The organism is Pseudomonas sp. L5B5 (assembly GCF_020520285.1).
Classification (GTDB): domain Bacteria; phylum Pseudomonadota; class Gammaproteobacteria; order Pseudomonadales; family Pseudomonadaceae; genus Aquipseudomonas.
In genome coordinates this window covers 4,815,501-4,873,171 of the sequence record NZ_CP084742.1, presented here as the reverse complement: position 1 = coordinate 4,873,171, position 57,671 = coordinate 4,815,501, and the positions used below count along the sequence as shown (strand labels likewise).

Here is a 57,671-nt window from a genome sequence, read left to right as displayed (position 1 = left end):
CAGCATCTGGTCCACGGCAGCGGCCAGGTCTGGCACCGAGTCGACCAGGGTGCCATCCAGGTCGAACATCACCAGCCGCGGCAGGTTGCCCGAGAACAGCTGCTCGAACGCACTCATGGTCGAGCCAGCGCCAGCTCTGCGCGCATTTTCTCGATCACTTCCTGATAGTTGGGTGCATTGAAGATCGCCGAGCCGGCAACGAAGGTGTCCGCTCCGGCCTCAGCGATCTCGCGGATGTTGCCCACATTCACGCCGCCGTCGATTTCCAGGCGGATATCCCGACCGGAGGCGTCGATCAATGCCCGCGCCTCACGCAGTTTGTCGAGAACGCTGGGAATGAACTTCTGGCCGCCGAATCCCGGGTTGACGCTCATCAGCAGGACCATGTCGACCTTGTCCATCACGTACTTGAGCGCATCCAGCGAAGCTGCCGGGTTGAACACCAGGCCGGCCTTGCAACCCCCTTCGCGGATCAGTTGCAGGGAGCGGTCCACATGCAGCGTGGCTTCCGGGTGGAAGGTGATATAGGTAGCGCCCGCCTCGATGAAGTCACCGATGATGCGATCCACCGGCGTCACCATCAGGTGCGCGTCGATCGGCGCGGTAACCCCGTACTTGCGCAGTGCGGCACACACCATCGGGCCGATGGTCAGGTTCGGCACATAGTGGTTGTCCATGACATCGAAGTGGACGATATCGGCGCCGGCGGCCAGGACGTTGTCCACTTCCTCGCCCAGGCGGGCGAAGTCGGCGGAAAGAATCGACGGAGCAATAGCGAAGGGCTGCATAACGCACCTTTTATGAGCGGAATCACGATGGCGCGCATTGTATACCTCATGCTTTGGAGCGCACACCGTCACCGCAATGATCAGTAGGCCGCCCGATAGATCTTCTCGATATCGGCGCAACTCAGCCGGCGAGGATTGTTGCGCATCAGCCGCTCGATGCCGGCCGCTTCCCGGGCCATGGCCGGAATCGCGTCCTCCGGCACCCCGAAGCTGCGCAGGCCACTGGGGATTTCCACCGCGGCACACAATGCCGCCATGGCCTCGACGGCCTGGTCCGCCGCTTCGCTGGCACTCAAGCGCGCCGTACGCACCCCCATGGCGGCGGCGATGTCCTGCATACGCTCGACACAGGCCATCTTGTTCCAGGTCATGACATAGGGCAGCAGCAAGGCGTTGCTCACGCCATGGGACATGTGGAAGCGCCCACCCAGCGGATAGGCCAGGGCATGCACCGCCCCCACGCCGGCGTTACCGAAAGCCATGCCGGCCATCAGGCTGGCCGTGGCCATGTCCTCGCGGGCCTGCAGGTTGGCCGGGTTGGCAAAGGCCTTGGGCAGGGCCCTGACGATCAGGCGGATGGCCCCTATGGCCAGGGAGTCGGTGACGGGTGAGGCATTGAGCGACAGATAAGCTTCGACTGCATGCACCAGGGCATCGACACCGCTGGCGGCCGTGACGCTGCGCGGGCAGGTCAGGGTCATCTGCGGGCTGACCAGCGCCACGTCCGGCAGCAGGTAGTCGCTGACGATGCCCTTCTTCAGTTGCGCGGCCTTGTCCGAGAGGATCGCCACGTTGGTCACTTCCGAGCCGGTGCCGGCGGTGGTGGGAATGGCGATCAGCGGCGGGCCCTTGCGCGGCACCAGGTCAACGCCGAACAGATCCTCCAGGGCGCCGTGGTAACCGGCATAGGCCGCAACGCTCTTGGCGATATCGATGGCGCTGCCGCCGCCCAGGCCGATCAGGCCATCATGCCCGCCCTCGCGATAGACCTGCATGCAGTCTTCGACAATGGCAATTTCCGGGTCCGGGCGCACCCGGTCGAAGATCTCGTAGTCACGCTCCCCCAGATGCGCCAGCGCCAGTGCCACGGTGCCGGACTCGACCAGCGCGGCATCGGTGACGATCAGCGGGTTGTCCACATCCAGGCGGGTCAACTCGGCAGCCAACTGCTCGATGGCGGTACTGCCGGAGAGCAGTTTGTGGGCGATCTTGAAAGAGGAAATACTCATGTGCGCAGCCTCTTATATAGAGATGGGAGCCGACACAAGCGTAGCTGGGGATTGCAGAACCGGGCCGTGGTGATGCGCGATCGGCATCACCACGACCCGCAGCAGGCCGGTACGACCTCAAGCTGCCTCGCTCTTCGCCACTGCATGAGCCTTCACCCCGGGTTCCGGCCGGGCCCCTGGCGCCGGGGCGTCAGGGCTGTCCAGGTCCTTGGTGAAGGTATTGTCGTTCTCGCCCTTGAAGAAGTTCTTGCCGTAGATCAGCAGGCACAGCACCACGCCGATGGCGAACCCCCAACTGGCGCCCTTGATCGCCAGCACCGCGCCGATCACCCCGGCGATCCCCAGGTCACGCTGGCTGCGGGCCTCGAGGATGCCCAGGCGCACGCTGACATACCCCTGGATCAGCAGGGTCAGCGCCAGCGCCACCCCCAGGATCGGCTGTACCAGGGTCACCACCGGCAACAGCAGCAGGCCGGTGTTGGTGCCCCAGCGGAACGAGCCCATGCCGCCGTAGATCGACTTCATGGCCTTGGGTCCGCCCTTGAAACGCTCGATGATCACCACCAGCATCGCTGCCCACTTCGGGCCGCACATGGCGATGTCCGGGCCGAAGATACTCATGAAGGCATTGCGCCCGCCGAAGATCAGGTGCGAGCGGTCCGGGTCGTAGTCGACCTTCTCGTCGGTGCGGATTTGCCCGGCTTCATCCAGCAGCACCTTGGCACTGAGCACGTCGCCGAAGACGATGATGTACACCGCAAGCATGGTGGGCAGCGCGCTGATGAACATCGACAGCGGCGGCATGCCCAGGCCGAACACCGTGTAGTTGTTCCACAGGCCGACGAAGTCCGGCTGGCTCAGGCCCCACTGGATCGTCGGCCACGGCGCTTCGCCGAACAGCGGCGCCAGCACCACCGCCAGCAGGATGATCGGCAGGATGCCCAGCTTGGCGAAGTTCCACCAGAAACGATTGCGCAACTTGAGCTGGGCAAAGTGCTGGGAAAAGATCAGGTAGAAGGCAATGCCGATGGCAATGGAAATGGTCCAGGGGAAGCTGTCGAACTTGCCACCCACCTGGAACACCGCGGTCACCGCGCTGAGCCCGGCGCCGACGATGACGCCCGACTTGATCGCCGAGGGCACGAAGCCCACCACCTTGCGCGCCATCCCGGTGGCGCCCAGGGCGATGGAGAACACCCCAAGCATCAGCTGGAAGGCAATCAGCGCGTGGACCCGCTCCGGCCCTACCGGAAACTGCGCGCAATAGGCCATCAGCAGCGGCACCGCCGGGGTGATCCAGCCAGGTACCACGGGGTCGCCCAGCAAGTGGTGGGCCAGGTACAGCAAGCCGTTGAGCATGACCACGGCCAGGGCCATCTCGAAGGGCATGCCGAGGAACTCGGTCATCAGCGGAATGGCCGCCAGGTCGACGGCGCACATCAACAAGCCTTGCAGGTAGTCCGGCAGCTCGAATTTGTAGTGGATAAAGGGCAAACGCACCTTGAACGGGCCAAGGGCGATGTACGGCGTTTCGTGCCGAGTGTCGGGAGGCGTTGGCATCAACTGCACCTGTCTTATTGGTATTGGTGGCGGTGTAAAGCGGCCCGCGCCAGCTGGCACGGGCAAGGATCGATCAATAGGCGGCCCGGTAGATCTGCTCGATATCGCCGGGGCTCAGCTGGCGCGGGTTGTTGCGCATCAACCGCTGGATACCTGCGGCCTCCACGGCCATGGCCGGGATCGCGTCCTCGGGCACACCAAAGCTGCGCATGCCCGTGGGAATGTCCACGACGGCGCACAGCGCGGCCATGGCCTGCACCGCCTGCTCCGCCGCTTGCCCATCACTGAGCCCGGTCACCGGCACATCCATGGCCTGGGCGATATCGCGAAAGCGCTCGACACAGGCCATCTTGTTCCAGGCCATGACGTAAGGCAGCAGCAGCGCATTGCTCACCCCGTGAGCGATGTTGAAGCGCCCGCCCAGGGGATAGGCCAGGGCATGCACCGCGCCGACCCCGGCATTGCCGAAGGCCATGCCGGCCATCAGGCTGGCGGTGGCCATGTCTTCCCGGGCCTGCAGGTTGGCCGGGTTGGCGTAGGCCTTGGGCAGCGCCTTGACGATCAGGCGGATCGCCCCCAGGGCCAGGGAATCGGTGATCGGTGAACCATTGAGCGACAGGTAGGATTCCACCGCGTGCACCAGGGCATCGACGCCGCTGGCAGCGGTGACGCCGCGCGGGCAGGTCAAGGTCATCACCGGGCTCACCAGCGCCACGTCCGGCAGCAGGTAATCGCTGACGATGCCCTTCTTCAGCTGAGCCACCTTGTCCGAGAGGATCGCCACATTGGTCACCTCCGAACCGGTGCCGGCGGTAGTGGGAATGGCGATCAGCGGCGGGCCCTTGCGCTGCACCTGATCCACCCCGAACAGCTCCTCCAGGGCGCCTTCATGGCCGGCGAACGCCGCCACCGCCTTGGCGATGTCGATGGCACTGCCGCCGCCCAGGCCGATCAGGCCATCGTGCTCGCCGGTCCGGTAAGCCTGGGTGCAGGCCTGGACAATGGCGATTTCCGGCTCTGGCTGGACCTCGTCGAAGATCCGGTAGGCCCGCCCGCCCAGATGGGCCAGGGCCAGATCGACGGTGCCGGACTTGACCAGGATCGCATCGGTGACGATCAGCGGATTACTGATCTGCAGGCGCGCCAGCTCGGCGTCCAGTTGCTCGATGGCGCCCTGGCCGGTAATCAGTTTGTTGGCAATCTTGAATGCAGAAATACTCATCAGCTCGGCCTTGTTTAATTGTTGTGGCAAGAGCGCCGCCAGGCGGCCTCTCTTCAATGGGCTCGAAAGCTGTAGAGCGAAAGCTGTGCCAAGATGCCAAAAGCCTTGATCTACAAGGCCCTGGCAGGAAATCCAGGAGGGATGACCGGGCAGCCGCGATTGAATTGCTGATCGCTGGCGAGGCCTCCGATCAGAATCCTAATCAGAGTGTTCCCAGCGTTTCATCTTCTGCACCACCGTGGCCTGGCTCACCCCCAGCGCCTTGGCGGCCAGGCGAGTGGTCTTGTGCAGTTGCAGGGCTGCGCGAATCGCCTGGCGCTCGGCGTTCTCCAGCACCTTGCGCAGCGGCAGGCGGCTGTCGTCGGTGTTGCGTGCCTGTTGCTCTATCAGGTCTTCCGGCAGGTCCAGGGCCTCGATCACCTGCCCGGTGCAGGTCACCACCAGGCGCTCCACCACGTTGATCAGCTCGCGGATGTTCCCCGGCCACGCGTACTCCCCAAGCAGCTCCAGGGCCTCCAGGCTCCATCGCACCCGACGCTGATAGCGCTGGTTGAAGTGCTCGAGGTAGTACTCCAGCAAGGGGCCGATTTCCTCGCTGCGCTCGCGCAGGGCCGGAATCGCAATGGGCACCACATTCAGGCGGTAATACAGGTCGGCGCGGAACTTGCCCTCGGCCACTCGCTGCTTGAGGTCGTGATGGGTGGCGCTGATGATGCGCACATCCACCTCCTTGAGCTCCAGGCCGCCCACCGGAATGAAGCGGTTCTCTTCGATGACCTTGAGCAGCTTGACCTGTACCGCCAGGGGCAGGTCGCCGATCTCGTCGAGAAACAGCGTACCGTTGTGGGCCAGTTCCAGCAGCCCGCGCTTGCCCTTGCTGCCGGCGCCGGTGAAGGCCCCCGGGGCATAACCGAACAGCTCGGCCTCGATCAGGTTCTCCGGCAGCGCCCCGCAGTTGAGAGCCAGAAACGGCTCCCGGGCGCGCGCGCTGGCGTTATGGATGAACTGCGCCACCAGGGTCTTGCCGACGCCGGTCTCGCCCTGCAGCAGCACCTTCACGTCGCAGTCGGCCACCTGCCGGGCCTGGGCGAACACCCGCCCGGAAACCTCCTGGTCGGCCATCAGCGGGGATTGCAGAAGGTCGTCGCGCTGGCCGGCATGCAGTCGCGCGGTGCTGGTGCGTAGTTGCTTGAGCTGTTGCAGCTCGTCGCGTTCGCGCTTGATCCGCAGCAGCTCGGTCATGTCGCGCACGGTGCTGACCACATAGCGAATGCTCTGGTCGGCCGCGAGGATCGGCGTGGCGCTGACCAGCAGCTTCTTGCCGTGGCTGAGGCTCTGCATCACCGACACGGGCCGGCCGTCCTGCAGGACACGCAGCGAAGCGGACTGGGAAATCACCCCGCTCTTGACCAGCTCCTGCATCGGCCGCCCCAGCAGCTCGCCACCGTTCAGGCCGGTGAGGCGCTCGTAGGCCTGGTTGACCTTGAGGGTCTGGCCCTGGCCATCGGTGATATAGACGCCGTCATGCAGCGCATTGAGCAGCTCTTCGAAACTGGCATCGTTGAGGTTCACCCGCAACTCCACATTCAGCATGGGAAGCCGGCAGTTTACGGGTGAACGACCACCAGAGGGGATGGGGCGACCCAGACCTTGGTACAAGGTCGCCCGAGAGGTCAGACCTGAGCGGTGCGCAGTTTCTCGCTGCGCCCGCGCAGCCATTCCAGGGTCAGCAGCAGGATCACCGAGAAGGCGATCAGCAGCGTGGCCGCGGCAGCGATGGTCGGGCTGAGGTTCTCGCGGATGCCGCTGAACATCTGCCGCGGCAAGGTGGCCTGCTCCGGGCCGGCGAGAAACAGGGTCACCACCACCTCATCGAACGAGGTGGCGAAGGCGAACAACGCCCCACTGATGACGCCAGGGGCGATCAGCGGCAGGGTCACCCGGCGAAAGGCCGTCAGCGGCGAGGCGCCGAGGCTGGCCGCGGCCCGTACCAGGTTGTGATTGAAACCCTGCAGGGTCGCCGACACGGTGATGATCACGAAGGGCACGCCCAGCACCGCATGCACGATGATCAGCGAGAAGAAGCTGTTGCCCATGCCCAACGGGGCGAAGAACAGGTAGCTGGCCACACCGATGATCACCACCGGCACCACCATCGGTGAAATCACCAGGGCCATGACCAGCGCCTTGCCGGGAAACTCGCCACGGGTCAGACCGATGGCCGCCAGGGTGCCGAAGACCATGGCCAGCAAGGTCGCGGCCGGCGCCACGATGACGCTGTTCTTCAGGGCGCGCATCCACTCGGCGGAGGCGAAGAAGTCCTGGTACCAGTGCAAGGAGAAGCCTTGCAGCGGGTACACCAGGAAACTGCCGGAGTTGAACGACAACGGGATGATCACCAGTACCGGCAACACCAGGAACAACAGGATCAGGCCGCAGAGAATCCGCAGGCTGTAGAACCAGACCCGCTCGACGGGCGACATGTAGGGGCTCAGCATTTCGATTCTCTCCTTAGCTCAGGCGCAGGCGGCTGGCGCCCACCAGCCAGCTGTAGATCAGATACAGCACGATGGTCGCCAGCAACAGCAGGCCGCCCAGGGCCGTGGCCATGCCCCAGTTGATACTGGTGTTGGTGTAGAAGGCGACGAAGTAGCTGACCATCTGGTCGTTCGGGCTGCCCAGCAACGCCGGGGTGATGTAGTAACCAATCGCCAGGATGAACACCAGCAGGCAACCGGCGCCGACACCGGCATAGGTCTGCGGGAAATACACGCGCCAGAAGCTGGCGAACGGATGGCAACCCAGGGAAATCGCCGCACGCATGTAGGTCGGCGAAATGCCTTTCATCACGCTGTAGATCGGCAGGATCATGAACGGCAGCAGGATGTGCACCATGGAGATGTAGACCCCGGTGCGGTTGAACACCAGCTCCAGGGGCTTGTCGATCACCCCCATGGCCAGCAGCGTGCTGTTGATCAGCCCACCAGACTGCAACAGCACGATCCACGCCGCCACCCGCACCAGGATCGAGGTCCAGAACGGCAGCAGCACCAGGATCATCAGCAGGTTGCTCTTGCGCGCCGGCAGGTTGGCCAGCAGGTACGCCAGGGGATAGGCCAGCGCCAGGCAGATAGCCGTGATCACCAGGCCCATCCAGAAGGTACGGGCGAAGATGTCCAGGTAGATGGACTGGTCCGGGGTGGCCGGGGCCAGTTCGCCCAAGTCGTCGATCCGGTGGTCTACCGCCGCCAGCAGGTAGTAGGGGGTCAGGTTGCTGGTATTGCGCCGGATGGCCTGCCAGTAGGCCGGGTCGCCCCAGCGCTCGTCCAGGCCCTCCATGGCTTCTTTATAGGATTCAGGCTCGGCCTTGAATGGCAAGGCTCGGGCGGTCTTGGTCAGCAGGCTGCGATAGCCGGCCAGCTCCATGTTCAGGCGCTTGGAAAGGTCGCCCAGGGTCTGGTTCTTGCGCGCATCGGCCAGGTCTTCGCTCAAGGCCTTGTAGGCCGCCTCGGCGGGCAGCCCGCGACCATCCCAGCTACTGACGGCCGTCACCGTGCGTGGCATGCCACCGACCACCTCCGGGTTGCCGACGCTCTTGTACAGAAGGGCCACGATCGGGACCAGGAACACCAGCAGCAGGAATAGCACCAGGGGTGCGATCAGGGCCTGGGCCTTCCAGCGGTTGACCCGCTCGGCACGGGCCAGCCGCTGCTTCAGGGTCGGGCCGGTGACCGCGTTCAGGGGAACGGTGATGGTCATGACAAACTCCGCGAATCGAACTTTCGAATGCACACCACCGGCAGGAGCGGGCTTGGCCGCGCGCCAGGCGCATCAGCCAGCACCGATGGTGCCGCTGATGACGCCTTCGCGAGCAAGCTCGCTCCTACAACGGCAGGGGTGGTTACTTGGCTGCCCAGGCGTTGAAACGCTGTTCCAGTTGCTCGCCGTTGTCAGCCCAGAAGCTGACGTCGATCTGCACCTGGTTGGCAATGTTCTCCGGGGTGGTAGGCATGTCCTTGAGGATGTCCTTGGCCAGCAGCGGCACGGCCTGGGTATTGGCGGGACCGTAGGCGATGTTTTCCGAGTAGGTCTTCTGCTGTTGTGGCTGCACCGAGTAGGCGATGAACTTCTTCGCAGCTTCGGCACGGGCCTTGTCCAGCCCCTTGGGAATGGCCCAGGCATCGAAGTCGTAGATGCCGCCGCTCCATACCACCTTCAGGTTGCTTTCCTTCTGCACGGCGGCGATCCGGCCGTTGTAGGCCGAGCTCATGACCACATCGCCCGAAGCCAGGTACTGCGGCGGCTGGGCGCCGGCTTCCCACCATTGAATGCTGGGCTTGAGCTCATCGAGTTTCTTGAAGGCGCGGTCCTGGCCATCCTTGCCCGCCAGCACCTTGTACACATCCTTGGGCGCGACACCGTCGGCCATCAGGGCGAACTCCAGGGTGTACTTGGCGCCCTTGCGCAGGCCTCGCTTGCCCGGGAATTTCTTGGTGTCCCAGAAGTCGGCCCAGCTGCCTGGTGGCGCCTTGAGCTTGTCGGCGTTATAGGCCAGCACGGTGGACCAGACGAAGAAACCTACACCGCACGGCTGGATGGCGCCCTTGACGTAGTCTTCGCCCTTGCCGAACAGCGCCGGGTCGAGTTGCTCGAACATGTCTTCATCACAACCGCGGGACAGTTCAGGGGATTCGACCTCTACCAGGTCCCAGGACACGCTCTTGGTATCGACCATGGCCTTGATCTTGGCCATCTCGCCGTTGTACTCACCGGCGACGATCTTGCCGTTGCCCGCTGTTTCCCACGGGGTATAGAAGGCCTTGACCTGGGCGGCCTTGTTCGCGCCGCCAAAGGACACCACGGTCAGGTCAGGTCCGGCCGCCAGAGCGTGCGCCGCTCCCAGCATGCCCAGGGCCACAGCGACAGCGCTGATGGGGGCTGTGAGTTTCAGGGATCTCGACATTTATTGTTTTCTCCACGTGCAGGTTGGTGTTGCAGGGGGCGATCAATTCGCCTCTAGAAGCGGGTCGAGCGCGCGAACGTGCTCGACTTGCCAGCCAAGCGGCACCACGTCGCCCACCGCCAGCGCTGGATCGAGCTCGGCAATCGGCTGTTTCACGAAGAAGTCGCCCTTGCCGCAGACTTCCAGGCGCACCCGGACGTGGTCGCCCAGATAGATGAATTCCGCCACTCGTCCGGAGAAGCGATTGGCGCAGTGTTCGCTGGAACCGTTGAGGCTCACTCGCTCCGGGCGGATGGACAGGGTCACCGGGCCACCGACCTGGCCGACATTGACCGCCAGCGCCTCGACTTTCTCGCCCCGGCCCAATTCCACCACGCAGCGCTCGCCGCTGTGGCTGTGCAAGCGACCGCTGAGACGGTTGTTCTCGCCGATGAAGTTGGCGACGAAGGTGTTCTTCGGTTCTTCGTAGAGGGTTCGGGGAGGGGCGATCTGCTGGATCTCGCCCTGGTGGAACACTGCCACCCGGTCGGACATGGTCAGCGCCTCGCCCTGGTCGTGGGTCACGTAGACCACGGTCAGGCCCAGGCGCTGGTGCAGGTGCTTGATTTCCATCTGCATGTGTTCGCGCAGCTGCTTGTCCAAGGCCCCCAGAGGCTCGTCCATCAGCACCAGCTGTGGCTCGAACACCAGGGCCCGGGCCAGGGCAACCCGCTGCTGCTGGCCGCCGGACAGTTGTGCCGGATAACGCTGGGCGAAGGATTCCAGCTGGACCATGCTCAGCACACGCTTGACCCGTTCGCTGATGTCGGTCTTGCCCAGGCCGCGTACCGAGAGCGGGAAGCCCAGGTTCTCGGCCACGGTCATGTGCGGGAACAGGGCGTAGTTCTGGAACACCATGCCAATGTCGCGCTTGTGCGGCGGCACGTTGTTGATCGAACGCCCGGCCAGCTGGATTTCCCCGGCGGTCGGCGTCTCGAAGCCGGCCAGCATCATCAGGCTGGTGGTCTTGCCGGAACCGGACGGCCCCAGCAGGGTGAGGAACTCGCCCTTGCGAATTTCCAGGTTGAGGTCCTTGACGATCAGGTTTTCGCCGTCGTAGCTCTTCTGCACCCCACGAAAGCTGACCAGAACATCATTGGCCCCAGCGCTTGAATCGACCTCGCTCATACCCGCACCTTTTTGTTTTAGACGGCTGTGGAACAAGCCTAGTGGAGGCCTCAAGGCCCGCAAATCGGGGGGCAGGAGAGATTCGCCTCAGCCGCCTGGAAGGTTGCGTGTAGGGATTGCCCTACAAAGATGGCGGAAACAGACAAGAGCAGGGGCAAGCTTGAAGCGGCAAGCCGCAAGAACAGGCCAAGGCCGGGAAGTGGCGATGTCGTAAACGGATATGTACGTGCCAACGGCTTGATCAGGAGAGCGTACCCATTGTGGCGAGGGCGCCTGCTCCCACTGGGCCGCAAAGCGGCCCCTCTGCACCGAAGTGCCCGCCCGCGGCCTCAGAGCAGCTTGTGCTCCATGGCGTACTTCACCAGCTCGGCCAGGGAGGTGATGTTGAGTTTCTGCATCAGCCGCGCCTTGTGGGTGCTGATGGTCTTGCTGCTCAGGGCCAGTTGCTGGGCAATATCGTTGACATTGGCACCGTGGGCCAGGCGCTCGAACACCGAGAATTCACGCTCGGACAGCAGTGAATGCAATGGCCGGGCATCGGTCAGGCCAACTTCGAAGACCATGCGGTCCGCCAGGTCCGGGTCGATATAGCGCCCGCCCGAGGCGACCTTGCGGATCGCGGTCAGCAGCAGGGCCGGATCGCTGTCCTTGGTGGCATAGCCAGCGGCGCCAATCTTCAGGGCCCTGGCCGCCATCTGTGCCTCATCGTGCATCGACAGCACCAGGATGGCCGGCGGATCGCTCAAGGCGCGAATCCGTGGAATGGCCTCCAGGCCGTTCACCCCTGGCATGGAGATGTCCAGCAGCACCACCTCGCAGGGCACCTGGCGCAGGGTCTCCAGCAACTGTTCGCCGTTGCTCGCCTCCCCCACCACCGTCAGGTCCCTGGCCAGGCCGATCAATTGCTTGATGCCTTCGCGAACGATGGTGTGGTCTTCGGCTACCAGTACACGGATCACGCGGTTCTCCTCGTTATTGTTGTGAGTCCAGGGGCACCCTGACGACCAGGGTGGTGCCCTCGCCCGGCTCGCTGTGCAGCGCCAGGCTGCCGCCCATGATCAGCACCCGTTCACGCATGCCCACCAGGCCAAAGGAGGTCGGGCGCGTGCTGGTCGTATCGAAGCCCAGGCCATCATCGCTGATGCTCAGGCACAGCTCGTTCCCCTCCAACGCCAGCGACAGTTCCACAGTATGCGCCTGGGCATGGCGCATGACATTGGTCAGGGCCTCCTGGAGGATACGGAACAGGCCGATAGCCTTGGCGTCGCTCAAGCGCGGCAGGTTGTCCGGCACCTGCACCAGGCAGGGAATCTGGGTGCGCGCCTCGAAACGCCGGGCCTGCCATTCGATGGCCGAGGCGATGCCGGCATCCAGGATCGGGGGGCGCAGGGCCGTGGCCACATCCCGTACCAGCTGGAACAGTTGGGCGATCAGGCGCTTCATGCTGTTGAGACGCTCATTCAACCCGGGATCGAGCTGGGCGTAGGCCAGCTCGCACATGGACGTTTCCAGCTTGAGCACGGTGAGCATCTGCCCCAGTTCGTCATGGACTTCCCTGGCAATGCGGGCCTTTTCTTCCTCGCGCACGCTCTCCAGGTGCGCCGACAGTTCGCGCAATTGCTCGCGCGAGCTGGCCAGCTCCAGCTCGATGCGTTTGCTCTCGCTGATGTCCCAGACGATACCGTCCCAGACATAGGTACCGTCATCCAGCTGCCGGGTGATGGCCTTGATCTCGGCCCAGCGCTGCTGGCCCTGGCGGGTGAGGATGCGCCCCTGCCAGGACCAGTCGCTGTCGGTATCCAGGGCCTGGTCCTGGGTCCGGTGGTAGCTGGCCTTGTCGTCCGGGTGCACCAGGCTGCGCAGGCCCTTGTCCCGATGGGCGAGTACTGCGGGCGCATAACCCACCAGGGTCTCGCTGCCTTCGCTGATGTAGGCAAAATCGATCTGGCCGCTGACCGCTGCCCGCTCCAGGCGGAACACCAGGCCCGGCACGTTGGCGGCGATGCCCTGCAGGCGCGCCTCGCTCTCGCGCAGGGCCGCCAGGGCCCGGCGGCGCTCGGTGACATCGGTGAGGTAGACCACCAGGTATTCGCTGTCGCGAAAGCGCAGGAAGCTCAGCGATACGTCCGTCGGCAGGATGCTGCCATCGGCCCGCACACACTGGGTCTCGAAGCTCTGCACGCCCTCCGCGCTGGCCCGGGCACGCTTCCACAGATTGAGCCAGCGATCCATGTGCAGGTTGGGCTCGAAGTCGATCAGCGGCCGGTCGATCACTGCGCCTGGCGAATAGCCGAGCATCTCTTCCGCGGCGCGGTTGGCGTAGCGCACATGACTGTCCCAGTTGACCCAGAGGATGCCCACGGTGCTCTGGTCGATGGAGAACTGGGTCAGGCGCAGGGCTTCTTCGCTGGCGGCGCGCAAGGCGATGTCCTCGCGCGCCGCCAGCAACCGCTGCTCCAGCCCCAGTTGCTGGCGACGCTGCCAGACAATCAGCGCCAGGCTGGCCAGCAGCAGGAGCGCCAGCAACAGGCTGAGGCTGCGCCAGGCTCCGGGAGACTCGCCCAGGCGCGGGTACTTGGGTTGCAGCCAACGGTTGTGCAACTGCTCCAGTTCCTTGGCCGGGATCGTGCGCAGGGCGATCTGCATGATGCTGGCCAGCTCCGGCCAATCGCGGCGGGTAGCCACCCGCAGCAACTGCGGCAAACCGATATCCCCCACCACCGCCAACCCGGAAAACTCCGCTTCGGCGGACAGGCGGCTGAGCTGGGCTTCGTCCACCACGGCGTAGCGGGCCTGGCGGCTCAGCAGCAGTTGCAGGGCCTGGCGTTCCAGGGGCACCCCCTGCACGTTGAGGTTGGGGTAGGTCTGGCGCAGGTAGTCGGCCACCGCGCTGGGCATGCGCACCGCCACCCGGGCCTGGTTGTCGAGCTTCTCCAGCTCCACTGCCCCGGAAGCCTTCTGTTCCCCCACCACCAGTTGCGGCACCCGCATGTAGGGGTCGCTGAACAACCACAGGCGCAGGCCCGAGGGGGTCTGGGTCAGGCCCGGGGCCATGTCGATCTCACCCTCGCGCAGGGCTTTCTCCAGCTGGGCCTGGTCGGGAAAGTTGCGCCAGCTGAGCTCGATGTCCAAGGTCCTGGCCAGTGCCTGCATCAGTTCGACGTTGGCCCCGGACAAGCGTTGCAGGCGCCGGTCGTACTGGGCAAACGGAGCCTGCAGCACCACCCCCACGCGCAGTTCGGGGTGCTGCTCCAGCCACTGGCGCAACGTCTGGTTGAGCACCGCACCGGGCACATGGGGCGCCGGCTCCGCCTTGGCTATCAAGGGAAGGCACAGACAGCCGATAAGCAGGAGGCAGCGAAAGCGCATCATCTGAAATCTCACACCCTGACAAATACTGATCAACCCATTAGGCTGCCGGAATTACTTCTGGCCTGGAATATCCGATGCCCCTCGTTCCCCGCTCGGCACTACCTGCATTGTGCCTGTCGCTGATCCTGCCCTGGAGCTTTTGCGCACACGCCGCCGATCCGGCGCCGCAAGACAAGCCCTCCGAGGACCAGCCGGCGCCACGCCAACCCCTGCCCGAACGCAGCCAGGAAGAGGCCAGCGCCCTGGAGCGCCAGTTGCCGGCCCAGGAGCAACAGCAACTGCAAGCAAGCGGCAGCAGCTTCCTGGCCCTGTGGAAGCCGGCCAACACCAGTGAGCCCAAGGGCGTGGTGATTATCCTCCCCGGCGCCGGTGAAAGCGCCGACTGGCCGCAAGTGGTGGCACCCCTGCGCAACAAGCTGCCGGACACCGACTGGGGCAGCCTGAGCCTGACGCTCCCGGACATGCAGAGTGAAGCGGCGCAACCGCGCGTGGTCGAAGCAGCCACCCCGGCGCCAGCCGAAACCGAGAACACCGCCAAGGACGCCAGCACCGAGGCCAAGCCCATCGAGCAAGTCGCCGGCGGTGAAGCCGACGTGGCCGACCGCGTGGTCGCCGAAAGTACCGAGGAACAAGTCAAGGCCGACGCCGAGCGCATCTTCGCCCGGATCGACTCGGCCCTGGCTTTCGCAGAACAGCAGAACGCCCGCAGCATCGTGTTGCTGGGCCATGGCACCGGGGCCTACTGGGCCGCACGCTATCTGGACGAAAAACAGCCCTCACAGGTACAGAAGCTGGTGATGGTGGCAGCCCGGTCGCCCGCCAACGGCAAACCGCAACTGGCAGAGCTGACGCCCACCCTGAAACTGCCCACCGTCGACCTTTTCTACGTCGACAAGGCAGCGGCGCGCAAGGCGGCGCTCGAACGACTGCAGGCCAGCAAGCGCCAGAAGCACTCGAACTTCAGCCAGATTTCCCTCAAGGCCTTGCCTGGCAACAACAGCGCCCAGCAGGAACAGCTGTTCCGTCGAGTCCGTGGCTGGCTCAATCCGCAAAACGCCGAGGGTTGAAGACAACGGGCCGCCTTTGCCGGACAGGCAACGGCGGCCCGGCTCTTCGTCAGCGAAAGTCCCGTCGCTGGCGAATCAGCGCGTAGGCGCTGTGCAGTTCGCGGGTTCTTTCCGTAGCATCGCGCACCTGGTCCGGTGTGGCGCCACCGCCGGCGACCTTGTCCGGATGGTGGCGACTGAGCAGTCGTCGATAGGCGTGCTTGATCTGCGCCGGCTCGGCGGTCACCGCCACCCCCAACAAGCGCAAGGCCTCCTGATAGGTCATCCCAACCTCGACCGGATGTCTCCTGGCAGGCCCGTAATCCTGCGCCAGCGCCTGGATCTGCTCCTGGGTCCAACCCAGCCACTTGCCCCATGACTGGATCAACTCGCGCTCCGCCGCACCGACTCGGCCGTCGGCCCAGACCATTCGCCAGCAAGCGCGCAACACGCCCTCGGCGGCATGGGGCTGCGCGCCCAGGCGTCGCAGATAACCACGCAGGCGGTCATTGCCCGACTTGCCACGGTTGAAGGCAGCAATCGCCCGACGCTGCGCGACCTCGCTCATGTCCAGCGAACGCATCTCCTGACGGGCCTGCTGGATATGTCCATCGACCACCCGCCCATCGCTTTTCGCCAGGCGCCCGAGCAGCACGAACAGCAATTCATCGTTGCGCAACGCCGGGCGCCCGCCCAGGCGTTCACGTACATGTGCCCAGCTGTGCAGTTGCAGGCGTCGATCCAGCGCCTGCCCCAGCAACGCACCAAGCATGGCCCCCGGAATGCTGGCAATTGCAAAACCCGCTCCGGCTCCGATCAGAGTCCCTGGCCACCACATGTCAGCGCCCCGCTTGCAGCAGGCGCTCGACCTGCGCCAGGCGTTCGACGGTTCCCACGTCGACCCACTGGCCGCTCATGTGCTCGCCGCTGACCTGGTCGCGGGCCATGGCCTCGCGCAGCAGTGGCGCCAGCTTGAAGGCGCCGGCGGAACAATGCTGGAACAGCCGCGGATGCAGTATCGATATACCGCTGTAGGTCAGGGTTGCCGCGCCAGGCTGGCCGTCATGCAACACACCGTTTTCCAGACAGAAGTCGCCGCCGGTGGGGTGATGTGCCGGGTTGTCGACCATCACCAGGTGGGCCAGGCCCTCCAGGGGCCGGCGCAGGGTTGCAAAGTCGTAGTCGGTCCAGATGTCGCCATTGACCACCAGAAATGGCTCGTCACCCAGCAATGGCAGCGCCTGGAAAATACCGCCACCGGTCTCCAGCGGCTGGTCTTCGGCCGAATAGCGGATGTTCAGCCCCCAGCGCTGGCCGTCACCCAGGGCGTCCTCGATCTGCTGGCCGAGCCAGGCATGGTTGATGACTATGTCGCGAAAACCCGCCGCCGCCAGGGCCCGCAGGTGATATTCGATCAACGGTACGCCGGCCACGGGCAACAGGGGCTTGGGTGTGGTCAGGGTCAGGGGCCGCATGCGCTCCCCCTTGCCCGCCGCCAGGATCATTGCCTTCATGCCTGGCCCTCCGCTGGTTGGCGCAGGCTGAGCAGCAACTGCGACAGCGGCGCCAGCTCCGGGCGACGGGCCAGCACGGCTTCTATATAGGCAAGGAATCGCGGGACATCGGCCAGATAGCGGGGCTTGCCGTCGCGATGGCAAATGCGCGAGAAGATACCGATCACCTTGAGATGGCGCTGCACGCCCATCAGGTCGCTGGCCCGCAGGAACTCCTGGAAGTCCTCCTGGACCGGAATTCCCCGTGCCCGGGCCTGATTCCAGTAGTTCTCCAGCCAACTGCGCACTCGCGGCTCAGGCCAGCTGAGGAACGCATCCTTGAACAGGCAGGTGACATCGTAGGTCACGGGGCCGTAGACCGCGTCCTGGAAATCCAGCACGCCTGGGTTCGGCTGGCTGAGCATCAGGTTGCGCGGCATATAGTCGCGATGGACCAGCACCTTGGGCTGCGCCAGGGCGCTGTCGATCAGCAGATCACTGACCTGCTGCCACTGCTGGCGCTGTTCGGCGTTGAAGGTGACGCCCAGTTCACGCCCGACGTACCACTCGGGGAACAATTCCAGCTCGCGGCGCAGCAGGGCGACATCGTAGCTGGGCAAAGGTGCGTCCATCGGCAGTTGCTGGAAGGCCAGCAAGGCTTGGAATGCGTCCTCGAAAAACGCATCGGCATTGTGTTCGTCGATGACATCCAGGTAGGTCTGGCTACCCAGGTCGTTGAGCAACAGGAAGCCGCGATCCAGGTCCTGGGCAAAAATTTTCGGCACATTGATGCCGCAAGTCGCCAGCAGACCGGCGATTTCCACGAAGGGTCGGCAGTTCTCCTGGGGGGGCGGAGCGTCCATGACCACGAAGCTGCGGTCGGCGCCCTGCCAACGGAAATAACGGCGGAAACTCGCGTCGCTGCTGGCCGCGGTCAATGTTGCCGGGGGGACTTCGCCCCAGCCTTGTGCTGCATGGACAATCGCCAATTGCTCATCGAGCCAAACTTTCAGGTGCTGCAAGCGTACATCTTGGTCAGGCATTACAAGGGTCTCCGACGGCCCTAGCCGTCAAGCGGGTCATGCTTTATTATCCAGCATCTTTTTCAGACCATCGAGAGGCGTGCGGCCCAACACCGCGGGCAGATGGCACGCAGGAAGCCCGGACTAATAAGATGGCATTGAAATCCCCCGCGTTTCGTAAAAAATTCCCGTTGCTGGTTACCGGCAGTTTGCTGGCCCTGCAACCTCTAGCCACTTCCTTCGTGGTTGCCGCGGAACAGTACGACTGTTCGGTCTCGGCTGCCGGTGGCTGGGCCTGCGCCCCGAAAACCAGCGCAGCCCAACTGCCTCCTCGACCGGTCCACGACGCCAGCTCGCTCACCTCCAGCGCGACCGATGACGGTGCAGTGCAGGAGGCCAGCGGCGACAAGCCCGTCCTGGTGACCGAGGCCAAGGGCCGCGGCCTGAAGTCCCGCAGCGCGGACTACAGCCATCTCGACTGGGTACCGCGTGAGCAGCTCACCGCCGCGCAACTGGCCGAAACCGGTCCTTACTGCTCTGGTTCCTATATCGAACCGATTCGTCCTGGCATGAATGACAAGACGAAGAAAAGTGACGCACCGACCTTCATCGGCGCCAAGGCTTCGCGTTATCTGCAGGAACAGCAGGTAGCGACCCTGGCCGGCGACGTGGTCATGCGCCAGGGCAGCATGCAGGTCGAGGCCGACGAGGCCAACCTGTACCAGGCCGAGAACCGTGGTGAACTGAACGGCAACGTGCGCATCCGTGACAACGGTACGCTGATGGTCGGCGACCACGCCGACGTGCAACTCGATACTGGCGAGGCCAAGGTCGACAACGCCGAGTACGTGATGCACAAGTCGCGGGTTCGTGGCAGTGCGCTGTACGCCAAGCGCGCGGAAAACGCCATCATCCGCCTCAAGGATGGTACGTACACCACCTGCGAGCCCAACAGCAACGCCTGGCAGCTCAAGGGCAACAACATCACCTTGAACCCGGCTACCGGCTTCGGTACCGCGACCAACGTGACATTGCGGGTCAAGGACTTCCCGGTCCTCTACACCCCGTACATCTACTTCCCGATCGACGATCGCCGCCAGTCCGGCTTCCTGCCGCCAAGCTTCAGCACCGGCAGCGACACCGGCTTCATGCTGGTCACCCCGTACTACTTCAACCTGGCACCGAACTACGATGCCACGTTGTATCCACGCTACATGGCCAAGCGCGGCATGTTGATGGAAGGCGAGTTCCGTTACCTGACCAAGAGCAGCGAAGGCCAGTTCGGCGCCGCCTACCTGAACGACGACAACGACGATCGCAAGAAACAGACCGACTACGAAAAAACCCGCTACATGCTCAACTGGCAGCACAAGGGCGGGCTCGATTCGCGGACGATGACCGAGGTCGACTACACCAAGATCAGCGATCCGTACTACTTCCAGGACCTGCAGACCGACCAGATCGGCGTGAAGTCCGCCGACTACGTCAACCAGCAGGGCGCCGTGTCCTACCGTGGCGACAACTACACTGCGCGTCTCAACGTGCAGGCGTACCAGTTGGCGACGGTGGCCAACATCACCCCGTATGACAAGCTGCCGCAGATCACCTTCAACGGTTCCCTGCCCTACCACCCCGAAGGCCTGGATTTCACCTATGAAACCGAGCTGGTGCGCTTTGAGCGGGATCTGCAGAAAGGCCGCTTCTTCGACAAGGACGGCGGCCCGTTCGACAGCAACGGCAATGCCATAGGCACTGGCCGCCTGGACGCCAACGTTGCCGGTCTGGACCGTGCCAACGGCGACCGCCTGAACCTCAAGCCTGGTGTCAGCCTGCCGCTGAACTGGAGCTATGGCTACCTGACGCCGTCGCTCAAGTACATGTACACCCGCTATAACCTCGACCTCGACTCGACAGGCAAACAAGGCATCGTCACCGCACGCAACGCAGCCGCCGCTAGTGGCACCCGTTACATTGGTGGCGACTACAGCAGCTCGCAAAGTCGTGGCGTACCGATCGCCAGCGTCGATGGCGGCCTGTACTTCGACCGCAATACCCAGTGGTTCGGCAAGAACTATCGCCAGACCCTGGAACCGCGGATGTTCTACCTCTACGTTCCCGAGAAGGACCAGGAAGACATCCCGGTATTCGATACCGGCGAACCGACCTTCAACTACGCCTCGCTGTTCCGGGACAACCGCTTCAGCGGCTCGGACCGAGTCGGCGACGAGAATAAACTGTCCCTGGGCGTGACCAGCCGCTGGATCGAAGACAACGGCTTCCAGCGCCAGCGCATCAGCATCGGCCAGGCCCTGTACTTCAAGGACCGCACCGTTCAATTGCCCGGCATGGACTACCGTGACCGCGATGATGCAACCTCCAATGTGTCGCCGTACGCACTGGAATACGAATACCGCTACAACCGCGACTGGCGCACCACCGCCGAGTACAACTGGGACCCGGACAGCCGCAGCCCACGCTCCGGCAGCGCCATGCTCCACTACCAGCCCGAAGACAACCCGAACAAGGTGGTCAACGTCGGTTATCGCTATCGCAACGACCAGATCCGCTACAACCAGAACAGCGGCAAATGGGAAATGGGCGGCAGCTATCTCAGCCCGGGCCAGCCTGGCTACGTGAAGGACTACTACAAGATCCAGCAGCACGACTTCTCGGTGATCTGGCCGATCGTGCCGCAGTGGAACGCCATCAGCCGTTGGCAGTACGACTACAACCGTAACCGTACGCTCGAGGCCTTCGGTGGCTTCGAATACGACAACTGCTGCTGGAAACTGCGCCTGATCAGCCGTTACTGGGTCAAGTATGACGAGTTCAGTCAGAACGCTCCGGAAAACGAGAAAGGCGACCGCGGCATCTTCCTCCAAATTGTTCTGAAGGGTCTCGGTGGCGTCATGGGCACCAAAGTAGAGAGCTTCCTCGACAAAGGCATCCAAGGTTATCGTGAACGTGAAGACCAAGCTTTCTGATTGTCTGCGCCCGCTGATGCTGGGCGCGCTGTTCCTGAGCACTGCGGCCAGCGCCGCGGTGCAGTCCATCGACAAGGTCGTGGCCATCGTCGACAACGATGTGGTCATGCAGAGCCAGCTGGACCAGCGGGTCCAGGAAGTCCAGCAGACCATCGCCAAGCGCGGCGGCGGCATGCCGCCTGCCAGCGTCCTGGAACAGCAGGTGCTGGAGCGCCTGATCGTCGAGAACCTGCAACTGCAGATTGGCGAACGTTCCGGTATCCGCATCAGCGATGAAGAACTGAACCAGGCCATCGGCACCATCGCCCAGCGCAACAACATGAGCACCGAGCAGTTCCGCGCCGCCCTGGCTCGTGACGGCCTGTCTTATGAAGACGCCCGTGAGCAAGTGCGCCGCGAGATGATCATTAGCCGCGTGCGCCAACGCCGTGTGGCCGAGCGCATCCAGGTATCGGAACAGGAAGTGAAGAACTTCCTGGCCTCGGACCTGGGCAAGATGCAGTTGTCCGAAGAACTGCACCTGGCCAACATCCTGATCCCGACTCCGGAGAGCGCCAATTCCGAAGCCATCCAGGGCGCTGCCCGCCAGGCCATGGAGGTGTACCAGCAGCTCAAGCAGGGTGCCGACTTCGCCCAGCTGGCGATTGCCCGTTCCGGCAGCGACAACGCACTGGAAGGCGGCGACATGGGCTGGCGCAAGGCCGCGCAACTGCCTCCTCCGTTCGATCGTGAGCTGAGCGCAATGTCGGTGGGCGACATCACCCAGCCGGCGCGTACTCCAGGCGGCTTCATCATTCTCAAGCTGCTGGACAAGCGTGGCGGCGGCAATCAGGTCCGTGACGAGGTGCATGTGCGCCACATCCTGATCAAGCCAAGCGAGATTCGCAGCGAAGAAGAGACCAAGCGCCTGGCGCAGAAGCTCTACGAGCGCATCACCGCAGGCGAGGACTTTGCCGAACTGGCCAAGAACTACTCGGAAGATCCAGGCTCGGCGCTCAACGGCGGCGACCTCAATTGGATCGACCCGAACGCCCTGGTGCCGGAGTTCCGCGAAGTGATGGCCAAGACCCAGCAGGGCCAGCTGTCCAAACCGTTCAAGAGCCCTTACGGCTGGCATGTCCTGGAAGTCCTTGGCCGTCGTGCCACCGACAGCACCAGCCAGGCGCGCGAGCAGCAAGCCATGACCGTCCTGCGCAACCGCAAGTACGACGAGGAGCTGCAGACCTGGCTGCGGCAGATCCGCGACGAAGCTTATGTTGAGATCAAGCTGCCTGGCGCTGAACAGGCCGCACAGTGAAACCCCAACGTTTCGCCCTGACACCCGGCGAGCCTGCGGGTATAGGCCCTGACCTATGCCTGCTGCTCGCCTCGCAACACCAGCCCCACCCCCTGATAGCCATTACCAGCCGCGACCTGCTCATCGAGCGGGCCGCGCAACTGGGCGTGGCCGTCAACCTGCTGCCAGTGGACCCGGAGCATCTCCCGGATGCGCCGGCAGCAGCAGGCAGCCTGTATGTCTGGGACACCCCCCTGGGCAAGCCGGTGGTCAGCGGCCAGCTGGACCAGGCCAATGCCGCCTTCGTCCTGCAGACCCTGACCCGCGCCGGCCAGGGCTGCCTGGACGGGCGCTTTGCCGGGATGATCACGGCCCCTGTGCACAAGGGCGTGATCAATGATTCCGGCATCGCCTTTTCCGGCCATACCGAATTTCTCGCGGACCTGACCCATACCGAGCAAGTCGTCATGATGCTGGCCACCCGTGGCCTGCGCGTGGCGCTGGTGACCACTCACCTGCCGCTGCGGGACATCGCCGATGCCATCACCGCCGAGCGCCTGGAGCGGGTCACACGGATCCTGCACGCCGACCTGCAACACAAGTTCGGCATCGCCCAACCGCGAATCCTGGTCTGTGGGCTCAACCCTCACGCCGGCGAAGGCGGTCACCTGGGCCGCGAAGAAATCGACATCATCGAACCTACCCTGGAGCGTCTGCGCCAAGAGGGCATGGACCTGCGCGGTCCCCTGCCGGCCGACACTCTGTTTACCCCCAAATATCTGGAGCACTGCGACGCAGTGCTGGCGATGTACCACGACCAGGGCCTGCCCGTGCTGAAATACAAAGGCTTCGGCGCGGCCGTCAACGTGACGCTCGGCCTGCCGATCATTCGCACGTCGGTCGACCATGGCACCGCCCTGGACCTGGCCGGCAGCGGCAAGATCGACACCGGCAGCCTGCAGGTCGCGCTGGAAACCGCCTACCAGATGGCCGAGAACCGTATATGAGCGAGCAATACCAACACCGGGCGCGCAAGCGCTTCGGCCAGAACTTCCTGCACGATGCCGGCGTCATCGACCGCATTCTGCGGGCCATCAATGCCAAGTCCACAGACCGCATGCTGGAAATCGGCCCGGGCCAGGGCGCCCTGACCGAAGGCCTGCTGGGCAGCGACGCGCAGTTGGACGTCGTGGAGCTGGACAAGGACCTGATACCGATCCTTAACCAGCAGTTCGCTGGCCGGGACAACTTCAAGTTGCATCAAGGCGACGCCCTGAAGTTCGACTTCAATACCCTGGGCGCCGCCCCAGGCAGCCTGCGGGTAGTCGGCAACCTGCCCTACAACATTTCCACGCCGCTGATCTTTCACCTGCTGCACAACGCCAGCCTGATCCGTGACATGCACTTCATGCTGCAGAAGGAAGTGGTCGAGCGCCTGGCTGCCGGCCCGGGCGGTGGCGACTGGGGCCGCCTGTCGATCATGGTCCAGTACCATTGCCGCGTGGAGCACCTGTTCAACGTCGGCCCTGGCGCCTTCAATCCACCACCCAAGGTCGATTCGGCGATCGTGCGCCTGGTGCCCCATGCAGTGCTGCCACACCCGGCCAAGGACCATCGGCTGCTGGAGCGCATCGTTCGCGAAGCCTTCAACCAGCGCCGCAAGACCCTGCGCAACACACTCAAGGCGCTCCTGAGCAACGCCGAGATCGAAGCCGCCGGCGTCGACGGCAGCCTGCGCCCCGAACAGCTGGACCTGGCGGCGTTCGTGCGCCTGGCCGACCAGCTGGCGGAACAGGCCAAACCCGCCGCCATTTGAGCGCCCCCACCAAGCGATAGCGGGTAGGACGCCAGGCGGGATGTCTGGTCTACTACCCGATACTTGACCTAGACTGACCTGCGTCAGTCTTGTCCCGCGCCCTCGCTTTGCTTTAAAGGCCCTTTGCATGTCCGATCCCCGCTATCAGGTCGACGTCAGCGTCGTCACCCGCTTTCTGGCAGACCAATCGCAACCCGAGCACAACCGTTTCGCCTTCGCCTACACCATCACCGTGCAGAACAACGGTTTGCTGCCAGCCAAACTGCTGTCCCGACACTGGGTGATCACCGATGGCGACGGGCACGTGGAAGAAGTCCGCGGCGCTGGCGTGGTTGGCCAGCAGCCCCTGATCGCCGTCGGCAAGAGCCACACCTACAGCAGCGGCACAGTGATGACCACCCAGGTCGGCAACATGCAAGGCAGCTACCAGATGCTGGCCGAAGACGGCAAACAGTTCGACGCCATCATCGCGCCCTTCCGCCTTGCGGTCCCTGGAGCGCTGCACTGATGGCCACCTACGCCGTTGGCGACCTGCAAGGCTGCCTGGAGCCACTGCAATGCCTGCTGGAACAGGTGGCCTTCGACCCTGCCCGGGACCGCCTGTGGCTGGTCGGCGACCTGGTCAATCGTGGTCCCCAGTCCCTGGAGACGCTGCGCTATCTGTATTCCATCCGCGATTCGCTGATTTGCGTGCTGGGCAACCATGACCTGCACCTGCTGGCCGCCTGGCGCAACATCGAGCGCCTGAAGAAGTCCGATACGCTGCGCGAGATACTGCAGGCTCCCGACTGCGATGAGCTGCTGCAATGGCTGCGCCAGCAGAAGCTGATGCACTACGACGAAACCCGCAACATCGCCATGGTGCACGCCGGCATTGCCCCGCAATGGTCCTTGAAGAAGGCCCTGAAATGCGCGGCCGAAGTCGAGCAAGCGTTGCACGACGACGCGCTCTTCGAGCCCTTCCTGGATGGCATGTACGGCAACGACCCGGCGAAGTGGGACAGTGACCTCAAGGGCGTCACCCGCCTGCGGGTCATCACCAACTACTTCACCCGCATGCGCTTCTGCACCAGCGAGGGCAAGCTCGACCTCAAGACCAAGGAAGGCCTGGAGACGGCGCCACCGGGCTACGCGCCCTGGTTCAGCCACAAGGAGCGCAAGACCCGGGACCTGAAGATCATCTTCGGTCACTGGGCAGCGCTGGAAGGCCACTGTGACGAACCGAACGTGATCGCCCTGGATAGCGGATGCGTCTGGGGCGGGTCCATGACCCTGATGAATGTCGATACCGGCCTGCGCCTGACCTGCGATTGCGATGCCCATGGCCACGCAGCGCCCGCCCCCTCTCAACCCCTGCCCGTCCGCTAGACGGTGCCGACCCACCCCAGGAGTCCGCCATGAGCGAATTCAAACGCATCCCCCCAGAACAGGCCCAGGCACTGCGCGAACAAGGCGCCGTTGTGGTGGATATCCGTGACCCGCAAACCTATGCCCTGAACCACATCAGCGGCTCGCTCCATCTGGACAACCACTCCATCTCCGACTTCATCCGCAACGCCGATCTGGATGCTCCGCTGGTGGTCGTGTGCTACCACGGCAACTCCAGCCAAAGCGCCGCCGCCTACCTGATCAGCCAGGGTTTCTCGGATGTGTACAGCCTCGACGGCGGCTTCGAACTCTGGCGCAACACCTACCCGGCGGAAATCGCCCAGGGCAACGCCGAATAATTTTTTTCTACCGCTCTAGCCCGCGTACTACGTGGGCTGACGCAACACCAGACGAACGGTATCCGGCAACTAATCCGTCATCTCGCCTTGACCTGTGCGATTCCGAACTATCCTTAGCCACAGGCCATCCAAATCAGGGGAGAGCCGGTACACCGGCGAGCGGATCATCGGTACTAGCTTTCAAGCTCGATAGCTTTGAAAGTGTTCTGGGGGGTCAACAGCAACTGGAATTTCATCAGTTGCATGCCAGCACTTGACTGACTGATCCGCGGCCGGCTCCACGTATCGAGCGAGGTGACGTCATGAGTATTTTTAGCCACTTCCAACAACGCTTCGAGTCCACACGCCAGGAAGAGTTATCCCTGCAGGAATACCTGGAACTGTGCAAGAAGGACCGCAGCGCTTATGCCTCGGCCGCCGAACGCCTGTTGCTGGCTATCGGCGAGCCCGAACTGCTGGACACCTCAAGCAATTCGAGGCTGTCCCGAATTTTTTCCAACAAGGTGATCCGGCGCTATCCAGCCTTTGAAGACTTCCATGGCATGGAGGAGTGCATCGACCAGATCGTTTCCTATTTCCGTCATGCCGCCCAGGGCCTGGAAGAGAAGAAACAGATCCTCTACCTCCTGGGCCCGGTGGGCGGCGGCAAGTCCTCCCTGGCCGAAAAGCTCAAGCAACTGATCGAAAAAGTGCCCTTCTACGCCATCAAGGGATCGCCGGTCTTCGAATCGCCCCTGGGGCTGTTCAATGCCACGGAAGATGGCGCCATCCTCGAGGAAGACTTCGGCATTCCTCGGCGCTACCTCAATACCATCATGTCGCCATGGGCCACCAAGCGCCTGTCGGAGTTCGGCGGTGACATCAGCCAGTTCCGGGTAGTGAAGCTGTATCCGTCGATCCTCAACCAGATCGCCGTGGCCAAGACCGAACCTGGCGACGAGAACAACCAGGACATCTCGGCCCTGGTGGGCAAGGTGGATATTCGCAAGCTCGAGGAATTCCCGCAGAACGACGCCGATGCCTACAGCTATTCAGGGGCATTGTGCCGGGCCAACCAGGGCCTGATGGAATTCGTCGAGATGTTCAAGGCGCCGATCAAGGTGCTGCACCCACTGCTGACTGCTACCCAGGAAGGCAACTACAACAGCACCGAGGGCCTGGGGGCGATTCCGTTCACCGGTATCCTGCTGGCCCACTCCAACGAGTCGGAGTGGCACACCTTCCGCAACAACAAGAACAACGAGGCCTTCATCGACCGGATCTATATCGTCAAGGTGCCGTACTGCCTGCGCGTGACCGATGAAGTGAAGATCTACGACAAGCTGCTGTTCAACAGCTCCCTGGCCAAGGCCCATTGCGCCCCGGACACCCTGAAGATGCTCGCGCAGTTCACCGTGCTCTCGCGCCTCAAGGAACCGGAGAACTCCAACATCTATTCCAAGATGCGGGTCTACGACGGGGAAAACCTCAAGGACACCGATCCCAAGGCCAAGTCGATCCAGGAGTACCGTGACAGCGCCGGTGTCGATGAGGGGATGAATGGCCTGTCGACCCGCTTTGCCTTCAAGATCCTGTCCAAGGTCTTCAACTTCGATCCCCATGAGGTGGCGGCCAACCCGGTGCACCTGCTGTATGTATTGGAGCAGCAGATCGAACAGGAGCAGTTCCAGGCCGAAACCCGCGAACGTTACCTGCGCTTCCTCAAGGAATACCTGGCACCGCGCTATATCGAGTTCATCGGCAAGGAGATCCAGACCGCTTACCTGGAATCCTACAGCGAGTACGGCCAGAACATCTTCGACCGCTATGTGCTGTATGCGGACTTCTGGATTCAGGATCAGGAATACCGCGACCCGGAAACCGGCGAGATCCTCAACCGCGTAGCCCTCAACGAAGAACTGGAAAAGATCGAGAAACCGGCGGGCATCAGCAACCCGAAAGACTTTCGCAACGAGATCGTCAACTTCGTGCTGCGCGCCCGCGCCAACAACAACGGCAAGAACCCCACCTGGCTCAGCTACGAGAAGCTGCGGGTGGTCATCGAGAAGAAAATGTTCTCCAACACCGAGGACCTGTTGCCGGTCATCAGCTTCAACGCCAAGGCCAGCAAGGAGGATCAACAGAAACACAACGACTTCGTCACCCGGATGGTGGAGCGTGGCTACACCGACAAGCAAGTACGCCTGCTGTCGGAATGGTATCTGCGGGTCAGGAAATCGCAGTAAAGCAGCTGCAAGCTTCTAGCTACAAGCTGCAGGAGAAAGGCCGTGAGCCCCTACTCGGGGATCTGACGGCGCTTTCACTTGCAGCTTGAGGCTTACGACTTGAAGCTCCCCGGAGGGGCCTATGAGCTACGTAATCGACCGACGCCTGAACGGCAAGAACAAGAGCACGGTGAACCGCCAGCGGTTCCTGCGGCGTTACCGTGACCACATCAAGAAGGCCGTCGAGGAAGCCGTCAGTCGCCGCTCCATCACCGACATGGAACATGGCGAACAGATCAGCATTCCCGGACGCGACATCGACGAACCGATCCTGCACCACGGCCGTGGTGGCAAGCAGACCGTGGTCCATCCCGGCAACAAGGAGTTCACCGCCGGTGAGCATATCGCCAGGCCGCAAGGAGGCGGTGGAGGGGGCGGCGGACGCGGCAAGGCCGGCAACTCCGGCGAAGGCATGGACGAGTTCGTCTTCCAGATTACCCAGGAAGAATTCCTCGAGTTCATGTTCGAGGACCTGGAGCTGCCCAACCTGGTCAAGCGCAACCTGACCGGTACCGATACCTTCAAGACCGTACGCGCCGGGATCAGCAACGAAGGCAATCCGGCGCGGATCAACATCATCCGCACCCTGCGCTCGGCCCATGCCCGGCGCATCGCGCTGTCCGGCAGCAGCCGGGCCAAACTGCGCGAAGCCAAGGAAGAACTGGCGCGCCTGAAACGCGAAGAACCAGACAACTTTGGCGATATCCAGGAACTCGAGATAGAAATCGAGCGCTTGAGTGCACGAATCCACCGTGTGCCGTTCCTCGACACCTTCGACCTCAAGTACAACCTGCTGGTAAAACAGCCCAATCCCAGCTCCAAGGCGGTGATGTTCTGCCTGATGGATGTTTCCGGCTCCATGACGCAGGCCACCAAGGACATCGCCAAGCGCTTCTTCATTCTTTTGTACCTGTTCCTCAAGCGCAACTACGACAAGATCGACGTCGTGTTCATCCGCCACCACACCAGCGCACGGGAAGTGGACGAGGAAGAATTCTTCTATTCGCGGGAAACCGGCGGCACCATCGTCTCCAGCGCCCTGAAGCTGATGCAGGAGATCATGGCCGAGCGCTACCCCAGCAATGAATGGAACATCTACGCTGCCCAGGCTTCCGATGGCGACAACTGGAATGACGACTCGCCCATCTGCCGCGATATCCTGATCAACCAGATCATGCCGTTCGTGCAGTACTACACCTATGTCGAGATCACACCTCGGGAACACCAGGCCTTGTGGTACGAGTACGAACGCATCGCCGAGGCGTTTTCCGACACATTCGCCCAGCAACAACTGGTTTCGGCCGGGGACATCTATCCGGTCTTCCGTGAACTCTTCCAGCGCAGGTTAGTGACATGACCTCCAGAGAGCAGAAACGCCAGCCCATCTCCACCGGCTCGGAATGGACCTTCGAGCTGATCCAGGCCTACGACCGCGAAATCAGCCGTATCGCGGCCCGCTATGCGCTGGACACCTACCCCAACCAGATCGAGGTGATCACCGCCGAACAGATGATGGATGCCTACGCTTCGGTGGGCATGCCCCTGGGTTATCACCATTGGTCCTACGGCAAGCATTTCCTCAGCACCGAGAAGTCCTATAGCCGAGGCCAGATGGGCCTGGCCTACGAGATCGTCATCAACTCCGATCCCTGCATCGCCTACCTGATGGAGGAGAACACCATCTGCATGCAGGCCCTGGTGGTCGCACACGCCTGCTACGGACACAACAGCTTCTTCAAGGGCAACTACCTGTTCCGTACCTGGACCGATGCCAGCTCGATCATCGACTACCTGGTGTTCGCCAAGCAGTACATCATGCAATGCGAGGAACGCCACGGCATCGACGCGGTGGAAGACCTGCTGGACTCCTGCCACGCCCTGATGAACTACGGTGTCGACCGCTACAAGCGGCCCTATCCAATCTCCGCGGAAGAGGAACGGCGCCGGCAGAAGGACCGCGAAGAGCACCTGCAAAAGCAGATCAACGACCTGTGGCGCACCATCCCCAAGGGCGCTGACAAGCTCAGCGACAAGGACAATGCGCGTTTTCCCGCCGAACCCCAGGAGAACATTCTCTATTTCATCGAGAAGCACGCCCCGCTGCTGGAACCCTGGCAACGGGAAATCGTGCGCATCGTGCGCAAGATCGCCCAGTACTTCTACCCGCAACGCCAGACCCAGGTGATGAACGAAGGCTGGGCCACCTTCTGGCACTACACCCTGATGAACGACCTGTACGACGAGGGCCTGGTCACCGAAGGCTTCATGATGGAGTTTCTCGCCTCCCATACCAGCGTCGTGTTCCAGCCGGGTTTCGACAGCCCCTACTACAACGGCATCAACCCCTATGCCCTGGGCTTCGCCATGTACCGGGACATCCGGCGCATGTGCGAGGAACCGACCGAGGAGGACCGCCGCTGGTTCCCGGAACTGGCCGGCACCGACTGGTTGTCGAGCATCAAGTTCGCCATGAGCAGCTTCAAGGACGAGAGTTTCATCCTGCAGTACCTCTCGCCCAAGGTGATTCGCGATCTCAAGTTGTTCAGCATCATGGATGACGACCAGAAGGACGACCTGCTGGTCCCGGCCATCCACGACGAAAGCGGCTATCGCATCATTCGCGAGACCCTGGCTGCGCAATACAACCTGGGCAATCGCGAACCCAATGTGCAGATCTGGAGCATCGATCGCCGCGGCGACCGTTCGCTGACGCTGCGCCACCAGCAACACGACCGCAAACCGCTGGGTGATTCCACCGACGAAGTGCTCAAGCACCTGCACCGCCTCTGGGGCTTCGATATTCACCTCGAGACCCTGCAGGGCGACCAGTTGATGAAGACCCACCATGTCCCCCCCAGGACCGAGAACAACGAAAATGACTACGGGCGACTGGACCTCGCGGTGATCCACCTCTGAGCCTGACGACAAGCCTCCGTTGGCGCGACACAAGGGGTATCCTGTCGCGCTAACGGAGGTTTTTTATGCGGATTTACAAAGTCGGTGGTGCGGTACGGGATCGCTTGCTGGGCAGGCCGGTCACCGATATCGACTGGGTCGTGGTGGGTTCCAGCGCACAGGAAATGATCGACCAGGGCTTTCGGCCGGTGGGTGCCGACTTCCCGGTGTTCCTGCACCCCAAAAGTGGCGAGGAATATGCCCTGGCCCGGACGGAACGCAAGAGCGGGCGCGGTTATGGCGGATTCACCTTCCACGCCAGCCCAGAGGTCACCCTGGAAGAAGACCTGATTCGTCGCGACCTGACCATCAACGCCATGGCCGAGGATGAACAGGGCTTGATCACCGATCCCTACCAGGGCCAGCAGGACCTTGAACATCGCTTGTTGCGCCACGTTTCCCCGGCATTCGCCGAAGATCCCCTGCGGGTACTGAGAGTTGCCCGCTTCGCCGCTCGTTACGCCGGACTGGGCTTCAGCGTGGCCCCGCAGACGCTGGAACTGATGCGCCAGCTCAGCCAGTCAGGGGAGTTGCAGGCCCTGACAGCGGAACGCAGCTGGAAGGAGATCTCCCGCGCCCTGATGGAAGAGCAGCCCCAGGTGTTCATCCAGGCGCTTCGCGACTGCGGCGCCCTGGCAGTACTGATGCCGGAGGTCGACGCCCTGTTCGGGGTGCCCCAGCCCCCGGCCCACCATCCGGAAGTGGACACTGGCCTGCACGTACTCAGCGTCCTGCACCAAGCGGCTCAGCATCAGCAACCACTGAGCGTACGCTGGGCCTGCCTGCTGCACGATCTCGGCAAGGGCGCCACGCCCGAGGACCAGTGGCCACGGCATATCGGCCATGAGCAGGCCGGGCTCGATCTGATCAGGGCAGTCAACGAGCGCTTCAAGGCTCCCCGGGAATGCCAGGAACTGGCCCTGCTGGTGGGCCAGTTCCACACCCACGGCCACCGTGCACAGGAGCTCAAGGCTTCGACGCTGCTGGAGTTGCTGCAGCACTTCGATATCTTCCGTCGCCCCCAGCGCTTCGAAGAGTTCATCGCCGCCTGCGAAATGGATGCTCGCGGCCGCCTTGGCCTGGAGTCGCGACCTTATCCACAGGCCGATTACCTGCGGGGTGCCGCCAGCGCGGCACGCTCAGTCGCAGTGCAGCCGCTACTGGAGCAGGGATTCAAGGGGCCTGAACTGGGTGAAGCGCTGCGCTTGGAGCGCCTGAAGGCGATCAAGGCCTACAAGCAGCGGCACACCGCTTGAAGCCTGGCGGACAAGGCCCGGCCTTGTCCGCCAGGCAGCGGTCTAGAGCTGTGGCGGCGTGAGCTGCTGACCACGCCACTCGAAGGCGACGGGGGCCAGTACCTGGTCTATTCGCGCCTCTTGCCAGAGGTCCCCCAGGCTCTTGCCGGCCAGCGGGTGCAGCCGTTCAGGTGCCATCAGCGACAACGGCCACAGCACGAAGGCATTCTTCAGGATCTCCGCACGGGGTAGCACCAAGCCATCGAAGTTGCCGGTCAGGTCGCCGTATAGCAGCACGTCGATGTCCAGCGGCAGGCCTTTGCGATCTGGAGCATAACGGCCATTGTCCGCTTCGATGAACTTCAGGCGCCGGTCGAGCTCGATCAATGGCAGGTCGGTAAAGGCCGATACCACCAGGTTGAAGAACGGACCGCTCTTGATGCCCACCGGCTGGCTTTCGAACACCGCCGAACAGCGCATGTCCACCAGGAAACCGGCCAGCGCATCGAGCCCCGCCCGCAAGTGGGTCTCACGCTCGATATTGCTACCGAGCCCTAGGAATACCTGAGTCAGCGACATCCGCGCTCGATCTCCACACCCACGCCCTTGGCAGCCGATACGGCGCCCGGCTTGGTCAGCTTCAAGTGCAGCCAGGGAATGTTGAATTCGCTCATCAGCACCTCGGCGAGGCGCTCGGCAAAGGTTTCCACCAACTGGAACTGGGCGTGTTCGGCAAATGCCTGGATCCGGGCCGAGACACTGGCATAGTCCAGTGCCAGGGTCAGGTCATCGCCGGCAGCGGCCGGACGATTGTCCCAGGCAAAGCTCAGGTCAAGACGCAGGCACTGTCGGATGCCTCGCTCCCAGTCGTAGGCGCCGATCACGGTGTCCACTTCCAGCCCTTCGATAAACACTCTGTCCAAGCACTCTTCTCCGCAGCACGACAAGGGCGCAATGCGCCGTTAGAATCAGGGCGTCCTCGCCCGGAATAGTTAGCATGTTTTGGTTACTGGCGATTCTCGCCTACCTGCTCGGCTCTCTGTCCTTCGCCATCCTGCTCAGCCGCCTGACGGGCAATCCCGACCCGCGCATGAGCGGCTCCGGCAATGCTGGTGCTACCAACATGCTGCGCCTGGCCGGCAAGAGGCTCGCCATCCTGACCCTGTTGGGAGATCTGTGCAAAGGCCTGGTGCCTGTGCTGATCGCCGACCTCGCGGGGCTTTCCCTTCAAGAGCAGGCCTGGGTCGGGCTCTACGCCGTGCTCGGACACCTGTTCCCGCTGTATTTTCGCTTTCGTGGTGGCAAGGGTGTCGCCACCGCGGCCGGCATGCTGCTGGGGTTGTACCCCCCCGCTGCACTGCTGGCGATTGCCGCCTGGGTCCTGACTTTCTACCTCACACGTACCAGTTCACTGGCGGCGCTGATCGCCACGCCCCTGACCCTGCCGTTGCTGGCCTGGCAGGAACCCGAGGCGCTCTTGCCGATGAGCGTGCTCACGCTGCTGATCGTCTGGCGCCATCGCGGCAATCTACGCGACCTGTTCGCCGGGCGCGAACGGCATTTCTGAATCCGGCCAATGAAAAAGCTTCAGCTTGCGACCTGCCGCAGCGTCATCAAATGGCTGACAGCTGCTCCATCGGCCAGCGTGCCTGGACACTGATCGCCAGGCTTTCCTGCTGCCCAGCCAGCAGCCGCTGGCACCCTGCGAAGGCAATCATCGCCCCGTTGTCGGTGCAGAACTCGGGACGGGCGTAGAACACGTTGCCATTCATCTGGCCCAGCATGTTCTCCAGGGATGCCCGCAGGGACTTGTTCGCACTCACGCCACCGGCAATCACCAGGCTCTTGAGGCCCGTCTGCTTCAAGGCACGTTTGCACTTGACGGTCAGAGTGTCCACCACCGCCTGCTGGAACGCGAGGGAGATGTCGCAGCGGGTTTGCTCGCCGTCGTCTCCAGCGCGGACACACTGCTGCCAGGTGTTCAAGGCGGAGGTCTTCAGGCCACTGAAGCTGAACTCCAGCCCCGGGCGATCAGTCATCGGCCGCGGAAAGACGAAGCGCCCCGGCACCCCCTGGGTCGCCAGGCGGGCGATTTCAGGCCCCCCCGGATAATTCAGGCCGATCATCTTGGCGGTCTTGTCGAATGCTTCCCCGGCCGCATCGTCCAGGCTCTCGCCCAGCAGTTCGTACTTGCCGATGCCATCGACCCGGACCAACTGGGTATGACCACCGGAAACCAGCAAGGCGACGAACGGGAACTGGGGTGGCTGGGCTTCCAGCATCGGCGCCAGCAGGTGCCCCTCCATGTGATGCACTCCCAGGGCCGGGATACCCCAGGCAAACGCCAGCGCCTGGGCGCAGGAGGCCCCCACCAGCAAGGCGCCCACCAGGCCGGGGCCGGCGGTATAGGCGATCGCGTCGATCTCGGTGGGTACGCAGTCGGCCTGCGCCAGGACCTGGCGGATCAACGGCAGCATGCGCTTGACGTGATCACGCGAAGCCAGCTCCGGCACCACGCCTCCATAGACGCGATGCAGGTCGATCTGGCTGAACAGCGCGTCGGCCAGCAGGCCCCGCTCACTGTCGTAGAGCGCGACGCCGGTTTCGTCGCAGGAAGTTTCTAATCCCAGTACTAACATGGGTTTGCGCCTTGTAGAGGCTGAATTCGAAGGCGCGCATGATAGTCGCCACTCCCGCGCCCGACCAGCGGTTTTCGATCAGAGGCTTTGCATTCCTGGCCTTGAGGGGTTAACATCCGCAACCCTTAAAAACCGACGATCTCAACCGCGCTTTTTGCGAGGAGAACGTTGACCCCGGTAATGAATGAAGGTAGCTCTGGATGCCAGCCGTCAAAGTTAAAGAGAACGAACCCTTCGACGTAGCTCTGCGTCGTTTCAAGCGCTCCTGCGAAAAAGCCGGTGTTCTGGCTGAAGTTCGTAGCCGCGAATTTTATGAGAAGCCGACTTCCGAGCGTAAGCGCAAAGCAGCAGCTGCTGTTAAGCGTCACGCCAAGAAAGTTCAGCGCGAACAGCGCCGCGCCGTACGCCTGTACTAATACACAGACGTTCGCTGCAAGCTTCTGCCAAGCCCGGCCTTCCGCCGGGCTAATGGCATTTGCGGATCACGCTTGATGCTTCACCGTCGAAGTCGCCCTGGCGACCCAGACAAACCTGCTTCACCACGTCAGACCTGGCTACTGCCAGCGGTGCACGTCTTTTCTGACGAGCCTTTCAAGGCTACTGACGAGCACACCCTTTACCGATTCCTGCAGATTACCAGCCCAAGGCGTCCTCCTGGAGACCCGCCCAATGAGCTGCCCAGGCCTTCTCGATGGCCACTGCCGGACTCGACGCAACACCTTTCAGATAGCCGAACACTGATTGAAACTAACGTCAGTGGACAATCGGCAGATACACTTCCCGACTGCGATCACGCCGAACCCCTGGATCGAGCCGCGCACTCCACACGCCTCGCCACCCCGGTCCCTTCGACTGCATCGCCAGGGCTATTTTTCCGCGCAGTGATGACGAGAACGCCATGGCCGGGCTCATTCCCCAGAGCTTTATTGACGACCTTCTGAACCGCACCGACATCGTCGATGTCGTCAGCTCGCGCCTGCAGATCAAGAAAGCCGGCAAGAACTACACTGCCTGCTGCCCGTTTCACAAGGAAAAGACCCCCTCGTTCAGCGTCAGTCCCGACAAGCAGTTCTATTACTGCTTCGGCTGCGGCGCCGGCGGCAATGCCCTTGGCTTCATCATGGACCACGACAACCTGGACTTTCCCCAGGCTGTGGAGGAACTGGCGAAGGCAGCCGGCATGGAGATCCCCCGTGAAGAAAGTGGGCGCGGCCAGCGCAAGCCCCGCCAGCCCACCGACTCGCCACTGTATCCACTGCTCACCGCAGCCGCCGACTACTACCGCCAGGCCTTGAAGAACCATCCTGCCCGCAGGGCAGCCGTGGATTACCTCAAGGGGCGCGGTCTCACCGGCGAGATCGCCCGGGATTTTGGCCTGGGGTTCGCTCCACCCGGCTGGGACAACCTGTTCAAGCACCTGAGCAGCGACACGCTGCAGCAAAAGGCCATGATCGACGCCGGCCTGCTGATAGAGAATGCCGAGACCGGCAAGCGTTACGACCGCTTCCGCGACCGCGTGATGTTTCCGATCCGCGACAGTCGGGGCCGGATCATCGCCTTCGGCGGCCGAGTCCTGGGCGACGACAAGCCCAAGTACCTGAACTCCCCGGAGACCCCGGTCTTCCACAAGGGGCAGGAGCTCTACGGCCTGTTCGAGGCACGCAAGAACAATCGCAACCTCGAGGAAATCATCGTCGTCGAGGGTTACATGGACGTGATTGCCCTCGCCCAGCAAGGCCTGCGCAACGCGGTCGCGACCCTGGGCACCGCAACCAGCGAAGAACACCTCAAGCGCCTGTTTCGCATAGTACCCAGCGTGCTGTTCTGCTTTGATGGCGACCAGGCCGGTCGCAAGGCCGCCTGGCGCGCACTGGAATCCACCCTGGGCTCATTACAGGACGGACGCCGCGCACGCTTCCTGTTCCTCCCGGAAGGGGAAGATCCGGATACCCTGGTTCGCTCGGAAGGCACCGACGCCTTCCGAGCCCGGATCAACCAGCACGCACAACCCCTGGCCGACTACTTCTTCCAGCAACTGATCGAGGAAGCAGACCCGCGCTCACTGGAGGGCAAGGCCCACCTTGCAACGCTTGCCGCACCATTGATCGAGAAGATTCCGGGCGCCAACTTGCGGATACTGATGCGCCAGCGCCTCACCGAGATCACCGGCCTGAGCAATGAAACGGTCAACCAGCTGGCGCACAATCCAGCACCGCAAGCACCACCGGTCTATGACGCCGGCATCGACTATGACGGCATGCCGGACTACGTCGACTACCACGAGCCCCACCAGGAAGCCTACGCCCCCCAACAGGAGTGGACGCCGAAGAAGCAGGGCGGCGGCAAGAAATGGGAAAACAAGCCATGGGACAAGAATGGCAAGGGCAAACGCCAGGGGGACCGCGACCAGCCGCGAGCGCCACGCATTCCCGCGGCAGTGGAACCACCTACCCTGTCGGCCCTGCGAACCTTGCTGCATCACCCGCAACTGGCAGAAAAAGTTGAAGATGCCGGGCACTTTGCCGATGACGACAACACTAACACCCAGCTGCTGGTGGCCCTGATCGAAGCCGTGCAGAAAAATCCTAAGCTACGCTCTATTCATCAGCTGATGGCGCGCTGGCACGGTACCCAGCAAGGGAATCTGCTCACTGCACTGGCAGAAAAAGAGTGGCTGATCGACGGAGATAACCTTGAACAACAATTTTTCGACACCATTAACAGCTTGTCGGCTCGCCAACGCGAGCGTGTTTTAGAGCAACTTCTCAGGAAATCGCGTCAAAGCGAGCTCAACAGCGAAGAGAAAAAACAGCTGGTGGAGCTTCTAAAACGCAATGTTCCCGCATCAAACCCGACCTCAACTGGCGCGTGAGGTCATAGCTCGGGTATAATCCTCGGCTTGTTTTTTGCCCGCCAAGACCTTCAGTGGATAGGGTGTTATGTCCGGAAAAGCGCAACAGCAGTCTCGCCTCAAAGAGTTGATCAGCCGTGGACGTGAGCAGGGTTACCTGACTTACGCGGAGGTCAACGACCACCTGCCGGAGGATATTTCAGATCCGGAACAGGTGGAAGACATCATCCGCATGATCAACGACATGGGGATCAACGTATTCGAGAGTGCTCCGGATGCGGATGCCCTTTTGTTGGCCGAAGCCGATACCGACGAAGCAGCAGCTGAAGAAGCCGCCGCAGCGTTGGCGGCTGTGGAAACCGACATTGGTCGCACTACCGACCCAGTGCGCATGTACATGCGCGAGATGGGTACGGTAGAGCTGCTCACTCGTGAAGGCGAAATCGAAATCGCCAAACGCATCGAAGAGGGTATCCGTGAAGTGATGGGCGCTATTGCGCACTTCCCTGGCACGGTGGAACACATCCTCTCCGAATACGCTCGCGTCACCACCGAAGGTGGTCGCCTGTCTGATGTTCTCAGCGGTTACATCGATCCGGACGACGGCATCACGCCGCCTGCCGCCGAGATACCACCGCCTGTCGACAGCAAGTCGGCGAAAGAGGATGACGACAGCGAGGAAGAGGACGGTGAATCGTCCGACGACGAGGAAGAAACCGAAAGCGGTCCGGATCCGATCGTCGCAGCCCAGCGCTTCGGCGCAGTGGCCGACCAGCTGGAAGTCACCCGCAAGGCGTTGAAGAAGCACGGTCGCGAGAACAAGCAGTCCATTGCCGAGATGCTGGCCCTGGCCGAGCTGTTCATGCCGATCAAGCTGGTGCCCAAGCAGTTCGAGGGCCTGGTCGAGCGTGTACGCAGTGCCCTGGATCGCCTGCGTCAGCAAGAGCGCGCCATCATGCAGCTGTGCGTGCGTGATGCCCGCATGCCGCGTGCCGACTTCCTGCGCCAGTTCCCGGGCAACGAAGTGGACGAAAGCTGGACCGACGCCCTGGCCAAAGGCAAGAGCAAGTATGCCGAGGCCATCGCTCGCCTGCAGCCGGACATCATTCGTTGCCAGCAGAAGCTGACCGCCCTTGAAGCCGAGACCGGCCTGAAGATCCTCGAGATCAAGGACATCAACCGTCGCATGTCCATCGGCGAGGCCAAGGCCCGTCGTGCGAAGAAAGAGATGGTTGAAGCGAACCTGCGTCTGGTGATCTCCATCGCCAAGAAGTACACCAACCGTGGCCTGCAATTCCTCGATCTGATCCAGGAAGGCAACATCGGCTTGATGAAAGCGGTGGACAAGTTCGAATACCGTCGTGGCTACAAGTTCTCGACCTACGCCACCTGGTGGATTCGCCAGGCGATCACCCGTTCGATCGCCGACCAGGCTCGCACCATCCGTATTCCGGTGCACATGATCGAGACGATCAACAAGCTCAACCGTATTTCCCGGCAGATGCTGCAGGAAATGGGTCGCGAACCGACTCCGGAAGAGCTGGGCGAACGCATGGAAATGCCTGAGGACAAGATCCGCAAGGTATTGAAGATCGCCAAAGAGCCGATCTCCATGGAAACCCCGATCGGTGATGACGAAGACTCCCATCTGGGCGACTTCATCGAAGACTCGACCATGCAGTCGCCAATCGATGTTGCCACCGTTGAGAGCCTGAAAGAAGCGACTCGCGAAGTACTGTCCGGCCTCACTGCTCGTGAAGCCAAGGTCCTGCGCATGCGTTTCGGCATTGACATGAACACCGACCACACCCTCGAGGAAGTCGGCAAGCAGTTTGACGTGACCCGCGAGCGGATCCGTCAGATCGAAGCCAAGGCGCTGCGCAAGCTGCGCCACCCGACGCGAAGCGAGCATCTGCGCTCCTTCCTCGACGAGTAACACCAAGACCCCCAGCCCTGCTGGGGGTTTTGCTTTTTGCAGTTCCTCCCTGCGCTCATACCCCGTCTACACTCGAAGCATTCTCCCGTTCCCCACAACGAGACGGTTATGCCCAGACTGTCGGCCATGCTTCTACTGGCGCTACTTACCTGGACCGCAACGGCTGGCGCACTGACTCTCACCGACGAAGAACGTAGCTGGCTCAAGTCCCACCCGGAACTGCGCCTGGGCATTGATGCCTCCTGGCCACCCTTCGAATACCGAGACGAGGAAGGCCGCTACCAGGGCCTGGCGGCGGACTACATCCAGCTGATCCAGGAACGCCTGTCAATCAGCCTCAAGCCCGTGGAACCCGCCAGCTGGACCGCCGTGCTCGAAGACGCCCGACAAGGCAAGCTGGACCTGTTGCCGGGGATCATGTCGACCCCCGAACGCCAGAGCTACATGGCCTTCACCCGGCCCTACCTCGACTTTCCCATCGTGATCCTGGCCCATAAAGGGGGGGCCCAGCCCCGCAACCTCAATGATCTCTACGGCCTCAAGATCGCCGTGGTGGAAAACTACGCACCTCACGAACTGCTGCGCTCCCATCACCCGGACCTGAACCTGGTGGCCATGCCCAACGTCAGCTCGGCCCTGCAAGCCCTGGCCACCGATGAAGTGGACGCCGTGGTCGGCGACCTCGCCTCCAGCGTCTGGAGCCTGCGTCAACTCAAGCTCGACGGTCTCTATGTCAGTGGCGAAACCCCCTATCGCTACCAGCTGGCAATGGGCGTACCGCAGGACAACAAGGTCCTGGTGGGCATCATCGACAAGGTCCTGGCCGATCTCAGCTCCGAGGAAATCAACACCATCCAGCAGCGCTGGGTGGGCAGCGTGCTCGATCACCGGATGTTCTGGCTGGATGTGCTGGTCTATGGCCTGCCAGGCCTGCTGCTGCTGATCACCGTGCTCGCCGTGGTCATCCGCATCAATCGCCGCCTGAGTTCGGAAATATCTCGCCGGGTGGCCCTGGAACAGGAACTGCGCAGCAGCGAATACCACTACCGCAGCCTGGTGGAGAGCCTCTCGGCGATCGCCTGGGAAGCCAGCGTCAGTGACTTCACCTACAGCTACGTCTCGCCCCACGCCGAGCCGTTGCTGGGATATCCCCTGGCCCACTGGCTGATTCCCGGCTTCTGGCGCAACATCATCCACCCCGCCGACCTGACCCGCGCCCAGGCGTTCTGCGAGCACGAACTCGAGGCGGGGCGCGATCACAGCCTCGACTACCGAGTGATCACTGCGGACGGTCGCTGCCTCTGGGTCCGCGACATCGTCAGCCTGATCGAGCACGGCCACGAACCGGTGATGCGCGGCCTGATGATCGACATCAGCGAGGCCAAGCACACCGAGGAGGCCCTGCGCCTGTCCGAGCAGAAGTTCGCCTCGGTGTTCCAGCAATGCCCGGATATCCTGGTCATTGCCCGCCTGTCCGACGGTTGCCTGCTGGAGGTCAACAAGGCCTTCGAAGAGCAGATCGGCCTGAGCGCCGCCGAGGTCATAGGCCAGACCGCCACCCATCTCAACATCTGGGGCATCCCCGGGGTCGGCCCCAGCCTACTGCAACGCTTGCAGGCCGGCAGCATCCGCAACCTGGAAATGCCCTTCCGGCGCCACACCGGCCAGCTGTTCACCGGCCTTATTTCCGCCGAACCCTTCGACCTCGACACCACCCCGGCGCTGGTCGTGGTAGTGCGGGACATCAGTCAACTCAAGGAGACCCAGCAACAACTGCAGACCTCCGAGGAAAAGTTCGCCAAGGCCTTCCATGCCTCGCCGGACGGCTTGCTACTGAGCCGCCAGCGCGATGGCCTGCTGCTCGAGGTCAACGAAGGCTTCAGCCGCCTCACTGGCTTCAACAGCGCCATGTCCCTGGACCGCTCGACCCTTGACCTGGGAATCTGGGTCAACCTCAATGAACGCAAGCAATTGCTCGACCTGCTGCAACGTGATGGTTTCGTCCGGGACTTCACCTGTCATATCCGCCGCAGCGATGGCCAGATCCGCCTTTGCGAACTTTCCAGCCGACCGCTGCCCATTGGCGAAGACGACTGCATGCTGACCATTGCCCGGGACATCACCGACCGCCATCTGATGCAGGAAAAACTGCAACAGGCCGCCACCGTGTTCGAAAGTACCGCCGAAGGCGTGATGATCACCGACACCCAACAGCGCATCAGCGCGGTCAATCGCGCCTTCAGCGAAATCACCGGCTACAGCGAGAGCGAGGCCCTGGGACACACCCCGCGCCTGCTCGCATCCGGGCTGCACGACAGCGCCTTCTACGCGGCGATGTGGCACCAGTTGACCCAGGAAGGGCACTGGCAGGGCGAGATTTCCAACCGCCGCAAGAATGGCGAGCTCTACCCCAACTGGCTGACGATCAACGCCGTACGCAACCGCGAGCACCAGACCACTCACTTCGTCGCGGTGTTCGCCGACATCTCCAGCCTCAAGCATGCCCAGGCCCGGCTCGACTACCAGGCCCACCACGACCCGCTGACCGGCTTGCCCAACCGCACCCTGTTCGAAAGCCGGCTGCTGGCGGCACTCAACAGCCAGCAGGACAACGGAGGCCAGGGCGCAGTGCTGTTCCTCGACCTGGATCGCTTCAAGCACATCAACGACAGCCTGGGCCACCCTGTCGGCGATCTGCTGCTCAAGGGCATCGCCGTACGCCTCAAGGAGCAACTGCGCGATATCGATACCGTGGCCCGGCTGGGCGGGGACGAGTTCATCATCCTGCTTCCCGGCCTGCACCAGGCCAGCGACGCCGACTACATCGCCGGCAAGCTGCTGAACTGCTTCAACGCCCCCTTCCAGGCAGGCGAACACGAGTTTTTCATCAGCGCCAGCATCGGCACCAGCCTGTACCCCAAGGACGGTTGCGACGTCGCCACCCTGATCAAGAACGCCGATGCCGCCATGTATCGCTCCAAGGCCAAGGGCCGCAACCGCGTGGAACGCTACACCCGCGACCTGACCTCCCAGGCCAGCGAACGCGTGGCCCTGGAGCATGAACTGCGGCGAGCCATCGAGCGCAACGAACTGGCCCTGTATTTCCAGCCCAAGATCAGCCTCGACAACCACCAGCTGGTGGGCGCCGAAGCCTTGATCCGCTGGCGTCACCCCAGCTTCGGCGAGGTCCCGCCGGAACACTTCATCCCGCTGGCCGAGGAGAACGGCATGATCCTGCCGATCGGCGACTGGGTTCTGGAACAGGCCTGCCAGCACCTACACCACTGGAACCAGCACTACGAAAGCTTCGGCCCCCTGTCGGTAAACCTCGCCGGTGCCCAGTTGCGCCAGCCCAACCTGCTGGGGCGCATCGAACAGCTGCTGCATGACTACAACCTGCAGCCCGGACTGCTGCAGCTGGAAATCACCGAGAACTTCATCATGAGCCAGGCCGAGGAGGCACTGGAAGTGCTGCACCAACTCAAGCACCTGGGCGTGCAACTGGCCATCGACGACTTCGGCACGGGCTACTCCTCCCTGAGCTACCTCAAGCGCCTGCCGCTGGACTTCCTCAAGATCGACCAGTCGTTCGTCCGTGGCTTGCCGAACGACCCCCACGACGTGGCGATCGTACGCGCCATCATCGCCCTGGGCCGCAGCATGCAGTTCACGGTGATCGCCGAAGGCGTGGAGAACCAGGAACAGCAGACCTTCCTGGCACTGGAAGGCTGCGAGCAGATCCAGGGCTACATCGTCAGCCTGCCGCTGGAAGCCGAGGAATTCTGCGCGCGCTTCCTGCAGATCCGCGTTTCCGACTTTTCGGATAGCACAGCCGAGAAACCATCGTTATAATCCGCCGCCTACTGAGGGCCTATAGCTCAGTTGGTTAGAGCAGAGGACTCATAATCCTTTGGTCCACGGTTCAAGTCCGTGTGGGCCCACCACATTCGAAACCGCGCAATGCGCGGTTTTTTTGTGCCTGCCAATACGTCGCGATGCGACTGGCTATTGAATCGCCACCTTAAATCTCACGACTATCCCACCGTCATATCGATGTCCAACCAGGACAAGAGACGCCCCGGTGTCTTTCACGATAAGAAAGGGATCTATCGATGGTTGAGATTACGCGCCGATCACTGGTGGGGCTCGCGTCAGCCCTGCCGCTGCTTTCATTGCCAGGTTGGAGCCGGGCCGCCGAACCCGCTCCGCCGCCCCTCCAGCCACCGTCCGACGATGTCCTGATCAATTTCAACGAAAACCCCTGGGGCCCCTCTTCCGCCAGCCGCCAGGCCATGCAGCAAGGCATCGCCCTCAGCGGCCGCTATCCCTACAAGCTCCAGTACCGGCTCAATGCACTCTTCGCCCGCCAGCAGGGGGTTCCCGAGGACCATGTACACAGTTTCTGTGGCTCCAAGGCCGCGCTGCAGCATGCCGTCATGGCCTTCACCCAGGCCGGTAGCCTGGTCATGGCCACCCCCTCCTACGAGGCGCCCAGGGAGGCAGCCGAAGGGCGGCAGGTCAAGGTCCACGAGATTCCCCTCGACAGCCAGCACCGTCACGACCTTACGGCCATGCTCGCCGCCGATCGCTCTGCAGGGATGATCTACCTGTGCAACCCCAACAACCCTACTGGCACCCTGACGCCACGGCAGGCCATCGAACAGGCCCTGGCGAGTAAACCCAAGGGCTCGATCATGGTGATCGACGAAGCCTATATCGACTTTGCCGATGCCAGCACCTGCATCCCCCTGGTCAAGGATCACCCTGGACTGCTGGTACTGCGCACCTTCTCCAAGATCTACGGCATGGCCGGCGCGCGGTTGGGCCTTGCCGTGGGCCAACCGGAACTGCTCGAGCGCCTGGAAGCCTATGGTGGCTACAACGTACCGGCGGCCTCCACCCTGCTGGGAGGCCTTGCCAGCCTGGAAGAGCCGGGCCTGCTGGCCGAACGCAAGCGGCACAACCGGCAGTTGCTTGAGCAGACCATCACCTGGCTGCAAAAGCGCGGCTTCACCTGCACGGCCTCCCAGGCCAACTGCTTCATGATCGATGTCCGGCGCCCGGCCCAGGAAGTGGTCGATGCCCTGGCGGCACGGCAAGTACGGATCGGCCGGGTCTGGGACAACTGGCCGAACTGGGCACGGGTCAGCGTCGGTTCAGAGCAGGACATGCAGCGCTTTCGCGAGGCTTTCGCCCAGGTCATGCCCGGCTGAACCCCGCTCCCGGCGACTGGCAAGCCGTCAGCCCGGCGGCTTTTCCTGCCCCGGCCCAGGTCGCGCCAGGGCGACGAGCGGCAAGCGTTGGGAGGCGCTAACATGTGCGCTCCCCGATCACCGTGCTGGAGCCCATCTTGTCCGATAGCCGCCCTCCCGTTCTCGACGAAGTCGACCGTCAGTTGATCGCCGCCTTGCAGATCAATGCTCGCGAGAGCGTGGCAATGCTGGCCCGGCAATTGGGCATCGCCCGCACCACCGTGACCTCGCGCCTGGCGCGCCTGGAAAAGGCCAGGGTCATCACCGGCTATGGCGTGCGCCTGGGCCAGCGGGTCGTCGATGGCGGACTGCAGGCTTACGTCGGCATCAAGGTCCAGCCCCGCTCCGGCAAGGAAGTCCTGCGGCGGCTGAGCGGCATGGCCCAGGTCCAGCAACTGTGCGCGGTCAGCGGCGAATTCGACTACGTGGCCTGGCTGCGCACCGAGTCCCCGGAACAGCTGGACCAGTTGCTGGACCAGATCGGCAGCATCGACGGCGTGGAGAAGACCACCACCTCGATCATCCTCAGCAGCAAGATCGACCGTGGGCATGCGCTTTAAGGTTTGATTTACGTCACTTTGAATTTTATTTTCGTCATATTGGTCAATAACGATGCATAACGACGACAGATTGCGTCTTATTTACGAGTTCTCCCCTCTCTAGAATGGCTGCCATCCTTTCCTATACTCAGCATTTCGCTGAGCCGCCCGCCAAGGTCAGCCATGAACAAGAACAATCGCCATCCTGCAGACGGCAAGAAACCCATCACCATCTTCGGCCCGGACTTCCCCTTCGCCTTCGATGACTGGATCGAGCACCCCGCCGGCCTGGGCAGCATTCCCCAAGCGCAACACGGGGCCGAAGTAGCGATCATTGGCGCCGGCATCTCCGGGCTGGTAGCGGCCTACGAATTGATGAAGCTGGGTCTCAAGCCCGTGGTCTACGAGGCCTCGAAAATGGGGGGGCGCCTGCGTTCGGAAACCTTCGAAGGCGCCGACGGTATCATCGCGGAGCTGGGCGGCATGCGGTTCCCGGTGTCCAGCACCGCCTTCTACCACTACGTCGACAAGCTCGGCCTGGAAACCCGCCCCTTCCCCAACCCGCTGACCCCGGCTTCGGGCAGCACCGTGGTAGACCTGGAAGGCACCAGCCACTACGCCGAGAAGATGGCCGACCTGCCGGAGATCTTCCGTGAAGTCGCCCAGGCCTGGGCCGAAGCCCTGGAAGACGGCTCACGCTTCTCGGAAGTCCAGGACGCCATCCGCGAGCGTGACACGGTCAAGCTCAAGGCCCTGTGGGACGAACTGGTGCCGAAGTGGGACGACCGCACCTTCTATGACTTCGTCGCCACGTCCAAGGCCTTCTCGCGGCTGTCCTACCGTCACCGCGAGATCTTCGGCCAGGTCGGCTTCGGCACCGGCGGCTGGGACTCGGACTTCCCCAACTCCATGCTGGAAATCTTTCGCGTGGTGATGACCAACTGCGATGACCATCAACACCTGGTGGTAGGAGGGGTCGAACAGGTTCCCCGGGGCATCTGGAGCCATGTGCCGGAACAGTGCGCCCACTGGCCGGCCGGCACTTCCCTGGCCACACTGCACAACGGCGCGCCGCGCCCGGGCGTGAAAAAGATCGCCCGTGCCGCCGATGGCACCTTCGCCGTCACCGACTACTGGGGCGATACCCGCCACTACGCGGCGGTCCTGGCGACCTGCCAGACCTGGCTGCTGACCACCCAGATCGAGTGCGAGGAGGCGCTGTTCTCGCAGAAGATGTGGATGGCCCTGGACCGCACCCGCTACATGCAGTCCTCGAAGACCTTCGTGATGGTCGATCGGCCATTCTGGAAGGACAAGGACCCGCAAACCGGCCGCGACGTGATGAGCATGACCCTCACCGATCGCCTGACCCGTGGCACCTACCTGTTCGACCACGGCGACGACAAGCCGGGGGTGATCTGCCTGTCCTACTCCTGGATGAGCGACGCCATGAAGATGCTGCCGCACCCGGTGGAAAAACGCGTGCAACTGGCCCTGGATGCACTGAACAAGGTCTATCCCAAAGTCGACATCGCCAGCCACATCATCGGCAACCCGATCACCGTGTCCTGGGAAGCCGACCCGCACTTCCTCGGCGCCTTCAAGGGCGCACTGCCGGGCCACTACCGCTACAACCAGCGGATGTACGCACACTTCATGCAGGACGACATGCCTGCCGAACAGCGTGGCATCTTCATCGCCGGCGACGATGTGTCCTGGACGCCGGCCTGGGTCGAGGGAGCAGTGCAGACCTCGCTCAATGCCGTCTGGGGCATCATGAAGCACTTCGGTGGTGCCACCCATGCGCAGAACCCGGGGCCGGGAGATGTGTTCCACGAACTCGGCCCGGTCGTCCTGGCCGACTGAGCCCCGCCGGGCAAGGCCGGGGACACCCGGCCCAAACCTGCGGTACCGGTTATAGTGACCGGATCGCAAGTCAGAGGAGTCAAGAGCATGAGCATGCGCGTCGCCCTGTACCAGTGCCCTCCACTGCCGCTGGATGTAGCCGGCAACCTGCAGCGCCTGCACCAGGTGGCCATGCAAGCCACCCAGGCCGACCTGCTGGTGCTGCCGGAGATGTTCCTCAGCGGCTACAACATCGGCCTCGAAGCGGTCGGTGCCCTGGCCGAAGCCCAGGATGGCCCGGCCGCCCAGCGCATCGCCGCCATCGCCCAAGCCGCCGGCACGGCAATTCTCTATGGATATCCCGAGCGCGACACCGACGGGCGGATCTACAACGCCGTGCAGTTGATCGACGCCAGGGGCCAGCGCCTGTGCAATTACCGCAAGACCCATCTGTTCGGCGACCTGGACCACTCGATGTTCAGCGCCGGCACAGACGATTTCCCCCTGGTGGAACTCAATGGCTGGAAGCTCGGCTTCCTGATCTGCTACGACATCGAGTTCCCGGAAAACGCCCGGCGCCTGGCCCTCGCCGGGGCCGAGCTGATCCTGGTGCCAACGGCCAACATGATTCCCTATGACTTCGTCGCCGACGTGACGATTCGCGCCCGGGCCTTCGAGAACCAGTGCTATGTGGCCTACGCCAACTACTGCGGTCACGAGGAGCAGATCCGCTATTGCGGCCAGAGCAGCATCGCGGCCCCCGATGGCAGCCGGATCGCCCTGGCCGGGCTGGACGAGGCCTTGATCATCGGTACCCTGGATCGCCAGTTGATGAACGAATCCCGGGCACTGAATCGCTACCTGTCCGATCGCCGCCCCGAACTGTACGGCGAGCTGGGCAAGCGCTGATCCCGGGATATCCGCTAGCATGGGCACCTCTCTGTCCTGGATGCACCCATGCTCGCGCCGAACCACCCCCTGCCCCCTCTGGAAATCCTGGCCAACGGCCTTCGGGTTTCCCTGCGTCATGTCCCTCGCCTGAAACACTGCGCCGCAGTGTTGCGGGTCGCCGCCGGCAGCCATGACGTACCGCCGAGCTGGCCGGGCCTGGCGCACTTTCTGGAGCACCTGCTGTTTCTCGGTACCGAGCGGTTCCCGGCCGAACAGGGGTTGATGGCCTTCGTTCGCGCCCAGGGCGGGCAACTGAACGCCAAGACGAGCGAGCGCAGCACCGAGTTCTTTTTCGAACTGCCGGTCGGCGCTTTCGCGGGTGGCCTGGAGCGCTTATGCGACATGCTCGCCCACCCGCGCATGGACCCCGCGGAGCAACGGCGGGAACGCGAAGTGCTGCATGCGGAGTTCATCGCCTGGTCCCGGGATGCCGCGGCTCGGCGCCAGTTCGCCTTGTGCGAGGGCCTGAATGCCGCACATCCGCTGCGCGCCTTCCATGCCGGCAACCGCTACAGCCTGAACCTGCCCAGCCAGGCTTTCCAGCACGGCCTGCAGCAATTCCATCGCGACTTCTACCAGGCCGGCCAAATGACCCTGAGCCTGGTTGGGCCGCAACCCGTGGAAGAGCTGCGGGCCCTGGCTGAACGGTATGGCGCCTGCCTGCCGACAGGCCAGCCCCTCGAGCAGATACCGCCGCCGGCACTGCTGACCACACCCACCAACACCTACCAGCAACTCGACGGCCAGCGCCTGGACCTGCTGTTTAGCGCTGAAGGACTGCCTCAAGGCGCCAGTGTGGCGCTGGATTTTCTCTGCACATGGCTGCAATCCGACAAACCCGGGGGATTGCTCGCCAGCCTCCGGCAGCAGTCACTGGCTCACAGCCTCAAGGCCCAGGTGTTGTACACGTTCGCCGGGCAGGCATTGCTGCATCTGGAGCTGGGCCTGGCCCAGGCAACGACCGATGCACCGATACAGATCCGCACGCTGTTGAGGGGCTGGCTGGCCTTCTTCGCCGCCCAGGGCGACTGGCCCCAGTTGCGCGAGGAGTACGCCCTGCTCCAGCAACGCCGGCTGCAAGTCGGCAGCGCCCTGGAGCTGGCGCGCCGGGACAGCTGCCAGACTGCCCAGGCGCTCGACGAAACGGGACTCGCGGCCCTCAAGGCGTTGCTGCGCCAGCTGCAGCCCCAGACGATGGGCACCATCAGTGGCGACTGGCAGCTGCCGCCTCCCAACCCCTTCCTGCGCAATGTCGCCGAGGCTCCCCAGCCCGGCTTGATTCGCGGGCAAAGCAGCCGGCACCGCGGGCTGCGCACCTTCGCCCAGGATCGTAGCCGGGGCCGACGCGACCACCCGGGCCTGACATTCAGCCAGGCCCTGCCTGCACAAACGGGCGAAGGCGTGCTGCTCCTGCGCTGGCGCCTGGCAGCACCCGCACCGAGCGGCCTGCACCATCGCCTGCAGCAGCATTTGACCGCGCTGGCCGGTGATGCTCGACAGGCCGGGGTGGAGCTGGGCTTCACCGCCTGCGGCAGGGATTGGCTGCTGCAACTGCGTGGCCTGCACCAGCCCATGCCGGCGGTGTTGCAACAGGCCTTGCAGCAACTGGCCGAGCCCTCTCCTGCCTTCTGGCAGCCAAGTGCCGGTCTTGGTGAAGCGCCGCCCATGCCGTTGCGCCAACTGCTCAAGGTCTTCGCCGAACAGCCAGTGCCCGGCAGCGACGAGGCATTGACCCCGCAAGCCCTGCAAGTGCTATGGAGCAACACCCGCTGGAACGGGCTGGCCGTGGCCTTGCCGAGTCACTTGCAGGACGCTGTTGCCCGCGTGCTACAGCGCACGCCCGGCACTGCCAATACCGAACCTGGCCAGGTGCCGCAACCAGAGGTGGGCCATGCCTGGCAGACGGTGCCCATGGATAGCACCGAGCAGGCCCTGCTGCTGTTCTGCCCGGCCCCGCCTGGCAACCTCGCGGCCGAAGCGGCCTGGCGCCTGCTCGGCCAGCTCTGCCAGACCCCCTTCTACCAGCGCCTGCGGGTCGAACTGCAATTGGGTTATGGCGTGTTCAGCGCGGTGCGCCAGGTCGATGGCCGCACCGGCCTGTTGTTCGGCGTTCAGTCGCCACACAACAGCCTTGTCCAGATCCTTGGCCATCTGGAGCACTTCCTCCAGCACTTGCCCGACCAGCTCCAGGCTCTCGCCCCCCAGGCCTGGCAGGATCAGCGTCAGGCTCTGGCCCAACAGCTGCAACCCGCCCAGTTACCGCTGGACCAGGCTGCGCAATTGCTGTGGCAGGCGCAACAGGCCGGCCATCCCGCGGATTACCTGCAACAGTTGCCGGCCTGCATCGCAACCCTGGCGCCAGCAGCGGTGATCGACGCCGCCCGACAATTACAGCAGGCCACCAACGGTTGGAAGGTCCTGGCCAATGGCCCTTGCCCGGGTTCGCCCTGGCAAGTGGCAAAGTGATCATTACCCGTGATGCAATGAGCTTTCTTCAGAATTGCAGGCAACCCGTTGTGGGAATTTAGTAAGATTGCGCCCTAAGCATCTGAACATCTCCGCCCGGAGGTGGACTATATGTATAGGCAACACTCGTCCCACCCACCTCAAAGGAGCACTTACATGACCTGGTCCAAACCTGCCTACACCGATTTGCGCATCGGCTTCGAAGTCACCATGTACTTCGCCAGCCGCTGATTTCTGGCTTCGGTCGGAACATCCAGCGCAACGCCTCGGCCCGTCCGGGGCGTTTTCATTTTCAGTCGTCCACAATCTTCAAGTCACAGCCCAGGGAGCGCTCATGTTTGTCCAGATTCTAGGTTCCGCCGCCGGTGGCGGTTTTCCGCAGTGGAACTGCAACTGCGTGAACTGCGCAGGCTTTCGCGACGGCAGCCTGCGGGCCCAGGCTCGTACCCAATCGTCCATCGCAATCTCCGATGACGGCGTGAACTGGGTACTGTGCAACGCCTCCCCGGACATTCGTGCCCAGTTGCAAGGCTTCGCACCCATGCAGCCGGGCCGGTCCCTGCGCGATACCGGGATCAGCGCCATCATCCTCATGGACAGCCAGATCGACCACACCACCGGCCTGCTCAGCCTGCGCGAAGGCTGCCCGCATCAGGTCTGGTGTACCGACATGGTCCACGAGGACCTGAGTACCGGTTTCCCGCTGTTCAAGATGCTCAGCCACTGGAACGGCGGGTTGCACTGGAACCGTATCGAGCTGGACCAGGGCTTCACCGTGGCCGCCTGCCCCAACCTGCGCTTCACGCCGCTGCCACTGCGCAGTGCCGCCCCACCCTATTCGCCCCATCGCTTCGACCCGCATCCGGGGGACAACATCGGCCTGATCGTTAAAGACCTGCGCACCGGCGGCAAGTTGTTCTACGCCCCGGGCCTGGGCAAGGTGGACGCCCCGCTGCTGGAGATCATGGCTGCCAGCGACTGCCTGCTGGTGGATGGCACCCTGTGGGAAGACGACGAGATGCAGCGTCGTGGCGTGGGCACCCGCACCGGCCGGGAGATGGGTCACCTGGCGCAGAACGGTCCCGGCGGCATGCTCGAAGTGCTGGAACAGCTGCCCCGCCAGCGCAAGGTGCTCATCCACATCAACAACACCAACCCGATCCTCGACGAAGACTCCGCCGAACGTGCCGAACTGGTACGCCGAAAGGTGGAAGTGGCTTACGACGGAATGAGTATTGAGCTGTAGGGCCGATCCCCACAAGCTCGGCCCCAGAGCCCTGGGGCCATGTACGCAGACGCGGGCCCACCCGCGACCAGGCCACGCCCCGGAGAATCAAGATGACCGATATCCCCCTGTCACCCGCCGAATTCGAGCAGGCCTTGCGCGCCAAGGGCGCCTATTACCACATCCATCACCCCTACCACGTGGCGATGTATGAAGGCCGCGCGACCCGCGAACAGATCCAGGGCTGGGTCGCCAACCGCTTCTACTATCAGGTGAACATCCCGATGAAGGATGCGGCGATCCTCGCCAACTGCCCGGATCGGGAAGTCCGCCGCGAGTGGATCCAGCGCCTGCTGGACCATGACGGCGCCCCGGGCGAGGACGGCGGTATCGAGGCCTGGTTGCGCCTGGGCCAGGCCGTGGGGCTAGACCCGGACCAACTGCGCTCCCAGGAGCTGGTACTGCCGGGGGTACGCTTTGCGGTGGACGCCTACGTCAACTTCGCCCGCCGTGCCAGCTGGCAGGAAGCCGCCAGCAGCTCGCTGACCGAGCTGTTCGCCCCGCAGATCCACCAGTCGCGCCTGGACAGCTGGCCCCAGCACTATCCCTGGATCGACCCAACCGGCTACCAGTACTTCCGTACGCGCCTGGGTCAGGCCCGGCGTGATGTGGAGCATGGCCTGGCCATCACTCTGCAGCACTACACCACGCGTGCCGGCCAGGAGCGCATGCTGGAAATTCTCCAGTTCAAACTGGACATCCTTTGGAGCATGCTCGACGCCATGAGCATGGCCTATGAACTGAACCGCCCGCCTTATCACAGCGTCACCGAGCAGCGGGTCTGGCACAAAGGGATCACTTTATGAGTTTCGATCGCAGCAGGACCCCACGCTGGCGCCCCGGCTATCGCTTCCAGTACGAGCCGGCGCAAAAGGGCCACGTACTGCTCTATCCCGAAGGCATGATCAAGCTCAATGACAGCGCCGCGCTGATTGGCGGCCTGATCGATGGCGAACGTGACGTGGCATCGATCATCAGCGAGCTGGAAATCCAGTTCCCGGGAGTGGTCGAGCTCGGTGAGGACATCGAGCAGTTCATGGAGGTCGCCCGTGCCCAGCACTGGATCGAACTCGGCTGAACCGGCGGTTCTGCCCGCCAAGCCGGAGGTCGGCCTGCCGCTGTGGCTGCTGGCCGAGCTGACCTACCGCTGCCCGCTGCAATGTCCCTACTGCTCCAATCCCCTGGATTTCGCCGAGCAGGGCAAGGAGCTGAGCACCGAGCAATGGCTCAAGGTCTTTCGCGAAGCGCGGGAAATGGGCGCCGCGCAGCTGGGTTTCTCCGGCGGCGAGCCACTGGTGCGCCAGGACCTCGCCGAACTGATCGGTGAGGCGCGCAAGCTGGGCTTCTACACCAACCTGATCACCTCCGGCATCGGCCTCACCGAGCAGAAGATCAGCGACTTCAAGAAAGCCGGCCTGGACCATATCCAGATCAGCTTCCAGGCCAGCGACGAGCAAGTGAACAACCTGCTGGCCGGCTCGAAGAAAGCCTTCGCCCAGAAGCTGGAAATGGCCCGCGCGGTCAAGGCCCACGGTTATCCGATGGTGCTGAACTTCGTCACCCACCGGCACAACATCGACAAGATCGACCGCATCATCGAGCTGTGCATTGCCCTGGAAGCCGACTTCGTCGAGCTCGCCACTTGCCAGTTCTACGGCTGGGCCCAGCTCAACCGCGTCGGTCTGTTGCCGACCCGGGAACAGTTGGTGCGCGCCGAGCGCATCACCAACGAGTACCGCGCCAGGCTGGAGGCCCAGGGCCACCCCTGCAAGCTGATCTTCGTCACCCCGGACTACTACGAGGAGCGTCCCAAGGCCTGCATGAACGGCTGGGGCAGCCTGTTCCTCACCGTGACCCCGGACGGCACCGCCCTGCCGTGCCACGGCGCCCGGCAACTACCGGTGCAGTTTCCCAATGTGCGCGACCACAGCATGCAGCACATCTGGTACGAGTCCTTCGGTTTCAATCGCTTTCGTGGCTACGACTGGATGCCCGAACCCTGCCGCTCCTGCGACGAGAAAGAACAGGACTTCGGCGGCTGCCGCTGCCAGGCCTTCATGCTCACCGGGGATGCCAGCAACGCCGATCCGGTGTGCAGCAAGTCGCCCCACCACGGGATGATCCTCAAGGCCCGTGAAGAGTCCGAAACCGCCACCCAGACCATCGAACAACTGGCCTTTCGCAATGAACGAAACTCACGCCTCATCGCCAAGGGTTGAACCCTTCAGCGCCAGCCAGGCCACGGCCGCTGGTGTGGACTTCGCCGAGCTGCAACTGACGCCCCAGGGCCTGTTCTGGAACGAGTATCGCCCCGAAGATGCGGCCTGCCGGGTCTGGCACTGGCACCAGGGCCAGGCTCGCTGCCTGACGCCATCAGGTTTCAGCGTGCGCAGCCGGGTCTACGAATACGGTGGCGGCGCCTTCTGTGTCAGCGCCGACAGCCTGCTGTTCGTCAATGAAAGCGACCAGCAACTGTACCGCCAGGCCCTGACCGAGGGGGCTCCCGTGGCCCTGACCCAGGGCGATTGCCGCTACGGCGATCTGCACCATCATGCCGGGCAGGTCCTGGCCGTCGAGGAGTACGTGGATGAACACCGGCTGGTCGCCATCGACAGCGATACCGGCCAGCGCCAGCTGCTGGCGACCGGCGCCGACTTCTACGCCGCGCCAACCCTCAGCCCCAACGGTCAGCGGCTGGCCTGGATCGAATGGGACCGCCCGCACCAGCCCTGGACCTGCACCCGGCTGATGCTCGCCGAGCGCCTGGCCGATGGCCGCTGGAGCGAACCACGCTGCGTGGCGGGCAACGGCGAACCGGAATCCCTGCAGCAACCGCGTTTCGACCCGCACGGTCTTCTGTACTGCCTCACCGATCGCCAGGGCTTCTGGCAACCCTGGGTCGAGTCGGGCCTGGGTTTGCGCGCCCTGCCCTGTGCGGCAGCTGACCATGCCCCGGCCCCCTGGCAACTGGGCGGCTGCACGTGGCTGCCCCTGGGCAATGACCGTTGGCTGGGCAGTTGGACCGAAGAGGGGTTCGGGCGCCTGGGCCTGCACCAGGCCGATGGTGCACGGCAGGACTTCACCGGCGCCTATAGTCGCTTTCGCAGTCTGGCCCTGGACTCGCAGCAGCTGTACTGCATCGCCGCCTCCCCCACCAGCCCCTCGGCAGTGATCGCCATCGACCGTGCGACCAGCCAGGTCCAGGTACTGGCCGGCGGCGTCGCGCCGCTGGCCGCGGAACGCATCAGTCGCCCGCAGACCCTGTGCTACCCCAGTGGCGAGGGCCTGGCCCATGGGTTCTTCTATCCGGCCATGAACGGTGTGGGGCGCCCGCCGCTGGTGGTGTTCATCCATGGCGGCCCGACCTCGGCCTGCTACCCGATGCTCGACTCGCGCATCCAGTTCTGGACCCAGCGCGGCTTTGCCGTGGCCGATCTCAACTACCGGGGCAGCAGCGGTTATGGCCGGGCCTATCGCCAGGCCCTGCATCTGCGCTGGGGGGAAGTGGACGTGGAAGACGCGTGCGCGGTAGTGGCCTACCTGGATCAGCAAGGCCTGATCGACCCCGGGCAAGCGTTCATCCGTGGCGGCAGCGCCGGTGGTTACACCACCCTCTGCGCCCTGGCCTTCGCCCAGGTCTTTCGCGCCGGCGCCAGCCTCTATGGCGTCAGCGATCCCCTTGCCCTGGGACGCGTCACCCACAAGTTCGAAGGCGACTACCTGGACTGGCTGATCGGCGACCCCGAGCAGGACCACGAGCGCTACCTGGCTCGCACACCCTTGCTGCATGCCCGCAACATCCAGGTGCCCGTGGTGTTCTTCCAGGGCGAACTGGATGCCGTGGTGGTGCCCGAGCAAACCCGGGTCATGCTCAAGGCCCTGCAAGAGCAGGGGATTGCCGCCGAAGCCCATTACTACCCGCAGGAACGCCACGGCTTTCGCCAGGCCGAGAACCAGGCACATGCGCTGGAACAGGAATGGAAGTTCTACTGCAAGGTGCTGCAAGCTCCGCGCTGAGCAGGCCCTGCCCGTTGCGACAACGGGCAGGGTGGCGAGTCAGCGCTTGGCGATGATGTACACCGCATGCACGATACCGGGGATGTATCCGCACAACGTCAACAGGATGTTCAGCCAGAAAGCACCGCCGAATCCCACTTGCAGGAAAACCCCGAGAGGGGGCAGCAGGATGGCGAAGATGATGCGGATCAGATCCATGGGACGACTCCTGACAGAAACGGCTCGAATGAGCCTGACCTGCAATCGACCCTGGCCCGGCGCCAGGGTTCAGCGCACCTTTCGCCTGGCCCAGCCCTGCTCAGGCCAGGATCTCGATCCCATGCTTGTGCACGATGCTCAGCAGCTTGAGAGCCATGCCGCTGGGATGCTTCTCGCCACTTTCCCATTTCTTCACGGTGGAGGCGCTGGTGTTCAGGTAGCTGGCAAATACCGGCTGACTGACCTGGTTGCGCTCACGGATCGCCTTGATCTGTGCAGGCGGGATCTGCTCCGGCACCACGGCGATGCAGGCCTTGTCGAAACGCCGCATGGTGGTCTTGCCGATGGCACCTATGACCTGCAGGGCACTGGCGGATTCGTGAATCGACTCCAGGGCATCGCTGACAAACTTTCTAGTCATGGACTATCTCCACAAATTCCTCGATTTCAATCATCTGCTGAATCTGCCAGGCATCCAGCCGCGCGTAGGACTTGGCCAGCTCACGAAACATCAGCAATTCCTTGAGATCGATGTTGCTCCGGTCCTGCTTGGCGAACAGGAACTGATAGACCCAGCAATCTCCCCCCTTGCCAGCAGGATGGCTCGATAACGATTGGCACCCAAGCGTTTTTTCCAGACACCACCGCCCATGGGGTCTCCTTGCCCATTGAGCAGTTCACTGAACGCCCGCTGCAACTCGGCTTCGCTGATCAGTGCCTTGCGGGCGCGATAAGCGAAGCCCCGGGTTTGAAACAGTCTGATAGGCATGGCATCCCTTCCCATAAATAAATACCACCAGGTGGTATATATGTTCAAATCGACCTGCTGAACGGAGTTCATCCGACAGCTGCGGCAATCCTCGCCGGCCAGTACAACGAGCCTGGAAACGACCAAAGACTCAAGGCCCAACAGGGCCATGGAAAAGGACAGAGACAAAAAAACGCCCCGTGCGAAAAATCGGACACGGGGCGACGCGTTATACCGCGAGACGGTTCAGGAATTCTGTCAGCACAAGGTTGGGTGAGGCCCGGAAAGGTAGTCCAGCACCCGGAACAAGGTGGGCGCCAGGCCACTGCAATGGGGAATACCGGCGAGGATCGCCTGACGGTCTTCGACACTGTCGGGCCCGGCATCCTGCTCGGCGCTCAGCCAGCCCCGGGGACGCGATTGCAGAAGTGCCTCGATGCTCTGCAAGTCGCTCTGCAGCAGGCATTGCAGGCCAATGGCGCGTTCCTGCCAGATGAACCCCTGGTTGGCGCAGGCGGCAGAGCGATAGAGCGGCAAGGCGCCCTTGGGCAGATCGAAGCTTTCACCATGCCAATGGAAGGCCATCAGGCGTTCCGGTAGCGCCAGCCCCAGCGGCGAATCCTGGGCGCTGGGGTACTTTTCCACCGGCCACCAGCCAATCTCGCTGGCCGCACAAAGGCGGACGCGAGCGCCCAGGGCCTGGGCCAGGAGCTGCCCGCCCAGGCCGATGCCCAGTACCCGCTTGCCAGCGGACAGGGCCTTGCGCAACAAACGTTTTTCCGCGGCCAGCCAGGGCGTCTGCACCTCGTCATGCACGCTCATGGG

Annotated in this window: 49 protein-coding genes, 1 tRNA gene and 1 pseudogene (2 of these 51 cut by a window edge); 29 read left to right on the top strand and 22 right to left on the bottom strand. The window is 63.2% G+C overall.

What is annotated here, in order from left to right; genetic code table 11:
- From LGQ10_RS22230 to LGQ10_RS22175, 12 genes are all read right to left on the bottom strand, one after another.
- Positions 1-117, bottom strand: partial view of a phosphoglycolate phosphatase gene (locus tag LGQ10_RS22230; RefSeq protein ID WP_058434058.1) — the 5' portion only. The gene continues 702 nt to the left of window position 1, outside the view; 117 of the gene's 819 nt are visible here — the first part of the coding sequence; its start codon is at positions 115-117; its stop codon lies off the left edge, out of view.
- Positions 114-788: a ribulose-phosphate 3-epimerase gene (rpe, locus tag LGQ10_RS22225; protein ID WP_226523220.1), complete on the bottom strand. Its 675-nt coding sequence runs from the start codon at positions 786-788 to the stop codon at positions 114-116. The genes LGQ10_RS22230 and rpe overlap by 4 nt, the downstream gene beginning before the upstream one ends.
- Positions 789-868: 80 nt before the next feature.
- Positions 869-2,017, bottom strand: a complete 1,149-nt coding sequence (locus tag LGQ10_RS22220) for an iron-containing alcohol dehydrogenase (protein WP_058435561.1) — start codon at positions 2,015-2,017, stop codon at positions 869-871.
- A gap of 117 nt (positions 2,018-2,134) precedes the next feature.
- Complete coding sequence (locus LGQ10_RS22215; RefSeq protein ID WP_058435560.1) at positions 2,135-3,577, bottom strand: hypothetical protein; 1,443 nt, start codon at positions 3,575-3,577, stop codon at positions 2,135-2,137.
- Between the two features lie 73 nt (positions 3,578-3,650).
- Positions 3,651-4,799: an iron-containing alcohol dehydrogenase gene (locus LGQ10_RS22210; protein ID WP_226523219.1), complete on the bottom strand. Its 1,149-nt coding sequence runs from the start codon at positions 4,797-4,799 to the stop codon at positions 3,651-3,653.
- A 198-nt stretch (positions 4,800-4,997) separates the two neighbouring features.
- Positions 4,998-6,371: a sigma-54 interaction domain-containing protein gene (locus LGQ10_RS22205; RefSeq protein ID WP_226523218.1), complete on the bottom strand. Its 1,374-nt coding sequence runs from the start codon at positions 6,369-6,371 to the stop codon at positions 4,998-5,000.
- Between the two features lie 101 nt (positions 6,372-6,472).
- Positions 6,473-7,297, bottom strand: coding sequence for an ABC transporter permease (locus LGQ10_RS22200; protein ID WP_226523217.1), 825 nt, complete (start codon positions 7,295-7,297; stop codon positions 6,473-6,475).
- Positions 7,298-7,310: 13 nt separating this feature from the next.
- A complete protein-coding gene (locus LGQ10_RS22195; protein WP_226523216.1) occupies positions 7,311-8,558 on the bottom strand; it encodes an ABC transporter permease in 1,248 nt (415 codons plus the stop codon).
- A gap of 142 nt (positions 8,559-8,700) precedes the next feature.
- The gene (locus LGQ10_RS22190; protein ID WP_226523215.1) at positions 8,701-9,762 is read right to left on the bottom strand and encodes an ABC transporter substrate-binding protein; all 1,062 of its coding nucleotides are present in this window, start codon (positions 9,760-9,762) and stop codon (positions 8,701-8,703) included.
- Positions 9,763-9,804: 42 nt separating this feature from the next.
- Positions 9,805-10,929 (bottom strand): ABC transporter ATP-binding protein, encoded by a 1,125-nt coding sequence (locus LGQ10_RS22185; RefSeq protein WP_058435555.1) that lies wholly within the window; start codon positions 10,927-10,929, stop codon positions 9,805-9,807.
- A 329-nt stretch (positions 10,930-11,258) separates the two neighbouring features.
- Positions 11,259-11,888: a response regulator transcription factor gene (locus LGQ10_RS22180; protein ID WP_058435554.1), complete on the bottom strand. Its 630-nt coding sequence runs from the start codon at positions 11,886-11,888 to the stop codon at positions 11,259-11,261.
- Between the two features lie 13 nt (positions 11,889-11,901).
- Positions 11,902-14,301 carry a PAS domain S-box protein gene (locus LGQ10_RS22175; protein ID WP_226523214.1) on the bottom strand — a complete coding sequence of 800 codons (2,400 nt, stop codon included), beginning with the start codon at positions 14,299-14,301 and terminating at the stop codon, positions 11,902-11,904.
- 74 nt (positions 14,302-14,375) lie between these two features.
- Between LGQ10_RS22175 and LGQ10_RS22170 the strand changes: the two genes are divergently transcribed.
- The gene (locus LGQ10_RS22170) at positions 14,376-15,368 is read left to right on the top strand and encodes an alpha/beta hydrolase family protein (RefSeq protein WP_226523213.1); all 993 of its coding nucleotides are present in this window, start codon (positions 14,376-14,378) and stop codon (positions 15,366-15,368) included.
- Between the two features lie 49 nt (positions 15,369-15,417).
- Here the strand turns inward: LGQ10_RS22170 and LGQ10_RS22165 are convergent, their stop codons facing one another.
- From LGQ10_RS22165 to LGQ10_RS22155, 3 genes are read right to left on the bottom strand one after another with little or no spacing between them, the layout of a single operon-like run.
- Complete coding sequence (locus tag LGQ10_RS22165; RefSeq protein ID WP_226523212.1) at positions 15,418-16,185, bottom strand: TerB family tellurite resistance protein; 768 nt, start codon at positions 16,183-16,185, stop codon at positions 15,418-15,420.
- 1 nt (position 16,186) lies between these two features.
- A complete protein-coding gene (murU, locus tag LGQ10_RS22160) occupies positions 16,187-16,861 on the bottom strand; it encodes an N-acetylmuramate alpha-1-phosphate uridylyltransferase MurU (protein ID WP_226523211.1) in 675 nt (224 codons plus the stop codon).
- On the bottom strand, positions 16,858-17,883 hold the full coding sequence (locus tag LGQ10_RS22155) for an aminoglycoside phosphotransferase family protein (RefSeq protein WP_058436797.1): 1,026 nt from the start codon (positions 17,881-17,883) through the stop codon (positions 16,858-16,860). The genes murU and LGQ10_RS22155 overlap by 4 nt, the downstream gene beginning before the upstream one ends.
- A 131-nt stretch (positions 17,884-18,014) precedes the next feature.
- Here LGQ10_RS22155 and LGQ10_RS22150 point away from each other — a divergent pair, with 131 nt between their 5' ends.
- From LGQ10_RS22150 to LGQ10_RS22100, 11 genes are all read left to right on the top strand, one after another.
- A complete protein-coding gene (locus LGQ10_RS22150) occupies positions 18,015-20,846 on the top strand; it encodes an LPS-assembly protein LptD (protein WP_226523210.1) in 2,832 nt (943 codons plus the stop codon).
- Positions 20,827-22,143: a peptidylprolyl isomerase SurA gene (gene surA, locus LGQ10_RS22145; RefSeq protein WP_226523209.1), complete on the top strand. Its 1,317-nt coding sequence runs from the start codon at positions 20,827-20,829 to the stop codon at positions 22,141-22,143. The genes LGQ10_RS22150 and surA overlap by 20 nt, the downstream gene beginning before the upstream one ends.
- Entirely contained in the window at positions 22,140-23,129 is a 990-nt protein-coding gene (pdxA, locus tag LGQ10_RS22140; protein WP_226523208.1) for a 4-hydroxythreonine-4-phosphate dehydrogenase PdxA, read from the top strand. The genes surA and pdxA overlap by 4 nt, the downstream gene beginning before the upstream one ends.
- The gene (rsmA, locus tag LGQ10_RS22135; protein WP_226523207.1) at positions 23,126-23,938 is read left to right on the top strand and encodes a 16S rRNA (adenine(1518)-N(6)/adenine(1519)-N(6))-dimethyltransferase RsmA; all 813 of its coding nucleotides are present in this window, start codon (positions 23,126-23,128) and stop codon (positions 23,936-23,938) included. The genes pdxA and rsmA overlap by 4 nt, the downstream gene beginning before the upstream one ends.
- 127 nt (positions 23,939-24,065) lie before the next feature.
- The gene (gene apaG / locus LGQ10_RS22130; RefSeq protein ID WP_058433662.1) at positions 24,066-24,446 is read left to right on the top strand and encodes a Co2+/Mg2+ efflux protein ApaG; all 381 of its coding nucleotides are present in this window, start codon (positions 24,066-24,068) and stop codon (positions 24,444-24,446) included.
- A complete protein-coding gene (locus LGQ10_RS22125) occupies positions 24,446-25,306 on the top strand; it encodes a symmetrical bis(5'-nucleosyl)-tetraphosphatase (protein ID WP_226523206.1) in 861 nt (286 codons plus the stop codon). The genes apaG and LGQ10_RS22125 overlap by 1 nt, the downstream gene beginning before the upstream one ends.
- A 29-nt stretch (positions 25,307-25,335) precedes the next feature.
- The gene (glpE, locus tag LGQ10_RS22120; RefSeq protein WP_058433660.1) at positions 25,336-25,665 is read left to right on the top strand and encodes a thiosulfate sulfurtransferase GlpE; all 330 of its coding nucleotides are present in this window, start codon (positions 25,336-25,338) and stop codon (positions 25,663-25,665) included.
- A gap of 302 nt (positions 25,666-25,967) precedes the next feature.
- Positions 25,968-27,890 (top strand): PrkA family serine protein kinase, encoded by a 1,923-nt coding sequence (locus LGQ10_RS22115; RefSeq protein WP_058433659.1) that lies wholly within the window; start codon positions 25,968-25,970, stop codon positions 27,888-27,890.
- Between the two features lie 121 nt (positions 27,891-28,011).
- Positions 28,012-29,286: a YeaH/YhbH family protein gene (locus LGQ10_RS22110; RefSeq protein WP_058433658.1), complete on the top strand. Its 1,275-nt coding sequence runs from the start codon at positions 28,012-28,014 to the stop codon at positions 29,284-29,286.
- Complete coding sequence (locus tag LGQ10_RS22105) at positions 29,283-30,845, top strand: SpoVR family protein (protein ID WP_058433657.1); 1,563 nt, start codon at positions 29,283-29,285, stop codon at positions 30,843-30,845. The genes LGQ10_RS22110 and LGQ10_RS22105 overlap by 4 nt, the downstream gene beginning before the upstream one ends.
- Before the next feature lie 65 nt (positions 30,846-30,910).
- Positions 30,911-32,140 carry a multifunctional CCA addition/repair protein gene (locus tag LGQ10_RS22100; RefSeq protein WP_226523205.1) on the top strand — a complete coding sequence of 410 codons (1,230 nt, stop codon included), beginning with the start codon at positions 30,911-30,913 and terminating at the stop codon, positions 32,138-32,140.
- Positions 32,141-32,182: 42 nt separating this feature from the next.
- Here the strand turns inward: LGQ10_RS22100 and folK are convergent, their stop codons facing one another.
- Both folK and folB read right to left on the bottom strand, forming a co-directional pair.
- Complete coding sequence (folK, locus tag LGQ10_RS22095; protein WP_226523204.1) at positions 32,183-32,698, bottom strand: 2-amino-4-hydroxy-6-hydroxymethyldihydropteridine diphosphokinase; 516 nt, start codon at positions 32,696-32,698, stop codon at positions 32,183-32,185.
- Positions 32,689-33,042 carry a dihydroneopterin aldolase gene (gene folB / locus LGQ10_RS22090; protein WP_058435087.1) on the bottom strand — a complete coding sequence of 118 codons (354 nt, stop codon included), beginning with the start codon at positions 33,040-33,042 and terminating at the stop codon, positions 32,689-32,691. Before folB ends, folK begins: the two co-directional genes overlap by 10 nt.
- Before the next feature lie 74 nt (positions 33,043-33,116).
- Here folB and plsY point away from each other — a divergent pair, with 74 nt between their 5' ends.
- Complete coding sequence (plsY, locus tag LGQ10_RS22085) at positions 33,117-33,686, top strand: glycerol-3-phosphate 1-O-acyltransferase PlsY (RefSeq protein WP_058435086.1); 570 nt, start codon at positions 33,117-33,119, stop codon at positions 33,684-33,686.
- 46 nt (positions 33,687-33,732) lie between these two features.
- On the opposite strand, the gene tsaD is transcribed toward plsY, so the two are convergent.
- Positions 33,733-34,758 (bottom strand): tRNA (adenosine(37)-N6)-threonylcarbamoyltransferase complex transferase subunit TsaD, encoded by a 1,026-nt coding sequence (tsaD, locus tag LGQ10_RS22080; protein ID WP_226523203.1) that lies wholly within the window; start codon positions 34,756-34,758, stop codon positions 33,733-33,735.
- Positions 34,759-34,958: 200 nt separating this feature from the next.
- On the opposite strand from tsaD, the gene rpsU reads away from it, so the two are divergent.
- From rpsU to LGQ10_RS22000, 16 genes are all read left to right on the top strand, one after another.
- Complete coding sequence (gene rpsU, locus LGQ10_RS22075; RefSeq protein ID WP_002551877.1) at positions 34,959-35,174, top strand: 30S ribosomal protein S21; 216 nt, start codon at positions 34,959-34,961, stop codon at positions 35,172-35,174.
- 482 nt (positions 35,175-35,656) lie between these two features.
- Positions 35,657-37,630, top strand: a complete 1,974-nt coding sequence (gene dnaG, locus LGQ10_RS22070; RefSeq protein ID WP_226523202.1) for a DNA primase — start codon at positions 35,657-35,659, stop codon at positions 37,628-37,630.
- A 67-nt stretch (positions 37,631-37,697) separates the two neighbouring features.
- Entirely contained in the window at positions 37,698-39,545 is a 1,848-nt protein-coding gene (gene rpoD, locus LGQ10_RS22065; RefSeq protein ID WP_058435084.1) for an RNA polymerase sigma factor RpoD, read from the top strand.
- A gap of 108 nt (positions 39,546-39,653) precedes the next feature.
- The gene (locus LGQ10_RS22060) at positions 39,654-43,397 is read left to right on the top strand and encodes a bifunctional diguanylate cyclase/phosphodiesterase (protein WP_226523201.1); all 3,744 of its coding nucleotides are present in this window, start codon (positions 39,654-39,656) and stop codon (positions 43,395-43,397) included.
- A 15-nt stretch (positions 43,398-43,412) separates the two neighbouring features.
- A tRNA-Ile gene (locus tag LGQ10_RS22055) sits at positions 43,413-43,489 on the top strand.
- Between the two features lie 168 nt (positions 43,490-43,657).
- The gene (locus LGQ10_RS22050) at positions 43,658-44,758 is read left to right on the top strand and encodes a pyridoxal phosphate-dependent aminotransferase (RefSeq protein ID WP_226523200.1); all 1,101 of its coding nucleotides are present in this window, start codon (positions 43,658-43,660) and stop codon (positions 44,756-44,758) included.
- Positions 44,759-44,895: 137 nt separating this feature from the next.
- On the top strand, positions 44,896-45,357 hold the full coding sequence (locus tag LGQ10_RS22045) for an Lrp/AsnC family transcriptional regulator (RefSeq protein WP_058435022.1): 462 nt from the start codon (positions 44,896-44,898) through the stop codon (positions 45,355-45,357).
- Positions 45,358-45,519: 162 nt separating this feature from the next.
- A complete protein-coding gene (locus tag LGQ10_RS22040; RefSeq protein ID WP_226523199.1) occupies positions 45,520-47,202 on the top strand; it encodes a flavin monoamine oxidase family protein in 1,683 nt (560 codons plus the stop codon).
- A 93-nt stretch (positions 47,203-47,295) separates the two neighbouring features.
- Positions 47,296-48,090 carry a carbon-nitrogen hydrolase family protein gene (locus tag LGQ10_RS22035; protein ID WP_226526179.1) on the top strand — a complete coding sequence of 265 codons (795 nt, stop codon included), beginning with the start codon at positions 47,296-47,298 and terminating at the stop codon, positions 48,088-48,090.
- Between the two features lie 48 nt (positions 48,091-48,138).
- The gene (gene pqqF / locus LGQ10_RS22030) at positions 48,139-50,598 is read left to right on the top strand and encodes a pyrroloquinoline quinone biosynthesis protein PqqF (protein ID WP_226523198.1); all 2,460 of its coding nucleotides are present in this window, start codon (positions 48,139-48,141) and stop codon (positions 50,596-50,598) included.
- 156 nt (positions 50,599-50,754) lie between these two features.
- Positions 50,755-50,829 (top strand): pyrroloquinoline quinone precursor peptide PqqA, encoded by a 75-nt coding sequence (gene pqqA, locus LGQ10_RS22025; RefSeq protein WP_003194766.1) that lies wholly within the window; start codon positions 50,755-50,757, stop codon positions 50,827-50,829.
- Positions 50,830-50,932: 103 nt separating this feature from the next.
- On the top strand, positions 50,933-51,844 hold the full coding sequence (pqqB, locus tag LGQ10_RS22020; protein WP_226523197.1) for a pyrroloquinoline quinone biosynthesis protein PqqB: 912 nt from the start codon (positions 50,933-50,935) through the stop codon (positions 51,842-51,844).
- Positions 51,845-51,936: 92 nt separating this feature from the next.
- A complete protein-coding gene (gene pqqC / locus LGQ10_RS22015) occupies positions 51,937-52,689 on the top strand; it encodes a pyrroloquinoline-quinone synthase PqqC (protein WP_226523196.1) in 753 nt (250 codons plus the stop codon).
- Positions 52,686-52,961, top strand: coding sequence for a pyrroloquinoline quinone biosynthesis peptide chaperone PqqD (gene pqqD / locus LGQ10_RS22010; protein ID WP_058437166.1), 276 nt, complete (start codon positions 52,686-52,688; stop codon positions 52,959-52,961). The genes pqqC and pqqD overlap by 4 nt, the downstream gene beginning before the upstream one ends.
- Positions 52,933-54,102, top strand: a complete 1,170-nt coding sequence (gene pqqE, locus LGQ10_RS22005) for a pyrroloquinoline quinone biosynthesis protein PqqE (RefSeq protein WP_226523195.1) — start codon at positions 52,933-52,935, stop codon at positions 54,100-54,102. Before pqqD ends, pqqE begins: the two co-directional genes overlap by 29 nt.
- Positions 54,068-55,900: an alpha/beta hydrolase family protein gene (locus LGQ10_RS22000; protein WP_058437168.1), complete on the top strand. Its 1,833-nt coding sequence runs from the start codon at positions 54,068-54,070 to the stop codon at positions 55,898-55,900. The genes pqqE and LGQ10_RS22000 overlap by 35 nt, the downstream gene beginning before the upstream one ends.
- A gap of 39 nt (positions 55,901-55,939) precedes the next feature.
- Here the strand turns inward: LGQ10_RS22000 and LGQ10_RS21995 are convergent, their stop codons facing one another.
- From LGQ10_RS21995 to LGQ10_RS21980, 4 genes and pseudogenes are all read right to left on the bottom strand, one after another.
- Positions 55,940-56,098 (bottom strand): YqaE/Pmp3 family membrane protein, encoded by a 159-nt coding sequence (locus LGQ10_RS21995; protein ID WP_011063854.1) that lies wholly within the window; start codon positions 56,096-56,098, stop codon positions 55,940-55,942.
- Between the two features lie 100 nt (positions 56,099-56,198).
- Positions 56,199-56,519 (bottom strand): helix-turn-helix domain-containing protein, encoded by a 321-nt coding sequence (locus LGQ10_RS21990; RefSeq protein ID WP_058437169.1) that lies wholly within the window; start codon positions 56,517-56,519, stop codon positions 56,199-56,201.
- Positions 56,512-56,867 (bottom strand): annotated as a pseudogene (locus LGQ10_RS21985) (type II toxin-antitoxin system RelE/ParE family toxin). Before LGQ10_RS21985 ends, LGQ10_RS21990 begins: the two are co-directional and overlap by 8 nt.
- Before the next feature lie 237 nt (positions 56,868-57,104).
- On the bottom strand, positions 57,105-57,671 hold the 3' portion of the coding sequence (locus LGQ10_RS21980; RefSeq protein WP_226523194.1) for a type 1 glutamine amidotransferase. Its footprint extends 159 nt past the window's final position; 567 of the gene's 726 nt are visible here — the last part of the coding sequence; its start codon lies beyond the right edge, outside the window — the gene reads right to left on this strand; the stop codon is at positions 57,105-57,107.

Excerpts from the sequence above, each read along its gene's own strand:
- rpe (WP_226523220.1), bottom strand. The coding sequence starts at position 788 with ATGCAGCCCTTCGCTATTGCTCCGTCGATTCTTTCCGCCGACTTCGCC.
- LGQ10_RS22220 (WP_058435561.1), bottom strand. The coding sequence starts at position 2,017 with ATGAGTATTTCCTCTTTCAAGATCGCCCACAAACTGCTCTCCGGCAGT.
- LGQ10_RS22215 (WP_058435560.1), bottom strand. The coding sequence starts at position 3,577 with ATGCCAACGCCTCCCGACACTCGGCACGAAACGCCGTACATCGCCCTT.
- LGQ10_RS22210 (WP_226523219.1), bottom strand. The coding sequence starts at position 4,799 with ATGAGTATTTCTGCATTCAAGATTGCCAACAAACTGATTACCGGCCAG.
- LGQ10_RS22200 (WP_226523217.1), bottom strand. The coding sequence starts at position 7,297 with ATGCTGAGCCCCTACATGTCGCCCGTCGAGCGGGTCTGGTTCTACAGC.
- LGQ10_RS22195 (WP_226523216.1), bottom strand. The coding sequence starts at position 8,558 with ATGACCATCACCGTTCCCCTGAACGCGGTCACCGGCCCGACCCTGAAG.
- LGQ10_RS22190 (WP_226523215.1), bottom strand. The coding sequence starts at position 9,762 with ATGTCGAGATCCCTGAAACTCACAGCCCCCATCAGCGCTGTCGCTGTG.
- LGQ10_RS22185 (WP_058435555.1), bottom strand. The coding sequence starts at position 10,929 with ATGAGCGAGGTCGATTCAAGCGCTGGGGCCAATGATGTTCTGGTCAGC.
- LGQ10_RS22175 (WP_226523214.1), bottom strand. The coding sequence starts at position 14,301 with ATGATGCGCTTTCGCTGCCTCCTGCTTATCGGCTGTCTGTGCCTTCCC.
- LGQ10_RS22170 (WP_226523213.1), top strand. The coding sequence starts at position 14,376 with ATGCCCCTCGTTCCCCGCTCGGCACTACCTGCATTGTGCCTGTCGCTG.
- LGQ10_RS22165 (WP_226523212.1), bottom strand. The coding sequence starts at position 16,185 with ATGTGGTGGCCAGGGACTCTGATCGGAGCCGGAGCGGGTTTTGCAATT.
- murU (WP_226523211.1), bottom strand. The coding sequence starts at position 16,861 with ATGAAGGCAATGATCCTGGCGGCGGGCAAGGGGGAGCGCATGCGGCCC.
- LGQ10_RS22155 (WP_058436797.1), bottom strand. The coding sequence starts at position 17,883 with ATGCCTGACCAAGATGTACGCTTGCAGCACCTGAAAGTTTGGCTCGAT.
- LGQ10_RS22150 (WP_226523210.1), top strand. The coding sequence starts at position 18,015 with ATGGCATTGAAATCCCCCGCGTTTCGTAAAAAATTCCCGTTGCTGGTT.
- rsmA (WP_226523207.1), top strand. The coding sequence starts at position 23,126 with ATGAGCGAGCAATACCAACACCGGGCGCGCAAGCGCTTCGGCCAGAAC.
- apaG (WP_058433662.1), top strand. The coding sequence starts at position 24,066 with ATGTCCGATCCCCGCTATCAGGTCGACGTCAGCGTCGTCACCCGCTTT.
- LGQ10_RS22125 (WP_226523206.1), top strand. The coding sequence starts at position 24,446 with ATGGCCACCTACGCCGTTGGCGACCTGCAAGGCTGCCTGGAGCCACTG.
- glpE (WP_058433660.1), top strand. The coding sequence starts at position 25,336 with ATGAGCGAATTCAAACGCATCCCCCCAGAACAGGCCCAGGCACTGCGC.
- LGQ10_RS22115 (WP_058433659.1), top strand. The coding sequence starts at position 25,968 with ATGAGTATTTTTAGCCACTTCCAACAACGCTTCGAGTCCACACGCCAG.
- LGQ10_RS22110 (WP_058433658.1), top strand. The coding sequence starts at position 28,012 with ATGAGCTACGTAATCGACCGACGCCTGAACGGCAAGAACAAGAGCACG.
- LGQ10_RS22105 (WP_058433657.1), top strand. The coding sequence starts at position 29,283 with ATGACCTCCAGAGAGCAGAAACGCCAGCCCATCTCCACCGGCTCGGAA.
- LGQ10_RS22100 (WP_226523205.1), top strand. The coding sequence starts at position 30,911 with ATGCGGATTTACAAAGTCGGTGGTGCGGTACGGGATCGCTTGCTGGGC.
- folK (WP_226523204.1), bottom strand. The coding sequence starts at position 32,698 with ATGTCGCTGACTCAGGTATTCCTAGGGCTCGGTAGCAATATCGAGCGT.
- plsY (WP_058435086.1), top strand. The coding sequence starts at position 33,117 with ATGTTTTGGTTACTGGCGATTCTCGCCTACCTGCTCGGCTCTCTGTCC.
- tsaD (WP_226523203.1), bottom strand. The coding sequence starts at position 34,758 with ATGTTAGTACTGGGATTAGAAACTTCCTGCGACGAAACCGGCGTCGCG.
- rpsU (WP_002551877.1), top strand. The coding sequence starts at position 34,959 with ATGCCAGCCGTCAAAGTTAAAGAGAACGAACCCTTCGACGTAGCTCTG.
- dnaG (WP_226523202.1), top strand. The coding sequence starts at position 35,657 with ATGGCCGGGCTCATTCCCCAGAGCTTTATTGACGACCTTCTGAACCGC.
- rpoD (WP_058435084.1), top strand. The coding sequence starts at position 37,698 with ATGTCCGGAAAAGCGCAACAGCAGTCTCGCCTCAAAGAGTTGATCAGC.
- LGQ10_RS22060 (WP_226523201.1), top strand. The coding sequence starts at position 39,654 with ATGCCCAGACTGTCGGCCATGCTTCTACTGGCGCTACTTACCTGGACC.
- LGQ10_RS22050 (WP_226523200.1), top strand. The coding sequence starts at position 43,658 with ATGGTTGAGATTACGCGCCGATCACTGGTGGGGCTCGCGTCAGCCCTG.
- LGQ10_RS22040 (WP_226523199.1), top strand. The coding sequence starts at position 45,520 with ATGAACAAGAACAATCGCCATCCTGCAGACGGCAAGAAACCCATCACC.
- LGQ10_RS22035 (WP_226526179.1), top strand. The coding sequence starts at position 47,296 with ATGCGCGTCGCCCTGTACCAGTGCCCTCCACTGCCGCTGGATGTAGCC.
- pqqF (WP_226523198.1), top strand. The coding sequence starts at position 48,139 with ATGCTCGCGCCGAACCACCCCCTGCCCCCTCTGGAAATCCTGGCCAAC.
- pqqB (WP_226523197.1), top strand. The coding sequence starts at position 50,933 with ATGTTTGTCCAGATTCTAGGTTCCGCCGCCGGTGGCGGTTTTCCGCAG.
- pqqC (WP_226523196.1), top strand. The coding sequence starts at position 51,937 with ATGACCGATATCCCCCTGTCACCCGCCGAATTCGAGCAGGCCTTGCGC.
- pqqD (WP_058437166.1), top strand. The coding sequence starts at position 52,686 with ATGAGTTTCGATCGCAGCAGGACCCCACGCTGGCGCCCCGGCTATCGC.
- LGQ10_RS22000 (WP_058437168.1), top strand. The coding sequence starts at position 54,068 with ATGAACGAAACTCACGCCTCATCGCCAAGGGTTGAACCCTTCAGCGCC.
- LGQ10_RS21995 (WP_011063854.1), bottom strand. The coding sequence starts at position 56,098 with ATGGATCTGATCCGCATCATCTTCGCCATCCTGCTGCCCCCTCTCGGG.
- LGQ10_RS21990 (WP_058437169.1), bottom strand. The coding sequence starts at position 56,519 with ATGACTAGAAAGTTTGTCAGCGATGCCCTGGAGTCGATTCACGAATCC.